53 protein-coding genes, 1 tRNA gene, 1 other RNA gene and 1 riboswitch (1 of these 56 cut by a window edge) are annotated in these 56,861 nt (G+C 64.7%); of the genes, 30 read left to right on the top strand and 25 right to left on the bottom strand.

What is annotated here, in order from left to right; all coding sequences use genetic code 11:
• From ACP7AX_RS03680 to ACP7AX_RS03640, 9 genes are all read left to right on the top strand, one after another.
• On the top strand, positions 1–179 hold the 3' portion of the coding sequence (locus ACP7AX_RS03680; RefSeq protein WP_426225420.1) for a hypothetical protein. It extends 214 nt beyond the left edge of the window; only the last 179 of its 393 coding nucleotides appear in the window; the start codon falls outside the window, past its left edge; the stop codon is at positions 177–179.
• A 113-nt stretch (positions 180–292) separates the two neighbouring features.
• Positions 293–706, top strand: a complete 414-nt coding sequence (locus ACP7AX_RS03675; RefSeq protein WP_426225632.1) for a pilus assembly protein TadG-related protein — start codon at positions 293–295, stop codon at positions 704–706.
• A 53-nt stretch (positions 707–759) separates the two neighbouring features.
• Positions 760–1,878, top strand: coding sequence for a peptide chain release factor 2 (gene prfB, locus ACP7AX_RS03670; protein ID WP_131682660.1), 1,119 nt, complete (start codon positions 760–762; stop codon positions 1,876–1,878).
• 176 nt (positions 1,879–2,054) lie between these two features.
• Positions 2,055–2,840 carry a cell division ATP-binding protein FtsE gene (gene ftsE / locus ACP7AX_RS03665; protein WP_426225419.1) on the top strand — a complete coding sequence of 262 codons (786 nt, stop codon included), beginning with the start codon at positions 2,055–2,057 and terminating at the stop codon, positions 2,838–2,840.
• Positions 2,837–3,751, top strand: a complete 915-nt coding sequence (ftsX, locus tag ACP7AX_RS03660) for a permease-like cell division protein FtsX (protein ID WP_131682658.1) — start codon at positions 2,837–2,839, stop codon at positions 3,749–3,751. Before ftsE ends, ftsX begins: the two co-directional genes overlap by 4 nt.
• Positions 3,752–3,778: 27 nt before the next feature.
• Positions 3,779–5,206, top strand: coding sequence for a peptidoglycan DD-metalloendopeptidase family protein (locus tag ACP7AX_RS03655; protein WP_426225418.1), 1,428 nt, complete (start codon positions 3,779–3,781; stop codon positions 5,204–5,206).
• An 87-nt stretch (positions 5,207–5,293) separates the two neighbouring features.
• Positions 5,294–5,764, top strand: a complete 471-nt coding sequence (gene smpB, locus ACP7AX_RS03650) for an SsrA-binding protein SmpB (RefSeq protein WP_131682656.1) — start codon at positions 5,294–5,296, stop codon at positions 5,762–5,764.
• A gap of 110 nt (positions 5,765–5,874) precedes the next feature.
• Positions 5,875–6,248: a transfer-messenger RNA gene (gene ssrA / locus ACP7AX_RS03645) on the top strand.
• A gap of 212 nt (positions 6,249–6,460) precedes the next feature.
• Positions 6,461–7,441: a S1C family serine protease gene (locus ACP7AX_RS03640; RefSeq protein WP_426225417.1), complete on the top strand. Its 981-nt coding sequence runs from the start codon at positions 6,461–6,463 to the stop codon at positions 7,439–7,441.
• Positions 7,442–7,444: 3 nt separating this feature from the next.
• On the opposite strand, the gene ACP7AX_RS03635 is transcribed toward ACP7AX_RS03640, so the two are convergent.
• From ACP7AX_RS03635 to ACP7AX_RS03585, 11 genes are all read right to left on the bottom strand, one after another.
• Entirely contained in the window at positions 7,445–7,579 is a 135-nt protein-coding gene (locus ACP7AX_RS03635) for a hypothetical protein (RefSeq protein ID WP_426225416.1), read from the bottom strand.
• Positions 7,580–7,660: 81 nt separating this feature from the next.
• Complete coding sequence (locus ACP7AX_RS03630; protein WP_426225415.1) at positions 7,661–8,029, bottom strand: hypothetical protein; 369 nt, start codon at positions 8,027–8,029, stop codon at positions 7,661–7,663.
• Between the two features lie 107 nt (positions 8,030–8,136).
• The gene (locus tag ACP7AX_RS03625) at positions 8,137–8,532 is read right to left on the bottom strand and encodes a fluoride efflux transporter FluC (RefSeq protein ID WP_426225414.1); all 396 of its coding nucleotides are present in this window, start codon (positions 8,530–8,532) and stop codon (positions 8,137–8,139) included.
• Positions 8,532–8,936, bottom strand: coding sequence for a fluoride efflux transporter FluC (locus ACP7AX_RS03620; RefSeq protein WP_426225413.1), 405 nt, complete (start codon positions 8,934–8,936; stop codon positions 8,532–8,534). The genes ACP7AX_RS03625 and ACP7AX_RS03620 overlap by 1 nt, the downstream gene beginning before the upstream one ends.
• A gap of 11 nt (positions 8,937–8,947) precedes the next feature.
• Complete coding sequence (locus ACP7AX_RS03615) at positions 8,948–9,664, bottom strand: metal-dependent transcriptional regulator (RefSeq protein ID WP_426225412.1); 717 nt, start codon at positions 9,662–9,664, stop codon at positions 8,948–8,950.
• A 26-nt stretch (positions 9,665–9,690) separates the two neighbouring features.
• Positions 9,691–10,449, bottom strand: a complete 759-nt coding sequence (locus ACP7AX_RS03610) for a class I SAM-dependent methyltransferase (protein ID WP_426225411.1) — start codon at positions 10,447–10,449, stop codon at positions 9,691–9,693.
• A gap of 92 nt (positions 10,450–10,541) precedes the next feature.
• A complete protein-coding gene (locus tag ACP7AX_RS03605) occupies positions 10,542–11,969 on the bottom strand; it encodes an aminotransferase class V-fold PLP-dependent enzyme (RefSeq protein ID WP_426225410.1) in 1,428 nt (475 codons plus the stop codon).
• A 36-nt stretch (positions 11,970–12,005) separates the two neighbouring features.
• Positions 12,006–12,119, bottom strand: a riboswitch (SAM riboswitch).
• Between the two features lie 169 nt (positions 12,120–12,288).
• Positions 12,289–13,101: a histidinol-phosphatase gene (gene hisN / locus ACP7AX_RS03600; protein WP_131682648.1), complete on the bottom strand. Its 813-nt coding sequence runs from the start codon at positions 13,099–13,101 to the stop codon at positions 12,289–12,291.
• A gap of 54 nt (positions 13,102–13,155) precedes the next feature.
• Complete coding sequence (gene rsgA / locus ACP7AX_RS03595; RefSeq protein WP_108599233.1) at positions 13,156–14,271, bottom strand: ribosome small subunit-dependent GTPase A; 1,116 nt, start codon at positions 14,269–14,271, stop codon at positions 13,156–13,158.
• On the bottom strand, positions 14,255–15,649 hold the full coding sequence (gene aroA / locus ACP7AX_RS03590) for a 3-phosphoshikimate 1-carboxyvinyltransferase (RefSeq protein WP_426225409.1): 1,395 nt from the start codon (positions 15,647–15,649) through the stop codon (positions 14,255–14,257). The genes rsgA and aroA overlap by 17 nt, the downstream gene beginning before the upstream one ends.
• A 6-nt stretch (positions 15,650–15,655) precedes the next feature.
• Positions 15,656–16,171 carry a DoxX family membrane protein gene (locus ACP7AX_RS03585; RefSeq protein WP_131682646.1) on the bottom strand — a complete coding sequence of 172 codons (516 nt, stop codon included), beginning with the start codon at positions 16,169–16,171 and terminating at the stop codon, positions 15,656–15,658.
• A gap of 357 nt (positions 16,172–16,528) precedes the next feature.
• Between ACP7AX_RS03585 and ACP7AX_RS03580 the strand changes: the two genes are divergently transcribed.
• Both ACP7AX_RS03580 and rsrA read left to right on the top strand, forming a co-directional pair.
• Entirely contained in the window at positions 16,529–17,392 is an 864-nt protein-coding gene (locus tag ACP7AX_RS03580; protein WP_426225408.1) for a sigma-70 family RNA polymerase sigma factor, read from the top strand.
• Positions 17,389–17,649, top strand: coding sequence for a mycothiol system anti-sigma-R factor (gene rsrA, locus ACP7AX_RS03575; protein ID WP_108599095.1), 261 nt, complete (start codon positions 17,389–17,391; stop codon positions 17,647–17,649). Before ACP7AX_RS03580 ends, rsrA begins: the two co-directional genes overlap by 4 nt.
• A gap of 97 nt (positions 17,650–17,746) precedes the next feature.
• On the opposite strand, the gene ACP7AX_RS03570 is transcribed toward rsrA, so the two are convergent.
• The 5 genes from ACP7AX_RS03570 to ACP7AX_RS03550 all read right to left on the bottom strand — a co-directional run bounded on the left by ACP7AX_RS03570 (position 17,747) and on the right by ACP7AX_RS03550 (position 24,109).
• A complete protein-coding gene (locus ACP7AX_RS03570; RefSeq protein WP_104061284.1) occupies positions 17,747–17,821 on the bottom strand; it encodes a 50S ribosomal protein bL37 in 75 nt (24 codons plus the stop codon).
• 106 nt (positions 17,822–17,927) lie between these two features.
• Complete coding sequence (locus ACP7AX_RS03565; RefSeq protein ID WP_426225407.1) at positions 17,928–18,539, bottom strand: PadR family transcriptional regulator; 612 nt, start codon at positions 18,537–18,539, stop codon at positions 17,928–17,930.
• Positions 18,539–19,384: a DUF4097 family beta strand repeat-containing protein gene (locus ACP7AX_RS03560; RefSeq protein ID WP_426225406.1), complete on the bottom strand. Its 846-nt coding sequence runs from the start codon at positions 19,382–19,384 to the stop codon at positions 18,539–18,541. The genes ACP7AX_RS03565 and ACP7AX_RS03560 overlap by 1 nt, the downstream gene beginning before the upstream one ends.
• Positions 19,385–19,602: 218 nt before the next feature.
• Complete coding sequence (locus ACP7AX_RS03555) at positions 19,603–20,202, bottom strand: GDSL-type esterase/lipase family protein (RefSeq protein ID WP_131682643.1); 600 nt, start codon at positions 20,200–20,202, stop codon at positions 19,603–19,605.
• Between the two features lie 121 nt (positions 20,203–20,323).
• Positions 20,324–24,109 (bottom strand): multifunctional oxoglutarate decarboxylase/oxoglutarate dehydrogenase thiamine pyrophosphate-binding subunit/dihydrolipoyllysine-residue succinyltransferase subunit, encoded by a 3,786-nt coding sequence (locus ACP7AX_RS03550; RefSeq protein ID WP_426225405.1) that lies wholly within the window; start codon positions 24,107–24,109, stop codon positions 20,324–20,326.
• A 481-nt stretch (positions 24,110–24,590) separates the two neighbouring features.
• On the opposite strand from ACP7AX_RS03550, the gene ACP7AX_RS03545 reads away from it, so the two are divergent.
• The 5 genes from ACP7AX_RS03545 (at position 24,591) to ACP7AX_RS03525 (ending at position 29,791) form a co-directional block, all read left to right on the top strand.
• Positions 24,591–25,925, top strand: coding sequence for a CNNM domain-containing protein (locus ACP7AX_RS03545; protein WP_131682641.1), 1,335 nt, complete (start codon positions 24,591–24,593; stop codon positions 25,923–25,925).
• Positions 25,922–26,992, top strand: a complete 1,071-nt coding sequence (locus tag ACP7AX_RS03540; protein WP_131682640.1) for a CNNM domain-containing protein — start codon at positions 25,922–25,924, stop codon at positions 26,990–26,992. Before ACP7AX_RS03545 ends, ACP7AX_RS03540 begins: the two co-directional genes overlap by 4 nt.
• Before the next feature lie 101 nt (positions 26,993–27,093).
• The gene (locus ACP7AX_RS03535) at positions 27,094–28,104 is read left to right on the top strand and encodes a metal ABC transporter solute-binding protein, Zn/Mn family (protein ID WP_131682639.1); all 1,011 of its coding nucleotides are present in this window, start codon (positions 27,094–27,096) and stop codon (positions 28,102–28,104) included.
• Positions 28,101–28,916: a metal ABC transporter ATP-binding protein gene (locus ACP7AX_RS03530; protein WP_426225404.1), complete on the top strand. Its 816-nt coding sequence runs from the start codon at positions 28,101–28,103 to the stop codon at positions 28,914–28,916. Before ACP7AX_RS03535 ends, ACP7AX_RS03530 begins: the two co-directional genes overlap by 4 nt.
• Positions 28,916–29,791: a metal ABC transporter permease gene (locus ACP7AX_RS03525; RefSeq protein WP_426225403.1), complete on the top strand. Its 876-nt coding sequence runs from the start codon at positions 28,916–28,918 to the stop codon at positions 29,789–29,791. Before ACP7AX_RS03530 ends, ACP7AX_RS03525 begins: the two co-directional genes overlap by 1 nt.
• 44 nt (positions 29,792–29,835) lie before the next feature.
• On the opposite strand, the gene ACP7AX_RS03520 is transcribed toward ACP7AX_RS03525, so the two are convergent.
• Positions 29,836–30,297 (bottom strand): transcriptional repressor, encoded by a 462-nt coding sequence (locus tag ACP7AX_RS03520; RefSeq protein ID WP_131682985.1) that lies wholly within the window; start codon positions 30,295–30,297, stop codon positions 29,836–29,838.
• A 149-nt stretch (positions 30,298–30,446) separates the two neighbouring features.
• Between ACP7AX_RS03520 and ACP7AX_RS03515 the strand changes: the two genes are divergently transcribed.
• From ACP7AX_RS03515 to ACP7AX_RS03500, 4 genes are read left to right on the top strand one after another with little or no spacing between them, the layout of a single operon-like run.
• Positions 30,447–31,103, top strand: a complete 657-nt coding sequence (locus tag ACP7AX_RS03515) for an MBL fold metallo-hydrolase (protein ID WP_426225402.1) — start codon at positions 30,447–30,449, stop codon at positions 31,101–31,103.
• Between the two features lie 4 nt (positions 31,104–31,107).
• Entirely contained in the window at positions 31,108–31,998 is an 891-nt protein-coding gene (locus ACP7AX_RS03510; RefSeq protein ID WP_426225401.1) for a sulfurtransferase, read from the top strand.
• Positions 31,995–33,152 carry an alcohol dehydrogenase catalytic domain-containing protein gene (locus tag ACP7AX_RS03505; RefSeq protein ID WP_131682634.1) on the top strand — a complete coding sequence of 386 codons (1,158 nt, stop codon included), beginning with the start codon at positions 31,995–31,997 and terminating at the stop codon, positions 33,150–33,152. The genes ACP7AX_RS03510 and ACP7AX_RS03505 overlap by 4 nt, the downstream gene beginning before the upstream one ends.
• Positions 33,149–33,577: an HIT domain-containing protein gene (locus ACP7AX_RS03500; protein WP_131682633.1), complete on the top strand. Its 429-nt coding sequence runs from the start codon at positions 33,149–33,151 to the stop codon at positions 33,575–33,577. The genes ACP7AX_RS03505 and ACP7AX_RS03500 overlap by 4 nt, the downstream gene beginning before the upstream one ends.
• Before the next feature lie 49 nt (positions 33,578–33,626).
• Here the strand turns inward: ACP7AX_RS03500 and hrpA are convergent, their stop codons facing one another.
• Together hrpA and ACP7AX_RS03490 are read right to left on the bottom strand one after the other, a co-directional pair.
• A complete protein-coding gene (gene hrpA, locus ACP7AX_RS03495) occupies positions 33,627–37,607 on the bottom strand; it encodes an ATP-dependent RNA helicase HrpA (protein ID WP_426225400.1) in 3,981 nt (1,326 codons plus the stop codon).
• Positions 37,608–37,887: 280 nt separating this feature from the next.
• The gene (locus ACP7AX_RS03490; RefSeq protein WP_426225399.1) at positions 37,888–38,055 is read right to left on the bottom strand and encodes a hypothetical protein; all 168 of its coding nucleotides are present in this window, start codon (positions 38,053–38,055) and stop codon (positions 37,888–37,890) included.
• A gap of 81 nt (positions 38,056–38,136) precedes the next feature.
• Here ACP7AX_RS03490 and ACP7AX_RS03485 point away from each other — a divergent pair, with 81 nt between their 5' ends.
• Positions 38,137–39,105, top strand: a complete 969-nt coding sequence (locus tag ACP7AX_RS03485) for a GlxA family transcriptional regulator (RefSeq protein ID WP_426225398.1) — start codon at positions 38,137–38,139, stop codon at positions 39,103–39,105.
• A 110-nt stretch (positions 39,106–39,215) separates the two neighbouring features.
• Here the strand turns inward: ACP7AX_RS03485 and ACP7AX_RS03480 are convergent, their stop codons facing one another.
• Both ACP7AX_RS03480 and ACP7AX_RS03475 read right to left on the bottom strand, forming a co-directional pair.
• The gene (locus ACP7AX_RS03480) at positions 39,216–39,539 is read right to left on the bottom strand and encodes a protealysin inhibitor emfourin (protein WP_426225397.1); all 324 of its coding nucleotides are present in this window, start codon (positions 39,537–39,539) and stop codon (positions 39,216–39,218) included.
• A gap of 58 nt (positions 39,540–39,597) precedes the next feature.
• Positions 39,598–40,656 (bottom strand): M4 family metallopeptidase, encoded by a 1,059-nt coding sequence (locus ACP7AX_RS03475; protein ID WP_426225396.1) that lies wholly within the window; start codon positions 40,654–40,656, stop codon positions 39,598–39,600.
• Positions 40,657–41,005: 349 nt separating this feature from the next.
• Here ACP7AX_RS03475 and ACP7AX_RS03470 point away from each other — a divergent pair, with 349 nt between their 5' ends.
• The 3 genes from ACP7AX_RS03470 to ACP7AX_RS03460 all read left to right on the top strand — a co-directional run bounded on the left by ACP7AX_RS03470 (position 41,006) and on the right by ACP7AX_RS03460 (position 44,298).
• Positions 41,006–42,481 (top strand): DUF222 domain-containing protein, encoded by a 1,476-nt coding sequence (locus ACP7AX_RS03470; protein ID WP_426225395.1) that lies wholly within the window; start codon positions 41,006–41,008, stop codon positions 42,479–42,481.
• 207 nt (positions 42,482–42,688) lie between these two features.
• Positions 42,689–43,333, top strand: coding sequence for a DUF6318 family protein (locus ACP7AX_RS03465; RefSeq protein WP_426225394.1), 645 nt, complete (start codon positions 42,689–42,691; stop codon positions 43,331–43,333).
• A gap of 512 nt (positions 43,334–43,845) precedes the next feature.
• On the top strand, positions 43,846–44,298 hold the full coding sequence (locus ACP7AX_RS03460; protein ID WP_426225393.1) for a PKD domain-containing protein: 453 nt from the start codon (positions 43,846–43,848) through the stop codon (positions 44,296–44,298).
• Between the two features lie 73 nt (positions 44,299–44,371).
• On the opposite strand, the gene ACP7AX_RS03455 is transcribed toward ACP7AX_RS03460, so the two are convergent.
• The 4 genes from ACP7AX_RS03455 to ACP7AX_RS03440 form a co-directional block, all read right to left on the bottom strand.
• Positions 44,372–44,444 (bottom strand) — tRNA-Arg (locus ACP7AX_RS03455).
• A gap of 77 nt (positions 44,445–44,521) precedes the next feature.
• Complete coding sequence (locus ACP7AX_RS03450) at positions 44,522–46,066, bottom strand: ferredoxin--NADP reductase (RefSeq protein ID WP_426225392.1); 1,545 nt, start codon at positions 46,064–46,066, stop codon at positions 44,522–44,524.
• Complete coding sequence (locus ACP7AX_RS03445; protein ID WP_426225391.1) at positions 46,063–46,935, bottom strand: FAD:protein FMN transferase; 873 nt, start codon at positions 46,933–46,935, stop codon at positions 46,063–46,065. The genes ACP7AX_RS03450 and ACP7AX_RS03445 overlap by 4 nt, the downstream gene beginning before the upstream one ends.
• A 3-nt stretch (positions 46,936–46,938) precedes the next feature.
• Positions 46,939–47,421 (bottom strand): FMN-binding protein, encoded by a 483-nt coding sequence (locus ACP7AX_RS03440; RefSeq protein WP_426225390.1) that lies wholly within the window; start codon positions 47,419–47,421, stop codon positions 46,939–46,941.
• Positions 47,422–47,568: 147 nt separating this feature from the next.
• Between ACP7AX_RS03440 and argS the strand changes: the two genes are divergently transcribed.
• The 6 genes from argS (at position 47,569) to rho (ending at position 56,684) form a co-directional block, all read left to right on the top strand.
• On the top strand, positions 47,569–49,218 hold the full coding sequence (argS, locus tag ACP7AX_RS03435) for an arginine--tRNA ligase (RefSeq protein WP_426225389.1): 1,650 nt from the start codon (positions 47,569–47,571) through the stop codon (positions 49,216–49,218).
• A gap of 5 nt (positions 49,219–49,223) precedes the next feature.
• Positions 49,224–50,717, top strand: a complete 1,494-nt coding sequence (lysA, locus tag ACP7AX_RS03430) for a diaminopimelate decarboxylase (protein ID WP_426225388.1) — start codon at positions 49,224–49,226, stop codon at positions 50,715–50,717.
• Complete coding sequence (locus tag ACP7AX_RS03425; protein WP_131682623.1) at positions 50,718–52,046, top strand: homoserine dehydrogenase; 1,329 nt, start codon at positions 50,718–50,720, stop codon at positions 52,044–52,046.
• The gene (gene thrC, locus ACP7AX_RS03420; RefSeq protein ID WP_426225387.1) at positions 52,047–53,153 is read left to right on the top strand and encodes a threonine synthase; all 1,107 of its coding nucleotides are present in this window, start codon (positions 52,047–52,049) and stop codon (positions 53,151–53,153) included.
• 2 nt (positions 53,154–53,155) lie between these two features.
• A complete protein-coding gene (thrB, locus tag ACP7AX_RS03415) occupies positions 53,156–54,130 on the top strand; it encodes a homoserine kinase (RefSeq protein WP_426225386.1) in 975 nt (324 codons plus the stop codon).
• 295 nt (positions 54,131–54,425) lie between these two features.
• Entirely contained in the window at positions 54,426–56,684 is a 2,259-nt protein-coding gene (gene rho, locus ACP7AX_RS03410; protein ID WP_426225385.1) for a transcription termination factor Rho, read from the top strand.
• Positions 56,685–56,861: the final 177 nt, after the last annotated feature.

The raw sequence follows: 56,861 nt of genomic DNA, 5'->3' as shown, positions 1-56,861 counted from the left end.
GCCAGGCCAGGGTCTCCACCAGTTGTAACCCCAGCGACTGCCAGGCCCCCGGGACAGCAGTGACGGTGACCGTGAATCTCACTGTGCCGCTGCCGTTCGTTCCATTCAGTGATGACTTCAGGCTCAGTGCCAGCGAGGTTGAGGCATCGTCCACGCAACTGGTCGGCAGGTTCCGGTGACCCCGGACGCGGTGACCCCGGACGCGGTGACCCCGGACGCGGTGACCCCGGACGCGGTAACCCTCGCGGCGACCGACCCGCCGGATCCCAAGCAGGGGAAAGAGGACGGCCAGATGATTGTGCTGATCATCGGCTACGTCACGCTCGCCCTGCTGGTCGTCACAGTGGTCATCGGCATCTCCAGCGTCTACCTCGAACACAAGCGTCTGTTGTCGCTGGCCGACGGCGCATCGCTCGCTGCGGCAGACAGCTACACCCTGGGTGAAGTGGCGGGCGACGACGGGACGCCCTCTGCCGTGCTGGGTTCCGGACGGGTCCGCAGCGTTGCCGCGGACTTCATCGCCAGGAGCCCGTCGTCGGCCAGGTTCGATCAGTTAGCCGTTTCGGCGGCGACCGGCAGCCCCGACGGATCCACCGCCGTCGTGGTTCTCAGCGCGGCTGTCCACCCGCCGGTGGTGAACTTCCTCGTGCCAGACGGCATCGTCATCGAAGCGGTTTCCACAGCACGGTCGCGCCTTACGCGCTGACCAGGAACAGGGGAGTCAGGCCCTCCAGTTGGATAGCGTAGGCTTAAACAACCATGGCCACTATTGATTTTCCCGCAGAAATCCGCGCTCTTCGCGCCACCTACACCTCCATCGAGCAAGTCAGCGATGTCGAGGCCTTGAAGGAAGACATCGCCGAACTGAGCGAGCGCGCCGGGGAGCCGGACCTGTGGGACGATCCCGCTGCGGCCCAGAAGATTACTTCCCGCCTGTCGCACCGCCAGTCCGAGCTTGAGCGGCTGAACAAGCTGACCGCGCGGATCGATGACCTTGAGGTACTGGTGGAGCTTGGCCAGGACGAAGAAGATGCGGACTCCATGAGCGAGGCCGCTGCGGAACTGGAATCCATACGGAAAGCTCTTAAAGAACTCGAAGTGGTGACGCTGCTTTCGGGCGAGTTCGACGAACGTGAAGCAGTGGTATCCATCCGCGCCGGGGCGGGCGGCGTTGACGCTGCCGATTTCGCCGAAATGCTGATGCGCATGTACCTGCGCTGGGCCGAACGCCATGGCTACCCCACCACCATCATGGACACCTCATACGCAGAAGAGGCCGGGCTCAAGTCCGCCACCTTCGAAGTAAAGGCACCCTACGCATTCGGCACCTTGAGCGTCGAAGCCGGAACCCACCGCCTGGTCCGCATCAGCCCCTTCGATAACCAGGGCCGCCGCCAGACGTCCTTCGCCGCCGTCGAGGTGATTCCGCTCATCGAATCAACAGATTCCATCGACATCCCGGACAACGAGATCCGCGTGGACGTGTTCAGGTCCTCCGGCCCGGGCGGCCAGTCGGTCAACACCACGGACTCCGCCGTGCGCCTCACGCACATCCCCACCGGCACCGTGGTGTCCATGCAGAACGAAAAGTCACAGCTCCAGAACCGCGCCGCAGCCCTGCGCGTCCTGCAGTCCCGCCTGCTTCTCCTTAAGAAGGAGCAGGAGGACGCGGAAAAGAAGGCCTTTGCCGGGGACGTCAAGGCCTCCTGGGGCGATCAGATGCGTTCCTACGTGCTCAACCCGTACCAGATGGTCAAGGACCTCCGCACCGAACATGAAGTGGGCAACACCTCTGCCGTGTTCGACGGCGAAATTGACGACTTCATCGACGCCGGGATCCGCTGGCGTACCGACAACCGCAATGCCGACAAGTCCTAGCTGACCTGCGGGCCCACCGGGCCTGATTCGGGCGACACACCCCCGAATCCCCCGAATAGCGGCAAAGAGACTGCGTATAGTCGAGGAGCCGGAGCTCTACTTCCCCCAAACGAAAGCCCGTGCACCGGCTGCAGATCTGGGCTGCATAAGCCATGCCCTGCAGGGTTACTAGGGCCATGATCCGATTCGAAAATGTCACCAAGGTCTACGACCAGACAGCCCGTCCTGCGCTGGACGATGTCAGCCTTGAAATTGACCGCGGTGAGTTCGCGTTCCTCGTGGGCGCTTCCGGATCCGGTAAGTCCACCTTCCTGCGGCTTGTGCTCAAGGAAGACCGCGCCTCCTCTGGCGCCGTCTATGTTGCCGGTCAGAACGTCGCCAAAATCTCCAGCTGGCGGGTGCCCAGGCTCCGCCGCGGCATCGGGGTGGTGTTCCAGGACTTCAGGCTCCTTCCGCAGAAGAATGTGTTCGCCAACGTTGCCTTCGCCATGCAGGTCATCGGCAAGAGCCGGAGCGTCATCCGGGACACCGTCCCCGAAGTCCTCAAAACGGTGGGCCTGGAGGGCAAGGAGCGCCGCATGCCCCATGAGCTTTCCGGTGGTGAGCAGCAGCGCGTCGCCATAGCCAGGGCCGTGGTCAACCGCCCCGGCATCCTGCTGGCTGACGAACCAACCGGCAACCTGGACCCCACCACCTCCATGGGCATCATGGGCGTGCTGGACAAGATCAACCAGAACGGCACCACCGTGGTCATGGCCACGCACGACGACGACATCGTCAACGAGATGCGCAAACGCGTGGTGGAACTCAAGCACGGCGTGGTCATCCGCGACGAAGCCAGGGCGCTGTACACCTCCATGATTCCGGTGGTGGGTCAATCCCGCCGGCTCAAGGATGCCAGCGGCCGCGATGAGGCGCCGCTTTCGGGCCGCGCCGGAGACGCAGGGGAGGAGCAGCGATGAGGCTCGCATTCATCCTCGGCGAGATCGGCAGCGGACTTCGCCGCAACGTCTCCATGGTGGTCTCGGTCATCCTGGTCACCTTCGTCTCCCTGACATTCGTGGGCGCCGCGGGCATGCTGCAGCTTCAGATCAACCAGATGAAGGGCTACTGGTACGACAAAGTCCAGGTAGCCATCTTCCTCTGCAGTGACGGTTCGACGGCGGCGGGTTGTGCCACAGGTCCGGTCACCCCCGAACAGCAGGAAAACCTCAAGACCCTTCTGGAATCACCCGCCGTTGCCCAGTACGTCAACGATTTCCAGTTCGAGTCCAAGGAGGAGGCCTACAAGCACTTCAAGGACCAGTTCTCGAACTCGCCCATCGTCGATTCGGTGACGCCGGACCAGCTGCCGTCCTCCTTCCGGATCAACATGAAGGATCCGGAGAAGTACCAGATCATCAGCGAGACCTTCTCCTCCCAGCCCGGTGTTGAGACCGTTATTGACCAGCGCCAGCTGCTGGAGCGTTTGTTTTCCGCGATGAATGCAGCATCCCTAGTGGCGGTCAGTATTGCCGGCGTGATGATCATCTGTGCCATCCTCCTGATCGCCACCACTATCCGGCTGTCGGCCTTCAGCCGCCGCCGTGAGACCGGGATCATGCGCCTGGTGGGCGCGTCCAAGATGGTCATCCAGCTGCCGTTCATCCTCGAAGGCGTGATTGCGGCCGTGGTCGGAGCCGCATTGGCGTCCGGCACGCTGTGGGCCGTGGCGCACTTCTTCCTGGGCGAATACCTCTCCAAGCAGTATCCGGACACCGCGTTCATCTCGCCCGGGCAGACGCTTATCCTTACACCGGCTTTGCTGATCCTTGGCGCATCTTTGGCAGGAATTTCGTCTCTCTTGACCTTACGCAGATATTTGAAGGTTTAGGCTGTGCAAACCGAACAAGGAATCCCTATGAACGTATTGCACCGAACTGCGCCCCGGCACCGGGCCGAACGCCGCCGTCCGGCGGGCCGTCTCAGCGGCATGCTGAGCGGCGTCCTGGTGCTGGTGCTTGCCGCCAGCCTCGGCGCCTCGGCCCCCGTAGCGCAGGCCGATGAGCTGGATGACAAGCGCGCCGCTCTGGAGGCGGAGGCCGCGCGGGTGCAGCAGTCCCTTGAGTTCGTGGATTCCCGGATCGCCAAGGCCGCCGGAGACCTGGTGATCTACCAGGGCCAGTTGCCCGGTGCCCAGCAGGCGCTTCTCGAAGCCCAGGGCAGGGTGGCGAGTGCGGTCAAGGAAGTTGAAGCCCTGACGGCGCGCGTTGACCTGGCGCAGCAGAACAAGGCGAAGATCACGCAGCAGCTGGAGTCTGACAAACAAAAGATTGCCGACACCAAGAAGCTGATTGGCCAGATCGCCACCCAGGCCTACAAATCCGGTGGCGTCCCATCGAACCTGACTCTTTTCTTCGGGGCGAACAACGGCAGCAGCCTGACCGAGACGATGGACCTGGCTGACCAGGCCATGCGAAGCCAGAACGCCGCCATGGACAAACTGTCCCAGCAGAGCGCCACCAACGTGAATTCCCAGGCCCGGCTCGAAGCCGTTGAAGCCGAAATCAGGGACCTCAAGGCCAAGGCCGACGCCGCTTTGGAGCGGGAGAAGGCAGCCCGTGACGAGGCTGAAGCCAAGAAGGCCCAGGTCGATCAGTTGATCGCCGACACCACCCGTCTTGATGCGGAGCTCCAGGCTGCAAAGCCGGGTATTCAAAGCCAGATGGCAGCGGTTGAGGCCAGCCAGAACGCCGTGGCGAACGAGATCGCCGAACGCGACCGCCGGCTCCGGGAAGCCTGGGAAGCCGAACAGCGCCGTCTCGCCGCGTCGGCCGCCCCCGCCGCGGCGGCCGACGCGGCGGCCCGGAACCAGCCCGCGCCGCCGCGGGTGGAATACGTTCCGGTGACCGGATCGCCGTCGGCCTTTGGCCTGCGGCACCCGTTCTCCGGCGACGTTCCCATCACCTCCGGTTTCGGCTGGCGGGCCACCCCGCCCGGAACCATCGACTTCTACGGTTCAGGTGGCTACCTGCACACCGGCATCGACTTCGGCGCCGGCTGCGGAACGCCTGTTTACGCTGCAGCGGCCGGGGAGGTTTTCTCCTCCGGCTGGAATTCCTCCGATGGCGGCGGGTTCCGGGTGAAGCTGTCCCACGGCGTGGTCCAGGGCAACTCACTGACCACCATCTATTACCACAACGCCAGCGTGGTGGTCTCGAACGGCCAGCAGGTGTCCCAGGGGCAGCTCATCGCTTACTCAGGCAGCACCGGAAACTCGACCGGCTGCCACTCGCACTTTGAAACCTGGCTCAACGGGTCCGCTGTTGACCCGATGCGGCTGCTGTAACCGCGGTCCGCGCCTGCCGTACACTGGTATGACTCCGCGCCGGACCGGCCGGAGGCAACCAGGATCCAAGAACCGAGGAGTTCCACCGTGCCCAAAGAAAGTGGCCGTAAAGTGGTGGCCACCAACCGCAAGGCCCGGCATGACTACCACGTGCTCGACACCTACGAGGCCGGGATCGCCCTCATGGGGACTGAAGTCAAGTCACTGCGCGAAGGCCACGCTTCCATGGTTGACGGTTTCTGCACGTTCTACAACGACGAACTGTGGATGGAGGGCATCCATATCCCCGAGTACAACCAGGGGAGCTGGACCAACCACTCCGCACGCCGCCGCCGGAAGCTGTTGCTGCACCGTGAAGAGCTCAACAAGATCTCGATGAAGATCCGTGAGTCCGGTTTCACCGTGGTTCCGCTCCAACTGTATTTCCTGGACGGCCGCGCCAAGGTGGAAATCGCCATTGCCCGCGGCAAGAAGGACTACGACAAGCGCCAGACGCTGCGTGAGCAGCAGGATAAACGCGAATCGCTGCGTGAGTTGCGGGAACGCAACCGCCGCTGACCCGCACCGTGCCTTTGGGAATGAAGCAGGGCACCTGATGCGTTATGATAAGTAGTCCGGCAGGGTTTTCTGAGCAATCAGAGGCTCCGCCGGGTTTGATAACAAAATACGGGGATGATCGGTTTCGACGATGTTAGTCGCGGCAGGTGAAGCGGGCCGAGGATGCAGAATTATCTCGTAAACGCTGTCTGCAAAACAATAAGTGCCAAATCTAACGATCGCACTAGCTTCGCTCTCGCTGCCTAAGCAGCCATAGCAAGCTCGTCAGCCCGAGGTTGCTATCGCCCCGGATACTGGCGTCATTTAGATAGCCACTGCTGTTTGCCTCCGTCATCGGGGTAAACGGGACTCTTAGATGACTGGGCCCGGATCAGCCACCCGTTTGCAGGATGGCTGGGGCCGAGAAACTCCAACGCGAACTGCGCCCGGAGAAGCCCTGCTAACACAACATCGGACGGGGGTTCAATTCCCCCCATCTCCACATTTTGAAATGTCGCAAGACATGCCAGAAGACCCGGACATTGCGTCCGGGTCTTTTGGCGTTAACAAGCAACAAACGGTGAGCGCTCTGCCCTGTTCACCGACGGCGTAGCCGGGCCGGGACTAGCAGGAGTGGGGCTGTGGTTGTCCACTATAGGATCCGGCGCAGCACAAGGTCTGGAAGCCGGATATGGCAAAGCAGCCAGGAGGTGCGCCATGGACCAGATGCGCGAGCCCGGTCAAACAGCGTTCGACGACGATCCCTTGGATTCGTATTCGGAGACGGTCATGCGGGTGGCTGAGACCGTCACCCCGCACGTCGCAGCAATAGAGATGACAAGCAGCCGCCGTAACGGCCGCTTCCGCATGGGAGCGGGTTCTGCTGTGCTGTTCACCGAGGACGGTTACCTCCTCACCAACTCCCACGTTGTGGCCGGCACCCACCAGGGCCACGCCTCCTTTGCGGATGGCAGCCGGACTGACCTTGAACTGGTGGGCGTGGATCCGCTGTCCGATCTCGCGGTGGTCCACGGCAGGGCACCGAAAGTTTCGCCAGCACAGTTCGGCGACGCCGAGTCGCTCCGGGTAGGCCAGCTGGTCATTGCCGTGGGCAATCCGCTGGGTCTGGCCGGATCAGTGACTGCGGGTGTCGTCAGCGGACTGGGCCGGGCCATTCCCGTCTGGTCGGGCGGAAACCGGCGCGTGATCGAAGACGTTATACAGACAGACGCCGCCCTGAACCCAGGCAGTTCAGGTGGTGCGTTGGCCGACGCGCACAGCCGCATCGTGGGAATCAACACAGCAGTGGCCGGCGCTGGGCTGGGCCTTGCCGTGCCAATCAACACCACAACCCGGCGCATCATCTCAGCGCTCCTGAAGGACGGAAGGGTAAAGCGCGCTTACCTGGGTGTTGTCAGCACCCCCATCCGCCTCACCGCCAGTGCTGTGATCCGCACCGGCCAACGGGACGGGCTCAGGGTGGTGGAGGTCCTGGCCGGTTCACCGGCAGACCGTGCCGGCCTGCAAGCCGGGGACATCATCATGACAGCCGGAAGCCGCCCCGTCAGCAACGCGGAAAGCCTGCAGAAACTGCTGTTCGCCGATGCGATCGGCCAGCCGCTGCAGATCAGCGTGCTGAGGGACGGCAAGGAATTGAATCTGGCTGCCGTCCCGGAAGAGATGGCACAGAACGGGTGACCGCTACCGGCGCTTCTTCAGATGCGCTACCGGGTCCTGTGCGCCTTCAGGATTCTTGGCCTTCTTCTCCGCGCGTTTTTCCTTGATGGTCTTAACCGGCTTCTTCGACAGGTTCTGATGGGGGGTCTTGTCAGGCATGGGGTACTCCTTACAACAAGGGACGCAATACGTCCCTCCTCGTAAAATACCCCTGTTCCGCCCCGAAATAAATGCCCGGAATCAGTCCGGAACCGCTACGTCCGCGATGCCCACAAAACGGGTCCCGACGCCGTCGAACTCACTCCTGACCAGGCCCGGGCGGGCCTGCGGGACTTCACTGGGCGCATGGTGGCCGCAGACCACATAAGTGAATTCCGGCCACCATTTCTTAGGACGGGCCGCTTCCTCATAGCCGCAGACAGCGCACTCAAGATGGACCCACACCGGGCGCTTGCCGGTCCGGTTCGCCCGCGACTGGATCAGCCAGGCCGGCGGATTGTCCAGGATCTCACCGAGTTCGGCTTCGGTCAGGCGTTTGGGGATGCCATGGCGCTGGGCCATTTCCATCGGTACATCAAGGGCAATTGCCGCGTCGCGTCTGCTAATCATCACAGTCAACGATACGGGACGGCGCCAAACCTCCCGAGCCGCAATTACCAGGTCATCCGCAGCCGCGATGAACGAACGACGGCGGTATCAGGCTTAGGCGCGAACGGTCAGGAAGCGAGGGTTATGCCCAGAGCCGCAGCCGCACCACCGGCGGCGAGGTTTGCGCCTACGTTCAGCGCAGCAGCGCCGAACCTCGACTCTGTGAGGAGCCGGACAGTGGCCACCGTCCACGAACTGAAGGTGGTGAGCCCGCCGGCCAGGCCCGTGGCGATGGCTGCCTCCCACTCGGAACCCAGGCCGAGCCGCCCTGTGATCCCCATCGACAGCCCAATAATGAGGCACCCCGCGACGTTGACCGTGAGCGTGGCCCACGGCCAATGCCGGGGTGACCCGCTGGGGCTGTGGGCCGACCGGCGGACTGCCCGGTGGGCAAACCAGCTGTCGACGGCGAAGCGCAGCAGCGCGCCTGCCATCCCGAAGACTCCCACCAAGGCAGCGGCCATCACGAGGCAACCCGCCGCCGGTCAGCCAGCAGCCGCCCCGTCCGCCAGCCGCCCGCCGCGGCGCCAAGGCCGAGCAGCAGGGACAGCGCGAGGTAGGCAAGCCACACCGGATGATCGCCCGCCCTGGCCAGCTGGTCCATGGAGAACACCACCGCGGAAAATGTGGTGAACGATCCCAGGAGGCCCGGCCCCAGTGCGGCGCGAAGCCAGAAGGCCGTGCCGGGCCGGGCGATCCACAGCGTGGTGAACAGAGCCAGCACGAAACTGCCCGCCACATTGATGCCCAGCGTGGTCCAGGGGACCTGGCCGGCAGATTCAGGAAAAGCGATCCCCAGCCCGTAACGGAGCTCCGTGCCGGCAAATCCACCCAAAGCAACCGCCAGCCAGGCCCGCCAGTCAGGCATCCCGGCGCTCTTCATGAAACAGGTGCAAGGACACAGCCCACATGGGTGTGGTCGCTGTGAACCCACAGCGCCGCCGTCACTTCATCCGCCAGATCGTAGTCCCGGCTCCTGCCGGCGTTGCGGATCCGTACCATCAGGGCGCCGCCGAACGGCCTGCGGCCCAGGACCTCCACTTCGGCGTCGAGGTCTATTTCTTCGGCTGCCAGGTACCGCAGCAGGTCCGGATTTTCGTCGCTGATGCGCGTGATCCTGCCGGTGTGGCCTTCATCGAGTTCAGCCAGGAGGTGGGCGGGTGGCAGCAGGACCGTGCCGTCCGCCGCGGGGATCGGGTCGCCGTGGGGGTCCCGCTGGGGGTTGCCCAGCTTGGTGGCCATCCGCTCAATGAACGTGTCCGAGACCGCGTGCTCCAGCAGTTCGGCTTCATCATGGACCTCGTCCCAGCTGTAACCGAGCTCCTGCACAAGGTAGGTCTCGATCAGGCGGTGGCGGCGCACCATGGAGAGCGCAAGCCTGACGCCGGCCGGTGTGAGGGTGATGGCGCTGTACGGTTTGTGGTCAACCAGGCCCTGGTCCTTGAGCTTGCGCACCATCTCCGATACCGAGGAGTTCGCAACGCCCAGGCGCTGCGCCAGCTGCGAGGACGTGATGGGTTTGGCCTGCCACTCCGTAAAGCCGTAAATGACCTTGACGTAGTCCTCGATGGAGGAGGAGGGCGCGCTGGTCTTCACCCCTCAAGCCTACCTGCTGGCGGGCATCACGCCTTGGCTGCCCGCCAGGTCAGCGTCAGATACGGCAGGCTGATGTCGGCGTCGGCGTCGTGTCCCAGATTCTCGTGGAGGTACCAGTCGAGGTTGGCCAACACCTTGCCGCGGATTGCCTCCGTAGCACGCAGGTAGTAGCTGCGCGACTTTGTCAGCTCCATGATTTCGGCCGTGCTGAGGCTGTCTTCCCACCGGGTGACATGGCTCTCGAGGCCTTCGAACTCCGGCCCCACTACCGGCCGGAAACCAGGCTTGTAAACATCGCCCGCGTGCATGATGCGGGACAGCCGGTGAACCCACGGGATGGACGTATCCAGCTGGTTCCAGGTCAGCCCCAGCGTCCCACCGGGGCGGAGGATACGCGCCAGTTCCGTGCTCGCCGGCAGCGGATCGCACCAGTGCCACGCCTGCGCAACGCTGACGACGTCGAACGCAGAGCTGGTGAGTCCGGTCGCCTCCGCTGTCCCTTGGGTTGCGGACACCTCCGGATAGTGGGCTCGGAGCTGTCCAAGCATGTCCCCGGAAGGGTCCACCGCGGCGACTGTCAGGCCGCGCTCCAGCAGGAGGGCGGTGAACTTGCCCGTGCCGGCGCCGACGTCGACGGCGTCCCTGGCCCCGGCCGGGATCAGCCAGTCGGCTGATTCGCCGGGGTAACCGGGGCGGACCCGCTGGTAGTGTTCGCCGCCGTCCTGGAAGCTCTGGCCGAGCTCCCGGCGGCGGCCGTGATCGAGCCTGGGGCCACCCCGTGCCACGTGCGGCCTCCTTCAGCTGATGCCCATGGGTATCCTTCGAATTTACCGCATGGGAGGCAACCGCCTGATCGCGGCCAGCTGGTCAGGAAAGCTCAGTCATCAAGGCACGGTGCAGCACCGGCGGTGCCGGGTGTGTTCGGAGCCCACTCCGGGTACGTGCGGGAGTCGTTGGCCGGGACCCAGCGCCCCGAATCCACCACGTAATCCCAGCCGAGGCCCGTGCTGCGGAGCTGCTCGATGCCGGCCAGGAGCCGCTGGGCATCCTCGAGCCGGGAACCTACCCCGAAGCTCGCCCGCAGGGATCCCGAAGGAAGTCCGAGGCGCTTCAGCAGCGGGTGGGCGCAGAAGCGGCCATCCCGGAGGCCCACACCGTGCTCGGCAGAGAGGTAGGCGGCCACCAGTCCGGCATCGTAGCCGGCCACCGAGAAGTTCACGACGCCGATGGTCCCGGTTTCAGCGTCCGTATCCGAGAAGATCTGGTGGACGGTGACGCCGTCGATCTTCTGCAGCCCTTCCACCAGGAAAGCCCTGATGACTGATTCGTGGGCGTGCCAGCGTTCCTGGTCCAGTGATGCGAGGACCTGGGTAGCGCGGGCGAGGGTTGCCGCACCCAGGACGTTGGGGGAGCCGCCCTCGTGCCGCGCCGGGCCGGTGGCCCAGCTGACGCCGTCGAGCCGTGCCTCACGGACGGCGCCACCGCCGGCGAGGTGAGGTTTTCCGGCATCGAGCCAGTCCGTCCGGCCCACCAGCACACCGGCGCCGAACGGGGCGTAGAGCTTGTGGCCGGAGAAGACCACGTAGTCCACGCCGTCGGCGCTGATGTTGATCCGGCGGTGCGGAGCGAGCTGGGCGGCGTCCACCACAATCCGGGCTCCGAACTCGTGGGCCAGGGTGGCCAGTGCCCTGATGGGGAGAATTTCGCCGGTGACGTTGGAGGCGCCCGTGACGGCGAGGAGGCTGACGCTTCCCTGCTCAAATTCGGCACGGAGTGCCTCGATGGTCCCCGCGATCGTGCCGGCTGCGACAACGCTGCGGTGCGGGACACCCTGCCACGGCAGGAGGTTGGCATGGTGTTCGATGTCCAGGTAAAGCACATCCCCGGTTGGCCGTCCGTCCGTCAGCGGAAGGCAGCCGGCCAGCAGGTTGAGCGAGTCTGTGGTGTTCCGGGTAAAGATCACGGAGTCGTCAGGCCGGCCGCCCACAAAGTTACGCACGATGTTCCGCGAGTTCTCGTAGACGGAGGTGCTGATCTGCGATGCATAGCCGGCGCCGCGGTGGACGCTGGCGTAGAACGGCAGGATCTCATTCAGGTAGGCGGACACCACGGAGAGGGCCGGTGCAGAGGCGCCGTAATCCAGGTTGGCGTAGCGGACGTGGCCGCCCTGGATCAGCGGGGCCTGGATCTCAGCGCCGGTGACGGCGGACAGGGGGCGCCCGGCGATGGCGAACGGATCATTGAAAGCGGAGTTGGCTGTGTGGACTGGGGAAACGGCGTTGGGGGAGACAGTGGCAGTTGTCACGGAGACCTCACTTTGAAAGGACGCCCGTTACCCGGGAATCCGCGCTTGCCGTGTCCGTTCCGGACCGGCCTGGTCGTCACCCGGGGCACCCCACCGCGAATGGAGGGTTGCCGGCCAGCAAACCGGGGTTTAGCGCTGGCACTCGTGACCTGTTAAGAGCGTAGGACATGTCCCGCGCCGGAAAAAAGTCCAGCCAAATGTTAAGGGCTTTGTTACGCGCATTTTGAAGTGTGCGGCTTTGTCCGAAGATACGACGGCGGACGCCCCCTTGCGGAGGCGCCCGCCGTCGAATGTTCGATAAAAGGGTCCGTGTGCCGGACTAGAGGAGATCGTCCAGATCCGGATTCAGCCGTTTGAGGACCTCGGAGTGCAGGATGGAATTCGTGGCCAGGGCGTTGCCACCGAACGGCCCGTCCACCCCTTCGAGCGAGGTGAAGCGGCCGCCGGCTTCCACCACAATGGGGACCAGCGCGGCCATGTCGTACAGGTTCAGCTCAGGCTCGCAGGCGATATCCACGGAACCTTCGGCCACCATGCAGTAGGACCAGAAATCGCCGAAAGCGCGCGTGCGCCAGACATCCTCGGTCAGGCCCAGGAAGTCATCAAGGTTGCCGCGCTGCTTCCAGCCGCCCAGGCTCGAATAGGAGAGGGAGGCGTCTGACAGCTTGGACACGTCCGAGACGCGGAGCCGGGTAGCGGCTGCGAGCGACCGGCCCATGTAGGCGCCGGCACCTTTGGCGGCCCACCAGCGCTTTCCCAGGGCGGGCGCGCTGACCACTCCCACCACCGGTTCGCCTTCGTCAACGAGGGCGATCAGCGTGGCCCAGACCGGAACGCCCCTGACGAAGTTCTTGGTTCCGTCAATCGGGTCGATGATCCAGCGGCGCGATCCGTGACCGGAGCTGCCGAATTCCTCCCCGAGCACGGCATCGCGGGGACGCGAGCGGGAAAGCTGGCCGCGGATGGCTTCCTCCGCGGCTTTGTCCGCATCGGTGACCGGCGTCAGGTCAGGCTTGGTCTCGATGTGCAGGTCCTGTGCCTTGAAGCGGCTCATGGTCTGGTCATCCACGGAATCGGCCAGCACATGGGCCAGGCGCAGGTCATCGTTGTAGCTCGAAGCGGGTTGGATCATGGTTACAAACTACCGTCTCCCGGCTGCTGAGCCGGGGAGGTGGGCGTCCAGCAGCTAGCTGATGCTGCCCAGTTCCTTGGTTTCCTGGCCCTCCAGCCGGGGATCGGCGCCCAGGAGCCGCCGCAGTGATGCGAGCCGGGCCGGTCCGGTTGGGCCTGCGTTGCCGGCGGCCACCCAGGCGTCCACCCCACAGTTAACGGCGGCGGCGTTGTGCTTGCAGCCGCGTTCACAGGCGTCGGTGCCCGGCTCCAGGTCCGGGAAGGACCGCAGGATCCGGTCCGGGTCCACGTGGGCCAGGCCAAACGAGCGGATGCCGGGGGTATCGATGATCCAGCTGCCCGCCGGGGCATCGGTCAGTTTCAAGGCCAGGGCCGACGACGACGTGTGGCGGCCGCGGCCCGTCACCGCATTCACGCCGCCGGTGGCCCGTTCAGCTCCCGTGAGCGCGTTGACCATGGTGGATTTGCCTACGCCGGAGTGGCCCAGCATCACAGTCACTTTTCCGTCCAGGTGCGCCCGCAGCTGCTCCACAGCGTCGCTGTCCAGCCGCGCGGAGAGGCCGTCGTCCGAGCGGGCGTCGATACCCGATGCCGCTGAGTCTGCCGTCCGGCTGATGATGACCGGAAAGTCCAGGTGCTCGTAGTTGGACAACAGTTCAGCGGGGTCCTTGACGTCCGCCTTGGTGACGAGCAGCAGCGGCTCAATGCCGGCGTCGTATGCGGCCACGAGGGCGCGGTCGATAAAGCCGGTGCGCGGCTCAGGGTTGGCGGCGGCCACCACCACCACCAGCTGATCAGCGTTGGCCACCACGGCGCGCTCGATCGGGTCAGTGTCATCCGCGCTGCGGCGGAGCAGGGTCCGGCGGTCCTGGATCCTGACCAGCCGGGCCAGCGTGTCGGGTTCGCCGGAGACGTCCCCTACGAGGGAGACGAAGTCGCCGGCCACCACGGGGGAGCGCCGCAGCTCGCGGGCCCGCGCGGCAATGATCACGCGTTCGTCCCCGGAGCCTTCACCGACGATGGCGGTATACCTGCCGCGGTCCACGGTGATGATGCGGCCGGTGACGGCGTCGTCGTGGCTGGGCCGGTCCTTGGTCCGCGGCCGGGAGCCTTTTTTACTGGGCCGGATCCGGACATCGGACTCGTCCCAGGAATCAGTGCTGCGTGCCACTGCCGGGACCTTCCGCGGCTTCGGCTGAAGATCTGCCCTGGGCGAGCATGTCTGCCCACATCCGCGGGAACTCCGGCATGGTTTTGGCTGTGGTGGCGATGTCCTGGACCTCGATACCGGGTACCGCCAGGCCCAGGATGGCGCCCGCGGTTGCCATCCGGTGGTCGGCGTAGCTGTGGACGACGCCGGCGTGCAGCCTGGCAGGCCGGATCACCAGGCCGTCGCTGGTCTCCTCGGCATCCCCGCCGAGCCGGTTGATTTCGGTGACCAGTGCTGCGAGCCGGTCTGTCTCGTGGCCGCGCAGGTGGGCGATGCCGGTCAGCCGCGAAGGCCCGCTGGCCAGGGCACAAAGCGCCGCGACAGTGGGGGCGAGCTCGCTCGTGTCGGCAAAGTTGCCACCCTTGATCTCAGGTCCGCCGGTGACTGTAAGGACACCGTCCGCCATGCTTACTTCCGCGCCCAGGTCCGCCAGGATGCTCCGCCACAGGTCTCCCACCTGTGTGGTTCCTTCGGGCCAGTCCGGGATCCGCACCGTTCCTCCCGTGGCCAGGGCAGCGGCCAGGAAGGGACCCGCGTTGGAGAGGTCCTGTTCGATGCGCTGGTCAAAGGCGCGGATGGGTCCGGGCGCCACCACCCAGTGGTTGGGCACCGAGTCATCAACTGCCACCCCGACGCTCCGGAGCACTGCCACCGTCATGTCGATGTGGTCTAGGCTGGGCACGGGTTTGCCGACGTGCTCGAGGTGGAGTCCCTCAGCGAACCTTGCACCCACCAACAGGAGGGCCGAGACGAACTGTGACGACGCGCTGGCGTCGATCACCAGGTGGCCGCCCCGGACTTCCCCGGTGCCCTCAACGCTGAACGGCAGCGACGAGGGGGTGCCGCCGTCGTCCGCTGTCAACGTCACGCCGAGCCCCTTCAGGGCCTCGATGATGGTGCCCATGGGGCGCTTCCTGGCGTGGGGATCGCCGTCAAAGTCGCTCACGCCGTTCCGCAGTGCCGCCAGCGGCGGGACAAAACGCATCACGGTTCCTGCCAGCCCGCAGTCGATGCGCGTCCGTGACGCTGGCACCTCCTGGCTCAGGGGAACTACCTCGAGGTCCGGCCCGAATGCGCCGTCTCCGGGCACCTCGGTGATGGAGGCGCCCAACTGGCGGAGCGCGTCAATCATCAGCGCCGAATCACGGGAATGCAGGGGAGCCCGGAGCCGTGACGGGCCGTCAGCCAGCGCCGCGAGCACCAGGAACCTGTTGGTCAGGGACTTTGAACCCGGCACCGTGACAGTGGCATTGATCGGCCGGTTGGCGAAGGGGGCCGGCCAGTTCGGAACGGTGTGGGAAGAAGAAGTGACGGAAGCTGCGGGGGTGGCACCGGTCATCCGTCCTTACGCCCCCGTTGCCTGCTCCACGGCGCGGCGCACAGCCTTGTCCGCCTTGTGGAGCTGCTTGCCGGTGGTTTTCCTGGCGTCCGCGGCGAGGTGCTCGGCACGCCAGGCGAGGCCGGGCTTCCCCGCGGTGTCTACGGACGCGAGCAGGGCGCCGCCGCTGAGGGACACGTTCTTCAGCAGCTGGTTCCGGCGGGCTTCACGGCCTGCTTTGGTGCTGATGTCTGCGCTGCGCCATTCCACGAACGTGTTCAGGAGCGAAATGACTGTGAGCACTGTTGCCGACAGGCGGCTGAATTTGCCCAGGCCAAACAGCACGCCGGCACCGATCTGTGTTCCGCCGATCACCCGTGCCAGCGTCCGCTCGTCCGTCTGGAACGGCAGCGACGCCGCTGCCTTCTTCAGGAGTGGAGAGAGCTGCTGGGCAGTATCGTCGGCGTTCTTGAGCTTATCCAGCCCGGCGACGACGAAACTTGAGGCGAGCATGGGGCGGGCGAGATTTCGGACAAAGGACATGGATTTCCTCCTGGCTGGACGAACCGCGTCGAATGCGGCGAAGTCGGTTCTAGTCTTGCACTTTTGGGGAATATTTGCCTGCCGTGGGGGGTTATGGATTGCGGGTCAGCCGAACACTGGGCGGCCCGAAGAATTGACCGGCACCAATCGCCGGCAGAAATACCTGCCTCAACCAGAGAAGCCAGATCTCAAATCTGGCATGACTCGGAGTGGCCTGACACAGGAGTGGAGTTGCCCTTGCGGTTGCTAAAGGACGGGACGGACCCCTCGGGCCCGGTGGTGCTGAACACTCTGGAATCCGATCCTCCGGAGTATGGAACCCCGCGTGCCAAGGGCCCCACAGTAGACTTGAACGCAATGAGCACCCTGGATCCGGCCCTTGAGGCCATGTATGAGGCCTCCGGACGCGAAGCCAAACCGAGTAACAACGCGCAGCCCGAACCCGCTGGGCTGGGCGCGGCTGAGCCTGGAGATGTAGCGCCAGCGGCTGTAGAGCCGGAGTCCGGCGAGTCCGGTGGGGGAGAGTCCCGCGGGGGAGAGCCCCGCGGGGGAGACCCGGAAGCGGCCGGGCCCGGTTCGGCGGAGCAGGCCGTTGACGTGGCCACCGAATCAACCGAGGAACGCCGGATCCGTTTTGAGCGCGATGCTATGCAGTACGTGGACCAGCTCTACTCGGCGGCAATGCGGATGGCCCGGAACCCCGCAGACGCGGAGGACCTGGTCCAGGAGGCTTACACCAAAGCTTTTTCCGCTTTCCACCAGTACAAGCCCGGGACCAACCTCAAGGCCTGGCTCTACCGGATCCTCACCAACACGTACATCAATCTTTACCGCAAGCGGCAGCGCGAGCCATTGCAATCGAACACAGACACCATTGAGGACTGGCAGCTGGCCCGGGCGGAGTCTCACACCTCGCGTGGCCTCCGGTCAGCCGAAGCGGAAGCGCTGGACCACCTGCCTGACACGGACGTCAAGCGGGCGCTGCAGGCCATTCCGGAGGAGTTCCGGCTGGCGGTGTACTTCGCCGATGTTGAGGGTTTCGCCTACAAGGAAATCTCGGACATCATGAATACGCCGATCGGCACCGTGATGTCCCGGCTTCACCGCGGCCGGAAAATGTTGCGGGACATGCTGGCGGAATATGCCGCCGAACGAGGATTCAAAGGTGCCGTCGAATCACAGGACACGGCCGCAAGTACAAAACAGGAGAACAGGAAATGAGCGACTGCCAAGGATTGGGCGACTGCGATGATACGCGGATGCAACGCATCTACGAGTACCTCGACGGGGCGCTGACCCGCGAGGACATCACGGAGATCAAGCACCACCTTGATGAATGTCCTGACTGCACGGAGCAATACGACCTTGAGTGTGTCATCCGCAAGGTGGTCAAGCGCTCCTGTACCGAGGCTGCGCCGGAGAACCTGAAGAACGCCATCCTGGACCGGATCCACGCCATCCGGCCCGTGGACGCCTGACCGGCCCGATTCAGCGGCGCAGAACCAAAGACGAAGGACCCCGGAGGCCGTGTGGCTTCCGGGGTCCTTCGCTTAAACCAATATTCCAAGCTTTTGCTTAGGCGTTGGGGCGCTTGCCGTGGTTCGCGCCGCCACGCTTACGGTCACGACGTTTACGTGCACGTTTGCTCATAGCTGGCCTCCTTAAATGTTGGTACTCAAAAGAGCTGCCCTCAAGTCTCCCACACCATGGGACAGGCCGTGAAACCGGACACGAGTGGGGGCGGTTGGGCGGCGGCTCAATCCTGCAATGAATTGCGGATCGAGATGCGGGCCTGGTCAAGCACTGTTTTCACGGTCTCCAAGGTCACCGGGCTCAGCGGCCGCCGGCTCGAGTGCAGGCGCAGCTCCACCCGGAGGTCGTCGCGGAAGGCCTGAAGCAGCATCTCCGCCTCCTTGAGCTCCCGGATCCCCTCGGTCGGCTGCCTGCCCACAGTCCTGAAGTCAGCGGCGCGTGCGGTGGACCGGGCAGCTTCGGCCGTGGCAGCGAGGTCCGCACGCAGCCCCCGCATGTTGGCGCGGATGTCCGCGCGCAGATTATCGGCGAGGCGGCGGACCGAGGCGGATATGTCATTTTCGACGCCGGCCAGTTCGTCGCGCCGCTTGTTCAGTTCTGCCAGCCCGGCCTCGGTGATGCGGTAGTTGGTGCGGCGGCCGGCGGTTTCCGTGACCACCAGCCCCTCTTCTTCCAGCTTGCCCAGCCTGGGGTAGATGGTTCCCGCACTGGGGGAGTAGGTGCCGCCAAACCGCTCGCTTAAAGCCTTGATCAGGTCATAACCATGCTTCGGCCCGGACTCCAGCAGAGCCAGCAGATAGAGCCGCAATGCACCATGGGCGAAGACCGGTGGCATCAGTGCCCAGCTTCCGGGTCTCCGGATTCCCCGTTCCGCGCCGGCTGGCCATGGAAAATGGACGTCTTGCCGGAAACAGAGTTGGTCCGGACCAGCATCAGCTTGCCGTCCGGTCCGGCGATCGTTTCCAGCTTGCCGCCCGGCTGGGTGTACTTCTGATCGTCAATAACCACGACGCCGCCGCCAGCTGATTTCGCCACGATGTCCACCCCGACGTCGTGCGGGAGCCTGATCGTGAGGTCCCCTGATACCGAGTTGGCGCCGAAATCGTTGGTGAAGCTGAGCAGATCGAAACTCATGTCACCGCTGACCGTGTTGGCCCGGATGTTGCTGAACCTGCCCGACGCAGTAACTTCGCCTGAAACGCTCTTGGCGGTGAGGACGCCGTCGTGGTTCCGGACAATGACTTCGCCGCTGACCGTGTTGACCTGCAGATCCCCGGAAGTGCCATCTGCCATGACGGAACCCGAGACGGTATTGAGCCTGGTGTGGCCGCTGATGCCGGAAACCAGCCCCTCGCCGCTCACCGTGCCTGCTTCCACTTCGACGCCGGCGGGCAGGGCGATGCTGATGACCGCCGAGTTATTGCTGTTGTGGTTGACGGTTCCCATCAGATTCTTGAACCAGCCCTGCGGACCGTGCAACTGGTGGCGGACCTCCAGGCGGCCATCCGTCAGCGATACCGCTACGGGGTCGCCCTGGACCTCAGTGATCTCCACCCGGACAATGTCCTCGGAGTGGGTGACGACGTCGAACCTTCCACGGACCATGCCAAGCTTCAGCGACCTGACGGCGTCAACATCGATGGTTTGCGGACCAGTGACGGTCCAGTTACTCTCCGGCATGAATCCTCCAAGACCGCGATATATCGTGACTGATACCTCAAGATACAACGCGGCGCCGGGCAGGTCAAGATATATCGCGAACGGTCCCGGACGCTCTCTCACTAGATGCGGGTTTTCCTGAAACGCTCTATCAGGGAGTGAGAGAGGGTTGGCCCTTTTGTTGCAGGGAGTGAGAGAGGGTTGGTGGGGAACCTGCAGGGAGTGCCAGACGGTTGGCTCTACTCTGGGGTGGCCAGCCCCAGCCACTGGAACCAGCCCCGGTGGAGGACCAGCCAGGCCATCAGGCCGTAGCCGGCCTGTCCGGGAGAGCCGCCGTTCGCCGCCAGGTCCTGGCGCCACTGTTCGTGGTTCAGCAGCGGGGAGAAGGTGTCGACGTAAAGGTGCTTGCGCCGGGTGGTGACGTCCGCGAAGGCGGTGTTCAACTCTGCGAGCCGGCGGTTCTGCTCCGGGTCGAGGGTGGGCGGCGGGCCCACAACAAAGACCTCAATCCGGTTCTGTGAGGCGGTGTCGAGGATGTTGGCCAGGTTCAGGCGGCTCCGGGCGGTGGAGAGGCCGTACTCGACATCGCGGCCGGAGAGGCCGATCACCAGGCGGTTCTCGTGTTCGTTGCCGAACCGCCGCCCTGCCTCCTCCAGCCACCGGGCAGCCAGGCCCTCCGTGCCCTCCTGGGGACAGGGGAGGGCGTAGCTTTCCAGCGCCATGCCGTCCTGCGGAGTGCGGGCCAGCACACGGCCCAGCCAGCCGAGCGCCCTGGGATCGCCCAGCCCGGCCAGCAATTCATCTCCTACAGCTGCGATACGCAGCTTCCTGTCTTCCACAAGTTCCTCTTTACGTCCGTGCCGGGTAACTCCACCCGGCGTGGCTAATGGTTTATCCCATTAAACAGAACTGCCCGGCCGGAGTCTGGTATTTCGACGTCCGGCCGGGCAGCCACTGGTACTACTTCCTCGCAAATGCCTGCTTCAGGAGCGAATCCTGCTCGGCTGCGTGCCGCTTCATGGACCCGGCAGCGGTGGAGGCCGATGCAGGACGCGACACAAGGCGGACGTGCCGATCCAAGGCGGCCGGGAGGTTGAGGCCCATGAACGGCCACGGTCCCTGGTTGGCGGGCTCATCCTGCGCCCAGACAACCTCGGCGTTCGGGTACTTGGCCAGTTCCGCCTCGATCTCCGCCTGCGGCAGCGGGTACAGCTGCTCCACGCGGACAATCGCTGTGGTCTTGTCATCGGTCTTCTGCCGCGTGGACAGGAGGTCGTAGTACAGACGGCCTGAGACCAGCAGTACGCGTTCGACGGCGTTTGCCGCCAGCTGCTCGTGGTCGCCGATGACGGGGCGGAAGGAGCCCGTGGTGAAGTCCTCGACGGACGATGCGGCAGCCTTAAGGCGCAGCAACTGCTTCGGCGTGAAGATGATCAACGGCTTGCGCGGCCGGCTGTACGCCTGGCGGCGCAGCAGGTGGAAGTGCGATGCCGCCGTCGTGGGGTTGGCCACGATCATGTTCTCTTCGGCACACATCTGCAGGAAGCGTTCGATCCGGGCCGAGGAGTGGTCCGGGCCCTGGCCTTCGTAGCCGTGCGGCAGCATCAGCACCAGTGAAGAGCGCTGGCCCCACTTCTGCTCAGCTGAGGAGATGAACTCGTCAATGATGGTCTGGGCGCCGTTGACGAAGTCACCGAACTGCGCTTCCCAGAGAACCAGGGCGTCCGGCCGCTCCACGGAGTAGCCGTATTCGAAGCCCATGGCCGCGTATTCGGACAGCAGGGAATCGTAGATCCACAGCTTGGCCTGGTTGTCCGAGAGGTGGCCCAGGGGCAGCCACTCGTTGCCGTTGGCGCGGTCGTGGAACACAGCGTGCCGCTGCACAAAAGTACCGCGGCGCGAATCCTGGCCGGCGAGCCGGACGGGAACGCCTTCCATGATGAGTGAGCCGAAGGCTGCGATCTCGCCGAAGCCCCAGTCGATGCCGCCTTCGCGTGACATCTGTTCGCGCTTTTCGAGAAGCTGCTTGAGCTTGCCGTGGACAGTGAAGCCCTCGGGGATCTCAACGTGGGCCTGGCCGATGCGGGCCAGGGTCTCCACCGAAATAGCTGTCGACGCCGGGGCGTTGGTGCCCGAATCGGACTGCTGGGCAATGGGACGCTCAAGGTCCGAGACTGCGGCGGAATCGGCCGTGATGATCGGGATCGGCGAGGTCTGCGCTGCGTGCGTCTCGGCGAAGACCCGCTCCAGGCGTTCCTGGTAGTCGCGGAGCAGCTGCTCGGCTTCGTCCTCGGTGATGTCGCCACGGCCGATGAGTGCCTCGGTGTACAGCTTGCGGACGGAGCGCTTGGCTTCGATCAGGTTGTACATCATGGGCTGGGTCATCGAGGGGTCGTCGCCCTCGTTGTGGCCGCGGCGGCGGTAGCACACCATGTCGATCACAACGTCCTTGTGGAAGCGCTGGCGGAACTCGTAGGCGAGCTGGCCAATGCGCACCACTGCCTCGGGATCGTCACCGTTCACGTGGAATACCGGTGCCTGGATCATCTTGGCGACGTCGGTGGAGTACGTGGAAGAGCGCGACGACGACGGGGCGGTGGTGAAGCCAACCTGGTTGTTGACCACCACGTGGATGGTGCCGCCGGTGCGGTACCCGCGGAGCTGGGACAGGTTCAGCGTCTCGGCAACCACACCCTGGCCCGCGAAGGCGGCGTCACCGTGGACCATGATGGGTAGGACCGGGAAGGCCTCGCCCTGGTCCAGGCGGTCCTGCTTTGCGCGGACGATGCCTTCAAGCACAGAGTCCACGGCCTCGAGGTGTGAGGGGTTGGCGGCCAGGTAAACCTTGGTCTCGTTGCCGTTCTCCGAGGTGAACGTGCCTTCGGTGCCGAGGTGGTACTTGACGTCGCCGGAGCCCTGCACGGAGCGGGGATCCTGGGTGCCTTCGAATTCGCGGAACACCTGGGCGTAGGTCTTGCCGGCGATGTTGGTGAGCACGTTCAGGCGGCCGCGGTGGGCCATGCCGATCGCGACCTCATCCAGGCCATCGTCAGCGGCGTCGGAAATGATGGCGTCCAGCAGCGGAATCAGGGACTCGCCGCCTTCGAGCGAAAAGCGCTTCTGGCCGACGAATTTGGTCTGCAGGAAGGTTTCGAAGGCCTCCGCTGCGTTGAGCCGGGAGACGATGCGCAGCTGCTCTTCACGGCTGGGCTTGGAGTATTCGTGTTCCAGCTGATCCTGGAACCACTTGCGTTCCTCAGGTTCCTGGATGTGCATGTACTCGATGCCGGTGGTGCGGCAGTAAGCGTCACGGAGGACGCCCAGGATGTCGCGGAACTTGAGCATGGGCGCGCCGCCGAAACCGCCGGTGGGCCACTCGCGGTCCAGGTCCCACAACGTCAGGCCGTAGGTGAGGACGTCAAGGTCAGGGTGCTTGCGCTGGACGTACTCGAGGGGATCGGTGTCCGCCATCAGGTGGCCGCGCACGCGGTAGGAGTGGATGAGCTGCTGGATCCGGGCAACCTTGTTGATCTGGTCAGCAGGGTCGACCTGCAGGTCCGGGCTCCAGCGGACTGGCTCGTACGGAATGCGCAGCGACTCAAAGATTTCGTCGTAGAAGTTCTGCGCGCCCAGCAGCAGCTGGTGTACGAGCTTGAGGAACTCGCCGCTGCCGGCACCCTGGATGACGCGGTGGTCATAAGTGGAGGTCAGCGTGAGGACCTTGCTGATCGCGTTGTGCGCGATGATTTTCTCGCTGGCGCCCTGGAATTCGGCAGGGTAGTCCAGTGCGCCGACGCCGATGATGGCGGCCTGGCCCTTGGACAGGCGGGGAACGGAGTGGACCGTGCCGATTCCGCCGGGGTTGGTCAATGAAACGGTGGTGCCCTGGTGATCGTCCGCGGTCAGCTTGCCGGCGCGTGCACGCTTGATGAGGTCTTCATAGGTGTGCCAGAACTCGGAGAAGTTGAGGGTCTCGGCCTTTTTGATGTTCGGAACCATCAGCAGGCGGGTTCCGTCAGGCTTGGGCATGTCGATGGCGATGCCGAAGTTCACGTGCGCAGGCTGGACGGCTACAGGCTTGCCATCCACTTCGTCGTAGTAAACGTTCATCGACGGGAACTGGGACAATGCCCGGATGACGGCGTAGCCGATCAGGTGCGTGAAGGAAACCTTGCCGCCGCGTGCGCGGGCCAGGTTGGAGTTGATGACAACGCGGTTGTCGATCAGCAGCTTGGCCGGAATGGCCCGGACGCTGGTGGCGGTGGGGACCTCGAGGCTGGTGACCATGTTGGTGGCGATGGCCTTGGCCGGACCGCGGAGGATGGATACGACGTCCTCTTCCGGAGCCGTGGGTGCCTTGACGTTTTTGGGCAGCTGCGCAGGGATGGGCGGGGTTCCGGCGCCCGGCTCGGTCTTCTTCGCGCCATCGCGGGCGACCGTAGCGGGAGCCTTCTTTACCGGAGCCGGCTCGGCGGCCGGGGGAGCGGCTTGCGCCGGTGCGGATGCGGGAGGGGCTGCAGGGGCCGGCGGTACCGCCGGCATCTCACGGGTAGCGGGGTTGGCTACGGCAGCAGCCGTGCTTCCGTTGGAAGAAGATCCGCTGCCTGAGTCGAAGGATTCGAACAGGGGCCACCACTTGGCATCCACGGTGTTCTTATCCTTTTGATACTGCTCGTACAGTTCATCGACGAGCCACTCGTTTCCGCCAAATTCCTCGGGTAGACGGTGGCTAGGCTGCTCTGGCACTTGAAATACGCCTCTTCCATGAGTTTGATTTCTCTCTGGTCAACAAGGTGCCTCAGCACAACATTCGAACCAGTCTCTGCGTCCTCTGAACCCAGACCTTTGCCAGTCTAATGAGCATCCTGTGTTAACTGCCAATAAGGGTGACCCAAATCATGGAATGACGCCAAGATGCCCATTTGTGGCGTTAAAGCCAGTGAGCCGGGCCGCGCAGCGGAGCCGTTTCCGGAGGCGCCGACGGGCCAATCTGCTCCTGTAGACTGTGATTCTTATGGACAGTAAATCTAGGTGCCGGCCTGGGGGCTGTCAGCGGAGCAAGAACAACAGCGCCGCCCAGTCCACCCGCAGAGCCGGCAAACCCCGAACACGCGCCCATCACTCTCCCTCGGTTCACCCCGCTGGAGCCCTTATGGAGAAAACCCCGGCAGACCATCCTCCGCCTGGCAGCATTCCCTGGATCCCGTCCATTTGGGCGGGATGCTGAATGGAGTGGTTACTCCTCGCGGCAGGACTCCTGCTGATCGCCGGCACCGGTTTTTTTGTGGCCGTCGAATTTTCCCTCATTGCCCTTGACCAGGCCACGGTTCAGCGTGCCATCGACAACGGTGACACCGGCGCTGTACCGCTCCTCAAATGCCTGAAGTCCCTCTCAACCCAGCTTTCCAGCTGCCAGCTCGGCATCACCCTCACCACGTTGCTGACCGGTTACGTGATGGAACCGTCCGTGGGGCGGCTCCTGGAAGGTCCGCTGGCCGCCGTCGGGATTCCTGAAGTGGCCGCGGCATCTGTCTCCCTCGTGATTGCCATGGCCCTGGCCACGCTCCTGTCCATGCTGCTCGGCGAACTCGTGCCGAAAAACATGGCCATAGCCCTCTCCTTCCAGGTGGGCAAAGCGCTCGCCCGGCCGCAGCTGGTTTTTACCGCGATCTTCAAGCCGGCCATCGTGGTGCTCAACGGGTTCTCCAACAAGGTACTGAACGTCTTTGGCCTTGAGGCCAAAGAAGAAATTTCCGGTGCCCGGACGCCCGCCGAACTAGCCTCCCTGGTGCGGCGCTCCGCCGCCATGGGAACGCTCGACGCCGGCACCGCCAACTTCGTGGCGCGCACGCTGAATTTCTCCGCACGGACGGCCGCCGACGTCATGACGCCCCGCATCCGGGTCGAAACCATCGACGCCGATCAGCCCGTATCGGAGATCCTGGACGCCGCGCGGCGCACCGGGTACTCAAGATTCCCCGTGATCGGGGAGTCCTCTGACGACATCAAGGGCCTGGTGCATGTCAAGAAGGCCGTCGCCGTGCCGTGGGACCGCCGGGCCAACCTGGAAGCCGGCGCCATCATGACCGATGTCCTGCGTGTGCCGGAGACCATCCACCTCGACGCCCTCCTGGCCGAGCTCCGGGAAGGAAACCTCCAGCTCGCCATCGTTCTTGATGAGTACGGCGGAACCGCCGGCATCGCCACACTCGAGGACCTCGTGGAGGAAATCGTGGGTGAAGTGGCCGACGAACACGACAAGGTCCGCCCGGGCCTGCTCCAGAGCGCATCCGGGGACTGGTACTTCCCGGGACTGCTGCGTCCGGACGAACTGTCCGAACAGATCCCGGGGCTCACCGTTCCGGACGAATCAGCCTATGAAACGGTCGGGGGGTACGTGATGAGTGAACTCGGCCGCATCGCCGTTGTGGGGGACACCGTCTCCGTTGGCGGAGGCACCCTGAGCGTGACCCGCATGGACGGCCGAAGGATCGACCGTATCTGCTTCCGGCCGGCCGCCCCCGAACCTGAGCCGGCTCCGGATGACAGGAGCGGGCGATGAACGACTGGGTAGGAATTTTCTGGCTGGTCATCCTCCTGCTGGGTAACGCGTTTTTTGTCGGCGCCGAGTTCGCGGTGATGTCCGCGCGGCGCAGCCAGATCGAGCCCTTGGCCGACGCCGGTTCCAAGCGTGCACAGACCACCCTGCGTGCCATGGAGAATGTCTCGCTGATGCTTGCCTGTGCGCAGCTGGGCATCACGGTATGTTCGCTGCTGATCCTGCAGGTGGCCGAACCGGCCATCCATCACCTGATGGCTGCACCGCTGGAAGCGGTGGGGCTGCCGGTGGAAGTCGCCGACGTCGCTGCATTCGCGATCGCCCTGATGGTGGTGACCTTCCTGCACGTGACCTTCGGCGAGATGGTGCCGAAAAACATCTCGGTATCCGTGGCTGACAAGGCTGCCCTGCTCCTTGCTCCGCCGCTGATGTTCGTGGCAAGGCTGGTCAATCCGGTCATCTTTGCGCTGAACTGGTCTGCCAACCACATCCTCAAGCTGCTCCGGATAGAGCCCAAGGATGAAGTGAATTCCTCCTTCACGCTCGAAGAGGTCCAGTCGATTGTTCAGGAGTCCACCCGCCACGGGCTGGTGGACGATGACCAGGGGCTGATCACCGGCGCACTGGAATTCTCGGAATATACGGCGTCGAACATCATGGTGCCGTTGGACAACCTGGTGATGCTGAAAGCGGCCACTACTCCTGTGGAGTTCGAAAAAGCCGTCAGCAGGACTGGCTTTTCCAGGTTCCCGATGCTTGATGATGACGGCATCATCGCCGGCTATCTGCACGTGAAGGACGTGCTCTCGATCCCTGACTCGGACTACCAGCACCCTATCGCCGAGAGCCGGATCCGCTCACTGGCCAACCTGTCCCTGGATGACGAAGTGGAAACAGCTATGTCCGTGATGCAGCGCACGGGCTCGCACCTTGCCCGCGTGATCGGCGCTGACGGACAGACGCATGGAGTCCTGTTCCTGGAAGATGTGATCGAGCAGCTCGTGGGGGAGATCCGCGACGCAACGCAGGCCACCGGCATCAGGAGGCTGGGCCAGCCCAACGGCCAATAAGCCTGCCCTCCGGACCTCGGCTCTTTTCTAAATAGGAATCATTCCCATTTAGGACTAGACTTCAAGGAGTCGAAAGTCCGTCCCACCGATTTGAGGTTTCCGTGCGTCACCCCGCAACCATCCGAACGTCCCTCGCAGCCCTTGCGGGCTTGAGCCTTCTGCTGACGGCATGCAGCCCCGGAAACGGGACAGCGCCGGCGTCGGGCACGGAAAACTCCTCAGAGGCCTTGACCGTTGTTGCGTCCACCAACGTGTATGCGGACATTGCCCGGTCAGTGGGCGGGGACAAGGTCCACGTCGAGTCCATCATCAACCAGCCCAGCCAGGACCCGCACTCCTATGAGGCCACCGCGCAGGACCGGCTGCTGGTCTCGAAGGCCGATCTGGTGATCGAGAACGGTGGTGGCTACGACGACTTCCTGCACAAGCTGGCGGACGACAGCGAAATTCCGCACAGCAGCATCGTCTCGGCTGTGGAAGTCTCCGGCCTGGCACCGGAGGAAACCGGCACAGAGTCGCCGGCCGCCGTCGAATCCGGGGCTGCCACCGATTCGCACGACGGGCACGGCCATGTCCACGGCGAGTTCAACGAACACGTCTGGTACAGCGTGGACGCTATGGGCAAGCTGGCCGATTCCATCGCGGCCAAACTTGGCGAGCAGGATTCCGCATCAGCTGCCCTGTTTATGGCAAACGCTGAAAAGTTCAAGACAGCCGCGGGCGAGCTCACCGGCAAGCTTCAGGCGCTCAAGGCCAGCGGGGCAGGTGCACCCGTGGCGGTGACCGAACCTGTTCCGGTGTACCTGCTTGAGGCGGCTGGCCTGGAGAACCGGACCCCCGAGGATTACACGGCTGCCATCGAAGAAGGCTCCGATGTCCCGCCTGCCGTACTGAAGGCCGCCACGGATCTTGCAGGCTCCACGGACATCAGGTTCCTCGCATACAACCTCCAGACCGAGGGCCCCCAGACTGAAGCACTCAAGAAGGCTGCCGAGTCGGCCGGCGTTCCCGTGATCGACTTCAGCGAAACCCTGCCCGAGGGCAAGACGTACCTTGAGTGGATGACGGACAATGTTGAGAACGTCAGCAAGGTTTTGGAGAAAAATAGTTGAAACCGGTGGTGAGCCTCCGCGGGGCGTCCCTGCAGTTCGGCAAACGGACGCTCTGGGAGGATCTCGACCTCGATATCAAGCCCGGCGAGTTTTTCGCCGTGCTTGGTCCCAATGGGAGCGGTAAAACCAGCTTCCTGAAAGTGCTTCTGGGGCTGCAGGAGCTTCAGTCCGGCCAGGCAACGTTGGGTGACCGCCCGGTGGAGCGGGGGAGCAGCCTCATTGGCTACATTCCCCAGCAGAAATCCTTCGCTCCGGACACCCCCATGCGCGCCAGGGACCTGGTGGGGCTCGGCGTTGACGGCCACCGCTGGGGGTTGCGGCTGGGCATGTCCAGCGCCAACCGCAGAATTGACGAGCTTCTGGAACTCGTCGGTGCCAGTGACTATGCAAAGGTTCCGGTGGGGCTGCTTTCCGGCGGTGAGCAGCAGCGGCTCCGCGTCGCGCAGGCCCTGGCCACCGACCCCAAAGTACTCCTCTGTGACGAACCCCTGTTGTCATTGGACCTGCATCACCAGCAGGCCGTCAGCGCCCTGATCAACAAGCAGTGCCACGAACAGAACAGTGCCGTGGTGTTTGTCACGCACGAGATCAACCCCATCATCGATTACGTTGACCGCGTGCTTTATCTGGCCGGCGGCCGGTTCAGGGTGGGGACGCCACAGGAAGTCATGACCACCGAGGTCCTCTCGGATCTCTATGGATCCCACGTGGAAGTCATCCACGCGAACGGGCGCATCGTCGTCGTCGGCCTTCCGGACGCAACCACGCACCACCATGACGTTGTCCCGGTGACCGCCGGCGAGGTGGCGTGATGGACGCCGACAGCATTATTGGTGCGATTTTCAGTTTCGAAAACTACGGGGAACTGCTGGTGCTGGTCCAGAACTCCATCTGGGCCGGGGCGGTGCTTGGCCTGCTGGGCGGGCTGGTGGGTACCTTCGTGATGAAACGCGACCTGGCGTTCGCTGTCCACGGCATCTCCGAACTGTCATTCGCCGGGGCAGCCTTTGCCCTGCTGATCGGCGCGGACATCGTGTTCGGTTCGCTGATCGGTTCAGTCGCGGCCGCGCTGCTCCTGGGCCTGATGGGGGTGCGGGCACGGGACAAGAATTCCATCATCGGGGTGATCATGCCGTTCGGCCTGGGCCTGGGCATTCTTTTCCTGTCGCTTTACCAGGGGCGGGCCGCGAACAAGTTCGGCCTCCTCACCGGGCAGATCGTCTCCGTCGACACCGTTCAGCTCCAGGTGCTCGCGGGGGCGGCGGTGGCCGTGATCGCCGCGCTGGTCATCATCTGGCGCCCGCTCAACTTTGCCAGTGTTGATCCTGAACTGGCCGAAGCACGAGGTGTCCCGGTGCGGACGCTGGCCTTGATTTTTATGGTGTTGCTCGGTGTGAGCGTGGCGTTGTCCATTCAGGTGGTGGGGGCGCTGCTGGTGCTCGCACTGCTGATCACCCCCGCTGCCGCCGCGCTGCGCGTGACGTCCTCGCCTGTGGCCCTGGTGGTGCTCAGTGTTGTTTTTGCCATGACGGCCACGGTGGGCGGAATTCTGCTGGCGCTGGGCGGACGGATCCCGATCAGTCCCTACGTCACCACGCTGTCATTCCTTATATACGTGGTGTGCCGCATCATCGGTTCGTTCCGGTCCCGGAAGGGCATCAACGGCCGCGTGGTTCACGCCCACTAGCGGAGCGGGGCCAGTGACGGCAGGATCACGGCCCGGCAGGATCCTTAGAGTTTGCCGGCGGCCCTGAGCGCGGTGCAGTCCGGGCAGAGCCCGAAGATCTCCACGGTGTGTGCCACCTCGGTGTAGCCGTGCTCCTGGGCAATCCGGGCTGCCCAGGTTTCCACGGCGGGGGCCTCAACTTCCACGGCCTTACCGCAATTGCGGCACAGGAGATGGTGATGGTGGCCGGTCACTGCACAGCGACGGTAGACGGCTTCGCCCTCGCCGTTGCGCAGCACATCCACGAGGCCGTCTTCGGCAAGTGACTGCAGGATCCGGTAGGCAGTTGCCAGCGAAACCGAGACGCCCTGATTCTGCAGGATGCGGTACAGCTCCTGGGTGCTGACAAAATCATCCAGTTCGTCCAGGGCGGCGCTGACGGCCAGCCGCTGTTTGGTGACGCGCTGCTCCCGGCCGCCTGATGCAGCGTTCGACGGCGACGCGTCTGCTTTGGTGCCGGACGGCATGGAGGTACTCGCTTCCCTGAGGGACGGTGGCAATCATCAAGATTACCAGCCGGGGCTGCCCGGCTGGTTTTCCCTGTACAGTGCGATATTTCCTTGGACGGTCCGGCTTTTCCTTGGACAGTCCCGGAACCGGAACCTAGGCTGGCGCTATGAAGCTGACCAAATACACCCACTCCTGTGTCCGGCTCGAAAAGGATGGCCGGGTGATTGTGCTGGATCCGGGGACCTTCTCGGAAACAAAGGAAGCGCTGGACGGCTCGCACGCCATCCTGGTCACGCACGAACACGGCGATCACGTGGATGTGCCGGCGGTGGTCAACGCCCTCCGCGGCTCGGCGGACCTGGCAGTGTTCGCACCGGCTGGGGTGGCCAAACACCTCCAGGATGAGGCACCCCAGCAGGCCTCGCGGATCCACACGGTTGAACCGGGATCCACCTTTGAAGCCGCCGGTTTCAGTATCCGCAGCTTCGGCGGCCAGCATGCGCTCATCCACCCGCAGGTCCCCGTAGTGGCCAACATCGGCTACCTGGTGGACGAAAATGTCTACCATCCGGGGGATTCCTTCATCGTCCCGGATGGCCTCAGTGTCAAGACCCTCCTGGTTCCGCTCCACGCACCTTGGAGCAAGGTCAGTGAGGTGGTGGACTTCGTGATCGCCGTCCGGGCCCCGCAGGCGTTCCAGATCCACGATGGACTGCTGAACGAGATGGGTGTCAAGATCGCGGAATCGCATGTGGCCCGCCTGGGGAAAAAGTACGGCACCGAGTACACCCATCTTGCGCCGCGGGAATCGGTGGAAGTCTAGAAGCATGACGAGTCCATTGATCGATGTACCTGCCCTCCAGGACCGCCTTGCCGCCGGCCAGCGCATTGTCTTGCTCGACGTCCGCTGGGTCCTCGGTGACCCCCACGGCCGGGAGCACTACCTTGAGGGGCACCTCCCGGGGGCAGTGTTCGTAGACCTTGCCACCGAGCTTGCAACACCGGCCGGCCCGTCACACGGCCGGCACCCGCTGCCATCCCTTCCGGACTTCCAGGAGACCGCCAGGGGCTGGGGAATCAACGACGGCGATGCTGTGGTGGCCTATGACGACAGCGGCAACATGGCTGCCGCCCGGCTCTGGTGGATGCTCCGCAACGCGGGGCTCCAGGATGTGCACCTGCTCGACGGCGGCCTGGCCGCCTGGCGGGGCGCCGGACTGTCCGTGGAGACCGGGCCCGTGGCGGCCGCCGTCGGCAACGTGACTTTTGATGCTTCCTCCGGGGGCGGTCAGATGCGCAGCATCGACGCGAATGGGGCAGCGGGCTGGGCAGCAACCGGAATCCTCCTCGATGCCCGCGCCGGCGAAAGGTACCGTGGCGAATTCGAACCGGTTGATCCGCGGGCGGGCCACATTCCAGGTGCCGTAAGCGCGCCGACAACCGCGAATGTGGACGGGGCCGGACGTTTTCTGCCGGCAGAGGCGCTGCGGCGCAGGTTCGAGGGCCTCGGAATCACGGCGGACGTTCCGGTGGCCGTGTACTGCGGCTCGGGAGTCACTGCCGCGCACGAGGTGGTCGCCCTGGAAATTGCAGGCTTTCGGGCCGCCCTGTATCCGGGGTCCTTCTCGGAATGGTCGAACAATCCCGAGCGGCCCGTGGCCACGGGCGGCGGGCCGATTGGCGATGCGGCTGCCAGCGGGGGTAGCGTCGCCCTATGACTCCAGGACGTCCGGTTCCGCCGCCCCTTGCCCGCCCCGTTGTGCCCGCCGACGTTCCAACCACTGCCGGTGGCGCTGGTGTTCTGGCCGCCGCCCTTGGAGCCACTTCCGGTGCGAGCGGGCTTGTGCCGCTGACCGTGGCACGGCGGACCCCCAAAGAGGACGATGTCGAGATCGCCATCGAATTCTGCGGCCTGTGCCACTCGGACGTGCACGCAACCCGTGGCGAATGGGGCACCCAGAACTATCCGCTGGTGCCAGGCCACGAAATTGTAGGAACCGTCAGCCGTGTTGGATCGGCCGTTGACGACTTCTCCCCGGGCGACCGCGTGGGCGTTGGCTGCATGGTGGATTCCTGCCGGGAATGCGAGAGCTGCCTGGACGGACTGGAACAGTACTGCGAGGTCGGCATCACCGGGACTTACGGTGCCAAGGACTCCCGCAACGGCGACGCCGTCACCCAGGGCGGGTATTCCTCCTCCGTGGTGGTCGATCGCCGCTACGTGCTCCGCGTGCCTGCAAATCTTGACCCGGCCGCCGTCGCGCCCTTGCTGTGCGCCGGCATCACCACGTTCTCCCCGCTCCGGCACTTCGACGTGGAGGAAGGCGACGTGGTGGGTGTGGTGGGACTGGGCGGGCTCGGCCACATGGCCGTCAAGCTGGCCAAGGCAATGGGGGCGCGGGTGGTGGTCTTCACCACGTCCGAGGCCAAGGTGCCGGCCGCCCTGGAACTTGGCGCCGACGAAGTGGTCCTGTCACGGGACGAGGCTGCAATGGCCGCCGCCAACCGCAGCATCGACCTCATTATCGATACCGTGGCCGCCCCGCACGACCTCAACCCTTTCTTCCGGACCCTCCGCGTGGACGGTGCACTGTTCCAGCTGGGACTCCCGTCCGAGGCCATGCCGCCGGTGGACCCCAGGGCCCTGATCCGCCGGCGGATCTCCTACGCCGGTTCGCTGATCGGCGGAATCGCCGAAACGCAGGAAATGCTCGACTTCTGCGCCGAACATGATGTGGTTGCCGACATTGAACTGGTGCGGGCGGACCAGCTGAACGACGCCTACAACCGGATGGTGGCCGGTGACGTCAAGTACCGTTTTGTGCTGGACGCCAGCACGCTGCAGGCCCCGGCCAAGGAGGCAAACGCATGAGCACCCTGTTCACCAAGATCATCAACGGCGAGATCCCCGGGCGGTTCGTCTGGCGTGAGCCTGACGTTGCGGCCTTCCTGACCACCGGCCCGCTGGCGCATGGCCACACCCTGGTGGTGCCCACCGAGGAGGTTGACCGCTGGACCGATGCTTCGCCGGAAACGTTGGCCAAGGTCATGGAAGTGGCCCGCCGGATCGGTGCCGTCCAGCTGGACATTTTCCCTGCCGAGCGGGCAGGACTGATCGTGGCCGGCTACGAAATCAACCACCTGCATGTCCACGTCTGGCCGTCCAGGAGCATGGCTGACTTCAACTTCGCCTCGGCTGACCAGAACCCGGACCCGGCGGTATTGGACGCCAACGCCGAGAAGCTCCGCGAGGGGCTCCGGGCTGCCGGCTTCGGGGAGTTTGTGCCCGAGAGCTGAACCCGGCATCCGCCTGCGTCTGGCACTTGCCCGTGCGCCTGGCACCCGCCTAGGCCGGTGCGAGCGCTTTGTTGAGCACAGCGCGGATCCGCTTTTCTGACACCGAGTAGGCGGTTCCGAGCTCGACGGCGAAGAGGCTCACCCGGAGTTCCTCGATCATCCAGCGCACCTGGGTCAGCTCGGCGCCGACCCGCCGGCCGGGGAGCAGTGCTGAGACGGCGTCGTCGTAGTCGTCCTCCAGCCGCTGGACGGCGGCCATGTTCAGGGCGTCGCGCTGGACGTTGCCGGGCAGCTTTTCGAGGCGCTTCTCGATCGCGGCGAGGTAGCGGGGGAGCTGACTCAGCTGCGCGTAGCCGGTTTTCGCGACAAAGCCCGGATACACCAGCTGTTCCAGCTGGCTCTTCACATCATTCAGGGCGCTGATGAGGGCGAGGCTGGTGGTCCCTTTCAGCAGTTTCTCAATCCGCCGGGTGCTGGCCAGGATGCGCTCCACCACGGCAGTGACGCTGAAGACCGTATCGATCAGCTCGGCGCGCACCCGCTCGTAGAGGGCGTCAAAGGACGGCCGGTCCCAAGGGACTTCAGCCGGGGTCAGCTTGTCGATGGCGGCCAAGGCGCAGTCGGCGATCAGGGCGGAAACAGAACCGTGCGGGTTCTGGCTGAACGTGAGCTTCTCGGTGTTGTTCAGGTGTTCCAGGACGTACCGGTCCGGGGCGGGGACCCTGAGTGCCAGCAGCCGGATCACGCCGCCGCGCATGGATTCCCGCTGTTCGGAGGGTGTCTGGAAGACGCGCAGCGCTACGGACGTCCCTTCGTCCACCAGTGCGGGGTATCCCGTCACCATGTGACCCTTGATGGTGTTGCTGACCTGCCGCTGCACGGCGCCAAAGGTCCACTCGGTCAGGCCGGTTTGTTCGCGGAAGCCGGGAGCCGAACCGGGTGTCATGCCGTTTCCGGACCCGCCTCCGGACCCGTTCACGGTTCCTTGTTCGATTCCTTGCCCGGTTCCGGAGGGCACAGCGCCGCCGGACTTCCCCCGTGACTTTGGCCCGGTGGTGCCGGGCGTCGCGCCCAGGGACTCCGCAATGGCGCGGCGCGTGGCCGGGGCGAGGCGTTCCTGAAGGGCGGCGAGGTCCTTGCCTTCGTCCAATACCTTTCCCTTGCTGTCCACCACCCGGAAGCTCACCCGCAGATGGGACGGGACGGCATCCCAGTTCCACGATCCGGGCGGGATGACCTGCCCGCGGATCCGGCGGAGGGCGAGCTCCAGTGAGGCTTCCAGATCGTCGTTCGCGGGATCGAAGTCCGTCTCCAGGGCAGCCACGGCCTGGCGGGCGACGTCCGGGGCGGGGACAAAATTCTTGCGGATCTGCTTCGGCAGCGACTTGATCAGGGCAGCCACCAGTTCCACCCGCTGACCCGGGATCAGCCAGCGGAAAGGGGCATCGTCGAGCTGGTTCAGGAAAACCACCGGCACCTCGGCCGTGACGCCGTCGGACGGATTGGGCGGGGAGCCGGGCGCCACCGGGTGGAACTCATAGGTCAGCGGCAGCTCGAAGCCCTTGTGCAGCAAGGTCTTCGGGTAGGCGGACTCGTCAAGGTCACCGGCGTCGTCTCCGAGCAGCAGCGACTTGTCGTAGTCCAGAAGGTCAGGATTTTGCTGCCGGGCCTCTTTCCACCACTTGTCGAAGTGGCGTTCTGACACCACCTCGGGGCCGAGCCTGGCATCGTAGAACTCAAAAAGCGTTTCATCGTCCACCAGCAGGCCGCGCCGGCGCACACGGGCTTCGAGTTCCTCCACCTCCAGGAGGAGGGCGCGGTTCCGGTGGAAGAACTTGTGATGGGTCTTCCAGTCGCCTTCCACCAGGGCATGCCGGATGAACAGCTCGCGGGCCAGGACCGGGTCCACGCGGCTGTAGTTGATCCGGCGCTGGGGAATGATGGGCACGCCGTACAGGGTGACTTTTTCGTACGCCATGACGGCGCCCATTTTGGTGGACCAGTGCGGTTCGCTGTAGCTGCGCTTGACGAGGTCCGGCGCCACCTGCTCAGCCCAGACCGGATCGAACTTTGCAGCGACCCTCGCCCAGAGGCGGCTGGTCTCCACGAGCTCCGCTGCCATCACAAACGTGGGCGACTTCTTGAACAGCGCCGAGCCGGGGAAGATCGCGAAGCGGCTGCCGCGCGCGCCCGCGTACTCACGCTTGCGTTCGTCGAGGATGCCGATGTGGCTCAGCAGCCCTGACAGCAGGCTGATGTGGATCCCCTCGTGATTGCCCACGGGATCGGCGAGGCGTTTGTTGTCCAGGCTGATGCCGAGCGGACGGGCGAGCTGCCGGAGCTGGGCAAAGAGGTCCTGCCATTCGCGGACCCGGAGGTAATTGATGAATTCGGTCCTGCAGAGCCTGCGGAACTGGGTGGAGGAGAGCTCCTGCTGCTTTTCCTGGATGTAGTTCCAGAGGTTCAGGAATCCGGTGAAATCGGAGTTTTCGTCCCGGAACCGTGCGTGCTTCTCGGCAGCGAGCTGCTGCTTGTCAGTAGGGCGCTCGCGCGGGTCCTGGATGGTCAGTGCCGCGGCCAGGATCATGACTTCGCGGACACAGCCGCGTTTGCCGGCTTCCACAATCATCCGGCCCAGGCGTGGGTCAACCGGAAGCTGGGCAAGCTTCTGCCCGACGGCGGTCAGCCCGCCGCTCTTTGCGTCACCTGGCCGGGTGGCATTCAAGGCGCCGAGCTCCCGAAGGAGCGTCACGCCGTCGTTGATTGCCCGCGAATCCGGCGGTTCAACGAACGGGAAGTTCTCCACGTCCTTGGGTCCGCGGGCAACCCCCATGGCCGTCATCTGCAGAATGACGGCGGCCAGGTTGGTGCGCAGGATCTCGGGATCGGTGAACGGGGGACGGGACTCGAAGTCCTCTTCCGAATACAGCCGGATAGCGATGCCGTCGGACACGCGGCCGCAGCGGCCCGAGCGCTGGTTGGCGGAGGCCTGCGAAACGCGCTCGATCGGCAGGCGCTGGACCTTGGTGCGGTGTGAGTAGCGCGAGATGCGGGCCGTGCCGGTGTCGATGACGTACTTGATGCCGGGGACGGTCAGGGATGTCTCGGCCACGTTGGTAGCCAAGACGATCCGGCGCTTGCTGCCCGGGTGGAAGACCTTGTGCTGTTCCTGCAGGCTGAGCCTGGCAAAGAGCGGCAGGACTTCGGTGCCGGCGAGGCGGCGGTTGGACTGGATCCTCGCGTTGAGCGCCTCAGCGGCGTCGCGGATCTCGCGCTCGCCGGAGAAGAAGATGAGGATGTCGCCCGGCGCCTCAGCGGCGAGTTCGTCGACGGCGTCGCACACGGCGTCCAGGGGATCGCGGTCCTCCTCGAGTTCGTCGTCGGACGCGGCGTCGTCGTCGCCCGCTGCTCCGCCGGCCGGCTGCGATAAGGGCCGGTACCGGATTTCCACCGGGAAGGTCCGGCCCGAGACCTCGATGATGGGGGAGGGGTCCTCGTCCGTGCCGAAGTGCTTGGCGAAACGCTGCGGATCGATGGTGGCCGAGGTGATGATGATCTTCAGGTCCGGCCGCTGCGGCAGGATGCGCTTGAGGTAGCCCAGGATGAAGTCGATGTTGAGGCTTCGTTCGTGGGCCTCATCGATGATGATGGCGTTGTATTTGCGGAGCAGTTTGTCGCGCTGGATCTCTGCCAGCAGGATGCCGTCCGTCATCAGCTTGACCTTGGTGGAGCGGCTGACCTCGCCGGTGAAGCGCACCTGGAAGCCGACCTCCTGGCCGATCTCCACGCCCAGCTCCTCGGCAATGCGTTCGGCCACAGTGCGGGCCGCGAGACGGCGCGGCTGCGTGTGCCCGATCAGGCCGTTATCGCCGAGGCCAAGCTCGAGGCACATCTTGGGGATCTGGGTGGTCTTGCCGGAGCCGGTTTCCCCGGCGATGATGGTCACCTGGTTGGCGGCGATGGCAGCCATCAGGTCCTCGCGGCGCTCGGAAACGGGCAGCTCAGCAGGGTAGGAGATATGAAATGTCATGGCTGCTGCCAGTCTACTGGGGCGGCGCTCGTTTCCCGCCCTCGCCATGCTCCTCCGGAGGACAGGGGCGCCCCACGTGCAGTGCTTTTGGTGCACGGTTCGTGATCAGCCATCGACCCCAGGTGGCTTACCCTGGTGGCTCGATACTCTGCCGGCCCGGTACCTCGGATAGATACCGTTACGCCGGATAGATCCCGTTACGTCGGATAGATAACAACAGGACCCGACTCAGATGAGTCAGGTCCTGTTATGCCGATGGGGATTTGGGAATGCGTGCCGGTCAGAATACCCGGAGTGTGTAACTGGTGCTGGGCAGATCCAGAGCGGACCAGGCCTGGTGGGATTCGACGGGCGGATTGTGTCCGAGGCCGTCCCGCAGGAGTGCTGAGACGGTAGCTGCCAGAACCAGGAGGAGCAGTACAACGAGGATGATTCCGAAGGTTTCCATGACTCAATCCTGCGCTTGCGGGCCTCTCGGAAACAGTGGCAGAAATGACCAAAAAAGGTAAATTTCTGCCATAATAGAAGCATGCTTAAGACAGTAGCTGTGATTGTTATTCCCAACTTTGCAGTCTTCGAGTTCGGCACCGCCTGCGAGGTGTTCGGCCTTGACAGATCGGACCGGGGCAGCGGTGTTCCGGCCTTCGATTTCCGCGTATGCACGCCTGAGCCCGGCGACGTACCGATGAAATCCGGGCTCTCCATTCATGTCAGCCTGGGCCTCGAAGCCACCCAGGATGCCGACCTCGTGATCATGGCGCCCTACGGGCTCGACGAAGAGGTTCCCGAATCCGTGCTGGAGGCCCTGCGGGCAGCTGACGCCCGGGGAGCCTGGGTGTTGTCCATCTGCTCAGGCGCTTTCGCACTGGCCCGCGCCGGGATTTTGAACGGCCGGCGCGGCACCACGCACTGGCACTATTCGCAAGAGCTTGCCAGCCGGTACCCCGAAGTCCAGGTGGATGAAAATGTGTTGTACGTCCAGGACGGCAACCTGATCACTAGTGCCGGGACCGCAGCAGGGATTGATGCATGCCTCCACCTGGTGCGCATCGAGCTGGGTGCCAACGTTGCCGCGGCCATCGCCCGCGACATGGTGGTTCCGCCGCACCGCGATGGCGGCCAGGCGCAGTTCATTGACCGGCCTATGCCTACTTGCGGCTCGGCGCCAATGGAGGCGCTGCTGCGCTGGATGGTGCAGAACCTTGACCGCGAACACACCGTTGCCGACCTGGCCTCCAGGGTGCATATGTCGGACCGGACCTTCGCCCGCCGCTTCCGGTCCGAAACCGGGGCGACGCCAGCGGCCTGGCTGAACTCCCAGCGGGTGCTCAGGGCGCAGGAGCTACTGGAAACCACCGACCTCAACATCGATGAGATTGCCCGGGAATCCGGCTTCGGCCACCCCGTGTTGCTTCGCCACCACTTCGCAAAGGTGCTGGACACAAGCCCGCAGTCCTACCGCCGCGCTTTCCGCGGTCAGCTGACTGCCGTGGGCTGATGACTGGCCGGCTTCGGCGTACTGGCTCATAGCCTCGGCGAGTACCTCGCGGACTCGGCTAGTACCTCGCGGACTCGGCTAGTCCCTAGCGCGGGGCGGGTTGGTAGGTCTTACAGCCGGCCTTGGCGGGATCCCTGTGGGGAATCTTCCGCGGCCTGGCGTGCACTGTCCACCAGAACCCGCCATGGGCCGGTGACGGCCTGCTCCGGCAACGCTGCGCGGCGCTGACCTGCCCTGATGGAATAGATGAATCGATCCGGCTGAGGAGCGGCGGCTTCAGCCGCCGCTGCCCGGAGGGTCCTGGGCACAGTATCCCAAGGGCAAGCCTCCACGATCGGCTGCCACTGGCTCTTCGCGCTCTCCGTCACGGCGTTCACTGTCCACACACGTGTCAGCGCGGCTAGGCCGCCGATGCGCTCCACACTGATTTTCATGGCCTGGTCCTGGTCTTCCTGCAGCTTGGCCGCCGCTGGGCGGACGGCCCAGCGCTGGTTAGAGCTTTACCTTCACAGTTTCCCACGCCTTCCGGACGGCGTCATGCTCTGCGGAACCTGAACCGTAAAGATCGACGGCGGACTCCGCCGTCGCCTTGGCAAACACCCGGAACGTGGCGGTTGCCGGCAGCGATCCACCGGTGAGGGTGTCATACCAAATCCGCCCGGGAGCCTCCCAGGCGTTGCCGCCCAGTGACTCAGCGGTGAGATAGAAGGCCCGGTTGGGGATGCCGGAGTTGATGTGGACGCCGCCGTTGTCCGCGCTGGTCCGCACGTACGAGTCCATCGAATCGGGCTGGGGATCCTTGCCCAGCGCGTCGTCGTCGTAAGCGGTACCGGGAGCTTTGAGCGAGCGGAGAGCTGTGCCTTCCACCTGAGGCGTGAAGAGCCCCTCGCCGACGAGCCAGCTTGCCTCGGCGGCGGTCTGGTTCTTCACATACTGCTCCACGAGCGCTCCGAACACGTCCGACATCGATTCGTTGATGGCTCCTGCCTGGTTCCGGTATGCGAGCCCCGCGGAGTACTGGGTGACACCGTGGGCCAACTCGTGGCCGATGACGCTGAGCGAACGGGTGAAGCGCTGGAAAATTTCGCCGTCGCCGTCTCCGAATACCATCTGCCGTCCGTCCCAGAAGGCGTTGTCGTAAAGCTTGCCGAAATGCACAGTGGCATCGAGCGGGAGCCCCCCGCCGTCGATGGAATTCCGGCCGTAGACGTCCGCGTACAAGCGGTGGGTGTGGCCGAGCCCGTCATAGGCTTCGTCTGCGGAGACGTCGCCGGTAGCCGGGTCGCCTTCCTTGCGCACAAGTTTGCCGGGCAGAATCTCTGATCCGGCGGCGTCGTAGACGCTTCGGTTCGGCGGGCCGGGTTTCACGTCGCGCAAGCCCTGCGGGACGGCCTGCGTGGGCTGGGTCCTCGCCGACTGGACCGACCTCACATGGCTAAGCGCTTCCTTTGCCGCGCGGGCAGCGGCAGAGAACTGCGGTGCGTCCTGCCGCGCCAAACGCCGCAGCAGATACGGCGGAATGATGGAACAAAATGTGGCTGAAGTGTGCATGGCCTACCCCCTGAAGCTGGTATAAACAGCCTATGAGGGGCCACCGACAATCATGGGCAGGCCCCGGCGGCGGGTCGATCTCCCGCCGCCGGCTGTGGCTTCTCAAGGCGTTGACGCACTGGAATGGGACTTACTGACGCAGTTGGACTGGGACACTACGCCGGCGCTGGAATGGGACTGCACGACGTCGGGCTCTGCCACCGTTCAGCTGCTTCCTGTTGCATCGATGATGCCGTTCGTCGCCAACAGCGCGTTCGTCTCTTCCATGCACTGTCGGGATGCGGCCCGGCGAACTGAGCTCGAGGGCCCCGTCCCCTTAAATGTCAGTGCTCCCTGAGAAGGTAAGGGCATGGAAAGAGCAGCGGCAATTAAGGCGGCGGAGGCGGCCTGTGCCTCAGCGGCCGAGCTCTTGGCTGCTGTTAAGGGCGGTACTGACTTCGAGGAATTGACTGGCTTAGTTGATGATGATCCGTTGCGCCGGGAGGCTGATGGTTGGCTGGATACGCTGGCTCTGACTACTCGGATCAATGCGCAGGTCGCCGCGGTGATGGTCCATGCGGCCGCCGGCTACGCAGCCACGGCCCAGGCTTTGGCGTCACCTGTGATGTCTGATGGGGCCCATGAGATGGCGGTCGTGGCTGAGGTCGCGTGTGTTTTGACGGTTGGTGAGCGGACCGCCGGTGCCCTGCTGGCCGAATCCCAGGCCCTGACGGCTGATTTGCCGTTGACCCTGTCGGCGTTGCAGGACGGGACCATTTCCTGGCAGCATGCCCGGGTGATGGTGGACGAGACCACCAACCTTGACCCCACCGGCGCGCAGGCGTTGGAGGCGCATTTCCTGGACCCTGAGGCGCCCAACCCGGCGCGCGGGTGTCCTGCCGGGGAACTTATCGCTTCCCGGTTCCGGCAGAAGGCCCGGACGTGGCGGGAACGCCACCACCCGGTGAGCATCGAAAAACGCCACCTGAAGTCTGTGGCGGACCGGCGGCTGGAATACCGGCCGGACCGGGACGGGATGGCCTGGCTTTCCGCGTATCTGCCCGCTGACCAGGCCGCCGGCATCTGGAACCGCACCACGGCGGCGGCGCGGGCGTTGCAGGGCCCGGACGAGGACCGCACCATGACCCAGCTGCGGGCCGACGCCGCCGCGACCTGGCTCCTGGGCGGCTCCGAGGACAGCGTCGCCGCGGGTGTCCCTGTACCGCGGGCGCAGGTCCTGGTCACCGTCCCCATCATGTCCCTCCTCGGCGCCACCGACGAACCGGCGGTGCTGGACGGGTTCGGGCCGATTCCGATCACCATGGCTAGGCGTCTCATCGCCGAAGGCGCCGAGTCCTTCCACCGCGTCCTCATAGACCCACGGGACGGTGCACCGTTGGAGATCGGCCGGACCAGCTACCGGGTCACCAAAGCCCAGCGCCAATGGCTCAGGATGCGGGACGGGAAGTGCCCGTTCCCGGGCTGCAGCAACCATTCCCTGGACAACGAAGCAGACCACCTGCTCGCCTGGGCCCACGGCGGAACCACCGGCATCAGCAACCTTTCCCAGCCGTGTCCACGGCATCATCGGCTCAGGCACACCGGAGGCTGGACACCCGGACCCGCCACCAAAGACCACCCACCAGGCTGGATCTCACCCACCGGCAGGCACTACGCCACCGAAGAACCCGACTGGGAACCACCACAACTACCCAGCCCGCCACCACCGAAAAGTTGGATCACGGAGACTGCATTGCTCGGTCTGCTTGGGGGCACTGTTTACGGTGCGGCATCAGGCATGGTCGATTGGTACTGGCTGGAGACGAGCGGCCGCACTTATAAGTAGTCCGCTTAGCGCCTTTACGTTTCGCCGCCCAAAGGTCCCTACGTCTCGGTGCCCGGTGAGCGTGTGACTTTCTCTACGTATTTCCGGCTGGTAGAAACGTGGGCGGGTAGCTGTGGATAACTTTGATCACGCAATTGTCGCTTGGGCTACCCTTGAGTCATTGTCCGGAGCCATGCGTCTTGAAAACTATCGGGGGATTAGCTGCCCATGACATCGCACCAACTCACTTCGTCCTGGCGCATCCGAACGGGCGGCGTTGCCCTTGTCGTTGCAGCAGCCGTAGCGCTTTCGGGCTGTAATTCCGGTGGTGACCCCAACCCTGCTGCCACCGCGACAACTTCCGCAGCTGAGTCCATCTCGCCGAGCGCAACCCCCACTCCAACCGCAACCTACAAACCCGCGGACGCAACAGGCCGTGCCCAAAATGTCCCCGTTCCAGTGCTGCCCGAAGTGGCGAAGACGGAGACGAAGGAGGGGCTGGAGGCGTTCGTGGCGCACTGGTTCCAACTTCTGGGCTATGCATACGAGACAGGCGACCCGAAGCCCATGGAAGCCATATCGGACCCGAGCTGTACTTTTTGTGGATCACTAAGCGACAACATCTCCGCAGCATGGAGCGATGACAAATGGATAGTTGGCGGCCGCGTCGAAACTCCGGTTGTCACCGCGAAGATGTTGCCGGGAGAGGCCGCGCAGGCGACGGTGCAAGTGGTCCAGAAGTCTATTGCGATCCACAACCCCGACGGGAGCCTCTATCAGGACCCAACCAAGGACACGAACGCCGGAAGCCAGGCAACGGCAACATTCGGTGCGTCAGGGTGGGTCTTAGCCGACCTAGGGCTGATCCGATAACAATGCGAGCGAATTGCCGGAGCATGCTTGTTCTTGCTTTGTTTCTTGTGGGACTGCTGTGCTTCCCCGTGCGTGCCTTCGCGGAGGACCCGCCCATACCACAACCGCCACCCAAGCCGCCCATCGCCATCGGTTTCGTTGACACAGGTTTGGCTGCCAACGCCGACCAGTGGACAGCGGACGCAGATTCTGGCGATATTATTCGAATTCCGCCCGGCCATATTCCAACGGACCCCAACGACTACAAGTACGAGCTCCAGTGCCACCTTGGCGGCGGCGATTTCGATACAACCTGCCTTGGGGACCAAATTGAATGCACTAGCGGTCCGGCCGGCAATGAAGAAGGTATCCCGGTAATTTGGCTATCCAAGCCGAGAGGCGTTCCAGGCGCCGTTTGGGTTATTCATTCCGGCCCGACCTGCCTATACGATGCAGCGCCCGAAGACTTGTTGCCCCGGATCGCCGCGGACATCCAGCGGCAGTTCGAGAGTCTGCCGGTCAATGCAGGGACGATGGTAGCCCAACCGAGTCCGCACACGCTGCGCGGCGCTGAGACCAACTTCTACGCGGACGCCGCTGAGCAGCAGTTCGATATCACAATGTTCGGCCAGGCAGTCCACGTAGTGGCCACTCCGGTGCAGTACACGTGGAATTACGGCGATGGAACGGTGTTCGGGCCGCAGGCGTCCATGGGTGGACCGTTGCCGCAGGACCGTTGGGGCGAAAAGACCAGGACGAGTCACGTGTACACGACTACTGGCGACTTCCAAGTGGTCCTGACAACGTCTTTCCAAGGAACCTATTCCGTCAACAGCGGGCCGCCCTTGCCCATCCCGGGCCAGGGACAATTCAGCGCCCCACCGCAGACCGTCAGCGTGTGGCGCTCCATCACGCGCAACTATGCGGATGATTGCAACCAGAATCCGCAGGGTCAGGGCTGCCCGGGAGCGATTCCCGTCCCGTAGACCCCGAGCCACACGCCAAGAACGAAAAAACAGAAACCCCCACCGCGAAAACATGCGGTGGGGGTTTCTTCTGTGCCCTCGATTGGAATCGAACCAACGACCTTCTGCTCCGGAGGCAGACGCTCTATCCCCTGAGCTACGAGGGCAATCCAGGGATCCTGCCGTTGCCGGCGGGACGTCCTAGAGCTTAGCAGGAAGGTGGCCTGCAATGGAAAACGCCCACTCAGTAGCCCGCAAAAGAGTCCACGTGCACACGCCGCGCACCGGCATTCCTGGCCGCCCGCCGCAGCGAAGCGACACTTGCGGGCGATCCCGATACGTACACAGTGCGATCGGCGATGTCAGGTACCAGCGCCCGCAGCGACGTCCCGTCCAGCGGCCCAGCGGCAGCACCGGCGTCGGTGATGAATGACGGGGGAGCGGAGCCGTCCGCGATCCGGGCCAGGATTCGAGCCCCAGAGGCCTCCAGTTCGCTCGCGTAGGCAATTTCCCCGGCGTTACGGGCCAGAAGTAGGAGCACCACGTCCCGTTCCCGGGCAGCACCGGCGGCGAGGTGGGCAAGGAAAGGTGTGATGCCGATGCCCGCCGCAATGAGGAGGACAGGTTCATTGTGATCCCGCGGCAGGACGAAATCGCCTCCCACAGACGTGGCCGCCACTTCGTCGCCCGGCTTCAGCGCCAGCAGGGCTTTCTTGGCAGCGGAAAGCGGCTCCGCCGTCCGGATGCCAAATTTCACCGTGCCCGAGTCCGGGGCGCTGGTCAGGCTGAATACCCGGCGCCGGCCCTTGCCATCCGACTTGGCATGCGGCAGGTCCAGTTCCATGTACTGCCCCGGGAGGAAGCGGACCGGCCGGGACGGCTCGAAGACGAACTCCGTGGTGCTGGGCGTCAAAGCCCGCGACCCGGCAAACCGAAGCCGCAGTGCTCCACGCTGGCCCACGAGGAAGGCCAGCAGGTTGCCCAGCAGCAGGGCCAGCTCGGGCGAGTTGGCGATGAAGCCGAAGTTGTAAGGCACAGAAAACACCACGCCCACCACTGCCGCCAGCGCGAGCTGCTGCCAACGGCGGGGCGGGAGAGTCAGCGGCTCGGTCAGCATGAAGCCGACAAAGAAGAGTAAAGGCCGCTGCGCCAGGCCCTGCCAGAGTGCACCACCCAGGGACAGCTCGGCCTGCAGCAGTTCCGCCGTAATGATGGCCAACGCAACAACCAGGAACACCGCAGCCATGAGGAACTTCCGCGTCCGGTACAGCACCAGCAGAATGCCAGGCACCAGCAGCCACAACATGGCCGGCGTTGCCGCCCACCACGTGGCGATGTTCAGGCCCGTCAGGCCGGTAATAAACGCGCCGGCGGCCGCGGGGTTGAAGATGTGCCGGCCACGCCAGGCTAGGGCGTATTTGGAGGCGGAAGCCAGTACACAGGCCAGCGCCACGCCGGCCATGTCCATCGGCGCAAAGGTGGGCCAAAACAGGAAATACAGGAGCAGGCCCGTAATTAGCGACGACTCAGAATGCGGGCGCACGTGAAAAAGCGCCGCCAGCCCGCGGTTGGACAGGTAGGTAAAGCCCATGCACAGCACCAGGTGCACCAGCATCTGCGGAATGCCGAAGGTCAGCCAGCCGAGGGCATTGAGCAGGAGACTGTAGGCAGCGAGGGCCCCCAGCACCAGCAGAATGAGCCGATACATGGTGAAGTGGCCCAGCAGGGTATCCAGCCGGCCCGCAGGTGAAACGGCGGCGCCTGCTTTCGGAGCATCAACAGGACTCATGTGAACAGTGTCCCTTCAAAGCCGGATGAATACGCAGCGCTGCCATCAGAAAATACCGTCAGCCAGGAGAAGTCGAAGGACCGCTCCAGCTCAGCGCCCGGGGTAAAGAACAACGCCGTGGCCAGCGCATCGGCAACCATCGTGCTCGAGGCCATGGTCCACGTTGCGACGGCGGTGCTGACGGGGCGTCCGGTGGTGCCGTCGAGCACGTGGTGCAGGCCGTCACCCCACGCCCGGCGGTTTGAGGCTGACGCGCACAATGCTCCGCCGGCCAAGGACACGGTCCCGATTGCCTTGGTTGGATCGTAGGGATGTTCCAGCGCCACCTGCAGGGGGTCCGGGCCGCTGTGCAGCAGGTCTCCGCTGGCATCAATGACGAATGAAGCCACACCGCTGGAACGCAGCTCCGCCGCCACGAGGTCAACCAGCTGCCCCTTTCCAGCCGCACCGATGTCCAGGACCAGGGGCGCGGAAGTGGTGAGAACGGCGCCGTCCCAGTCCAGGGCATCGTCCCAACGCGGTGCCGGCACCGCAGCACCCGCCGGCACCAGGGAGTATGTTGCGTCGTACCCCAGCTGCTCCAGGCTGCTGCCGACCAGCGGAGTCATGGCACCCGCAGTGATGTCGTAAAGAGACCGGTACAGGCGCCCGAGCGGCGCCGCCTCGCCCGGCAACGTATAGCGCCCGGGCTGCCGGGCCATGGCACTTACCGTGGAGTCCGGCCGGAACCGGGACCAGTCGCCGTCGTACTTCTCCACCACGTCCAGCAGCCGCGAACGCAACGTACCGGCAAGAGGCCGGGGCGTTGAGATTTCCCAACGGGTACCTATGCCGTCGAAAGTGAAGTCCGCCCACTCCCCGTGAGGCACGGCCTACTTGGCCTCGGCTTTGATCATCTCAAGCGCCTTGTTGAAGCCGCCGCTGGTCAGCGAGGACCCAGCTACCTTGGATACGTTGAGCTCGTCCACGCTCTTGCCCACGATCTGCGCCGCGATGCCGCCGGCGAACTCGCCCTGGAACTTCCTGGTGTTCGGATTGGACGGATGCTGGGTGATGTTCACCGCAGTGACGGTGCCTGAAGCCAGCGTCAGCTCCACGCCGACAGTTTCAGTGCCGTTGGGGGAGACGTATGTGCCGTCGGCGCTGTAGGTGCCGTCCTGGTAGACGGAACCGCTGCCGGCCAGCGATGACGCTGTTCCGGAAGGCGCAGCGGCTGCCGAGGACGCGGGGGAGTTGGTGCCGGTGGCAGGGGCCGGTGTGGTCTGGGTGGCGGACGGCGCACAGCCGGCCACCGTTCCTGCGAGGGACAGGCCGGCGATACCGGCGAAAACACTCTTGCGGACTGACGGTCTCATAAAGGGTCTCGTTTCGTGGGCTGGGTGCTTACGGTGTACTCAACGTCGGATTCAGCGTAATGGTTCACCCTGTGATTGCGTTGTGTGCCGGCTGTGACGGCCGACGCTCAAATTCGTCCACGTCCCAGCCGCCGGTAGGCTAGAGGGGTGACTCCCGAAGAACTCTCCCTCGCCATATCCGCCTGCCTGAAAGACGCCGTCGCCGCTGGCGAAATCGCCCTTTCCGCATCAGCCGTCCCTGATGATGTGCGCGTGGAGCGACCGAAGAACCGGGACCACGGCGACTGGGCCACCAACATCGCCCTCCAGCTGGCCAAACAGGCCGGCACCAACCCCCGCGAATTCGCCACGGTGCTGAGCACCCGGCTGAAGTCGATCGACGGCGTGTCCGCGGTGGATATCGCAGGACCCGGCTTCCTCAATATCACCGTGGATGCCGGTGCTGCGGGCGCCCTCGCCAAGGCCATTGTCGAAGCGGGCACGCAGTACGGCAAGAACTCGGCGCTCGCCGGGCACACCGTGAACATGGAGTTCGTCTCGGCCAACCCCACCGGCCCGCTGCACATCGGGCACACCCGCTGGGCCGCCCTGGGCGACGCTATCGCCCGGGTGCTGCGTGCGTCCGGCGCGGAAGTCACCGCCGAGTACTACATCAACGACGCCGGCACCCAGATGAACGTGTTCGCGCAGTCCGTGTACAACCGGCTCCACGGCCTCCCCGTGCCCGACGGCGGCTACCCGGGCCAGTACATTGCGGATCTGGGCCATGAGGTGCTCAATGCGCACCCGGACATCCGCGAACTGACCGAAGTGGCGGCCATTCCGGTCATCCGCTCCGCCGCTTACGAAGCCCAGATGAAGGACATCAGAGCCACGCTCGCCGATTTCGGCGTCGATTTCGATGTGTTCTTCTCCGAGCAGGAACTGCACGACGCCGGCGCGATTGAAAGTGCCGTGGCGCGCCTCCGCGAACAGGGCCACGTGTTCGACGACGGCGGTGCGGTCTGGCTGCGGACCACGGACTTCGGTGACGATAAAGACCGCGTCATGATCCGCGCGAACGGAGAGCCTACCTACTTCGCCGCCGACGCCGCTTACTACCTGTCCAAGAAGGACCGCGGCTACACCGAGAAGATCTACCTCCTGGGCGCTGACCACCACGGCTACATCAACCGGCTCAAGGCCATAGCGGCGGCGGCCGGGGACGACCCGGAAAAGAACATCGAGGTGCTGATCGGCCAGCTGGTTTCCGTCAACGGCGCCAAGCTGTCCAAGCGTGCCGGCAACATCATCGAGCTCAAGGACCTCATCGACTGGCTGGGCAAGGATGCCGTGCGCTACTCCCTGGCCCGTTTCCCGGCGGACTCGCCGCTGACCCTGGACCCTGACCTGTTGAAGAAGCACAGCAACGAGAACCCGGTGTTCTACGTCCAGTACGCCCACGCGCGGACCCGCGGCGCCGCCCGCAACGCCGTTGCCGCCGGTGTGGACCGCAGTGCGTTTGAAGCCTCCCTGCTGGACCATGCCACCGAGAACGAGCTGCTGTCCTACCTGGGCAGCTACCCCTCGATCGTGGCCAAGGCCGCTGAACTGCGCGAGCCGCACCGCGTAGCCCGCCACCTCGAGGTCATTGCCGGTGCGTACCACCGCTGGTATGACGCCTGCCGCATCGCCCCCATGGGAGACGAGCCCGTAACAGACGTCAACCGCACCCGCCTGTGGCTCAACGACGCCACCAGCCAGGTGCTGGCCAACGGCCTGGACCTCCTTGGCGTTTCGGCGCCGGAACGGATGTGATCCCCATGTCAGCACAGCCTTCGGCTTCCGCGGGTCACGAGTCGCCGCTGGCCCCTGAGTGGCTTGTCGTTCCAGCCGATGTGAATGCCCTGCACCAGCCGCTCTGGGCCCAGGACGTTGACCGGAACGTCGACGGCGAACTCGCCATCGACGGCATCACGGTCAGCGAGCTGCAACGGCAGTACGGAACGCCGTTGTTCGTGATGAGCGAGAACGATTTCCGGGCCCGCGCCCGTGCGTTCAGCGACGCGTTCAACAACGCGTTCGCCGACATCTGCGGCGGAGTGGACGTGTACTACGCCGGCAAATCGTTCCTCTGCACCGCCGTGGTGCGGTGGGTCGAGGAAGAAGGACTGCGGCTGGACACGGCTTCCGGCGGGGAGTTGGCGGTCGCTGCCCGGGCCGGGATCCCCGGCGCGGACGTGGCGCTCCACGGCAACAACAAGTCCGACGCCGAAATCCACCGCGCCCTCGACATGAAACTTGGCCGGATCGTGGTGGACAGCCTCGACGAACTCGAGCGCGTCGCCAAGATCGCCGAAGGCCGTGGCGAAACCGCCAAGGTGATGCTGCGCCTGACCCCAGGTGTGCACGCGCACACCCACGAGTTCATCGCCACCGCCCACGAGGACCAGAAGTTCGGCCTGTCCATGGCGGGGGACACCACTGAAGAAGCCGGCCTCTCGGCAGCCGAAGAGGCAGTGGCCGCAGCTACCGCCTATTCCAGCATTGAACTGCTGGGACTTCACTGCCACATCGGGTCCCAGATCTTCGAACCTGACGGTTTTGCCCTGGCCGCCCAGAAGCTCCTTCGTTTCCTCGCCGCCATGCAGGAGAAGTACTCCATTGTGCTTCCCGAGCTGGATCTTGGAGGCGGCTATGGCATTGCCTATACGCCGGTGGACACGCCCCGCCCCGCAGCCGACATCGCGCAGGCGATGGCCGCCGTCGTGCGTTCCACCTGCGCCGAGCTGGGCATCAGCTCCCCCCGGATCTCCATCGAGCCCGGCCGTGCCATTGTGGGCAGCACCGCCTTCACGCTGTATGAGGTGGGCACCCTGAAGACCGTCCGCGTCGACGCGCCGGCCGCCGGAAACAGCGGAACGGACGAAAGCGGCGAAGACAACGTTACGTATCCGCGCCGCTATGTGTCGGTGGACGGGGGCATGAGCGATAACGCCCGCCCGGTGCTGTACGACGCCGATTATTCGGCGATTCTCGCCTCCCGCACCTCGGACGCAGCCCCGCAACTGTCCCGCGTAGTGGGCAAACATTGCGAGAGCGGCGACATAGTTGTTAGAGATGTATATCTGCCCGAGGACGTGGCAGCCGGTGATCTGCTTGCTGTACCGGGTACCGGCGCCTACTGCTGGGCCCTGTCGAGTAACTACAACTATCTGGCCCGGCCGGGCGTTGTCGCGGTGCGCGACGGATCCTCCCGGCTGATTGTCCGCGGGGAAACCGAAGAAGATCTGCTCAACCGCGACATGGGAGTCTGAATGACTGAATTGCGAACCCTGAAAGTAGCCCTGCTGGGCTGTGGCAACGTTGGGGCCCAGGTTGCGCGGATTCTCATTGAGGACGCCGACGCCCTGGCCGCCCGCACAGGTGCCAAACTGCAGCTCAGCGGCATCGCCGTGCGCAACGTGAACGCCAAGCGTGACGTTGACCTGCCGCAGGAACTTTTCACCACCGACGCCGAGACACTTGTCAAGGACGCGGACCTGGTGATCGAGCTGATGGGCGGGATCGAACCCGCCCGCACGCTGATCCTGTCCGCCTTGCGCAACGGCGCGTGCGTGGTCACCGGCAACAAGGCATTGCTGGCCCAGGACGGTCCCACGCTTTACGAAGAGGCTGACAAGGCCGGCGTCCAGCTGTCCTACGAAGCGGCTGTGGCAGGCGCCATCCCCATCCTGCGGCCCATCCGCGACAGCCTTTCCGGCGACCGGATCACCCGGGTGCTGGGCATCGTCAACGGCACCACCAACTTCATCCTCGACCAGATGGATTCCACCGGTGCCCAGTTTGCGGATGCCCTTGCCGAAGCCCAGCGCCTCGGCTACGCGGAAGCGGACCCCACCGCCGACGTCGAAGGCCACGACGCCGCCGCGAAGGCCGCCATCCTGGCCACGTTGTCCTTCCACACGCGGTTCGCGCTGGAGAACGTCCACTGCGAAGGCATCACCAAGGTCAGCGCGTCAGATATCGCCGCTGCCAAGGACGCGGGTTTTGTCATCAAGCTGCTTGCGATCGCCGAAAAGCTGACCGTCGCAGACACAGAAACAGACGGCGGCGAAGGCATCTCCGTGCGCGTCCACCCGACGCTGCTTCCCCGCGAGCACCCGCTGGCCGCTGTCCGCGGAGCGTTCAACGCTGTGTTCATCGAAGCGGAAAATGCCGGCGAACTGATGTTCTACGGCCAAGGCGCCGGTGGAACCCCGACGGCGTCTGCCGTGCTGGGTGACCTTGTTTCTGCCGCCCGCCGCCTGGTACTTGGCGGACCCCAGCGTACCGAGACCACCACGGGCCACATTCCTGCCCTGCCCATCGAAGCGGCAACCACCAGCTACTACATCGGGCTCGACGTCGCCGATCAGCCCGGTGTGCTGGCCCGGATCGCCCAGCTCTTCGCGGAGCACGGCGTGTCAATCGAAATCATGCGGCAGACCATCCACAAGGACGCGGAGTCCAACGTGGAATCAGCCGAACTGCGGATCGTCACCCACCGCGCATCAGAGGCCGCCCTCGCAGCCACCGTCGAGGCCGTCAAGGGCCTGGACGTCATCAATTCAGTTACATCCGTTCTGCGGGTAGAAGGAGTCTAAGTGGCTCACCAATGGCGCGGCGTTATCCGCGAATACGCTGACCGACTGCCCGTCACGGAATCCACCAGGGTCATCACGCTGGGCGAGGGCGGAACTCCGCTGGTCCACGCGCAGAAGCTCTCCGAACTCACCGGGTCAACCGTCTACCTCAAGGTGGAAGGGATGAACCCCACCGGTTCGTTCAAGGACCGCGGCATGACCATGGCCATGACCGCAGCCGTCGCCTCCGGCGCCAAGGCTGTTGTCTGCGCGTCCACCGGCAACACCTCGGCCTCGGCCGCTGCCTACGCCACCGCGGCCGGCCTGCAGTGCGCAGTGCTGGTCCCGGAGGGCAAGATCTCCATGGGCAAGCTGAGCCAGGCGATCGCACACGGCGCCACGCTGCTGCAGGTGGACGGCAACTTCGACAACTGCCTGGACATTGCACGGAAGCTGGGGGAGTCCTACCCGGTGTTCCTGGTGAACTCCGTCAACCCTGCCCGTATCGAAGGCCAGAAGACCGGCGCCTTCGAGATCGTTGACGCGCTCGGAGAGGCTCCGGACATCCACGTCCTGCCCGTTGGCAACGCCGGTAATATCACGGCGTACTGGAAGGGGTACAAGGAGTACTCGGCTCCGTTCGAGTCCGACACAGCCGGCACCCTGCCTGCCGTGTCCACCAAAACCCCGCAGATGTGGGGCTTCCAGGCCGCAGGTGCAGCACCGTTCGTGGCCGGCCACCCCATCACGGAGCCGGACACCATCGCCACCGCCATCCGGATCGGCAACCCCGCCTCCTGGGACGGCGCCATTGCCGCCCGTGACGAGTCCGGCGGTTTCATCGACGCGGTAACCGACGAGCAGATCCTTGATGCCCACCGCTGGCTGTCCGCCCGTGAAGGCGTTTTCGTGGAGCCGGGTTCCGCGGCAGGGGTAGCCGGGCTGCTCAAGAAGCACGCCGCCGGCGAAGTTCCGTCAGGAAAGACCATTGTCATCACCGTTACCGGCCACGGCCTCAAGGATCCCCAGTGGGCCCTGCGCACCGAGGACGGCAGCGAGGTGCAGCCCGTGAAGGTCTCCAACGACGTTGTCACTGTTGCAGCTGAACTGGGACTGGAAGAAAAGTAGCCTTGAAAACCACCTCGCCCACCGCCGTCGACCTGCCCGTCATCGAGGCAGGGCAGCGCGTCACCGTCAGGGTTCCGGCCACCAGCGCCAACCTCGGCCCGGGATACGACAGCCTGGGCCTCGCCCTGGCACTGCACGACACCCTGACGGTGGAGAGCCTCGAAACCGACGAGCTGGTGTTCGAGCTCAGCGGCGAGGGGGCGGACACCCTTCCCCGGGATGCCAGCCACCTGGTGGTCCGGGCCATGAAAGCTGCCTTCCTGCGGCTGGGCTACAAGCACGGCGGGCTCAGGATCACAGCACAGAACGTCAACCCCCACGGCCGGGGCCTTGGTTCCTCGGCCTCGGCAGTGGTGGCAGCTGTTTCGGCAGCCAACGCCTTGGTACCGGAGGCAAAACAGCGTGGGCGGGACTGGATCCTGCAGCTGACCAGCGAAATGGAAGGCCATCCGGACAACGTCGCCCCGGCGATTTTCGGCGGACTGGCGCTGTCATGGCAGGACAGTGACCGGTACAGCAGCACGTGCGCCACCGTGGCTGCCCCGGTGATCCCCGTCGTCGCCGTTCCCGATTTCGAATTGTCCACTGAGGCCGCCCGCGCCCTGCTGCCCGCCTCCGTGGGACATCATGCAGCCGCGATGAACTCCGGCCGCGCTGCCCTGCTCATCCACGCGCTGACTCACAAGCCGGAATTCCTGCTGGCCGGTACCGAGGATTACCTGCACCAGAGCTACCGGGCAGAGGCCATGCGCCCCAGCGCGGCGCTGATCAGGGCGCTGCGCAGCGCGGGCCACGCGGCAGTGGTTTCCGGGGCCGGGCCCACCGTGCTGGTCCTCGCTAACGGCGAGGCCGAAGCCGCCGAAGTGCTCAGGTTCATCGAGTCGTTTACCTCGGCCAACACGCCGGGTATCGGCTGGCGGGTCCTGAAGCTGGCAGTGGACGTTGAAGGTGCTAAGGTGGACATGCACCGGCGGTAATTCCGCCTATCTGACCTGTTATTGCACTCAGTTGCTTTCGGTCTCCTACTGCGCAATATATCCGGTGCCACCTGCTTGGTCTGTCGCAGGAATCTGCAGCAAGAAGTGTCTGCCCCTGAACCGTCAGTCCAGCGTTCCGTCATTAATCGGCGCGTATGGTGAATCAGTATCCGGCCCTGCTGGCCGAAATCCAACCGGCAAGGCCGAAAATCCCGGCTGCAAATCTGAACTGCAGCCCGATCAATCATCGCGTCCAGCTCCCAGTCTGGACGCCGTCGAGGGGGAAGGATCCTTCGTGACCGAAACCACTGAGCTGTCTTCAGCTGTGGACACATCAACTTCTGTAGCCGGATCATCAACGGCCGCACCCACCAAGAGCAGCGGCCTTGCCGGCCTGAAGCTCGCTCAGCTGCAGGCACTTGCCAGCCAGCTGGGGATTTCCGGTGGGTCCCGCATGCGGAAGGGGGACCTGGTTACCGCCATTTCCGCCCACCGTGCGGGAACGTCGCCCAGCAAGGCGCCTGCCAAGGCGGCCGAAAAGGCGACTGAAAACCACGTGGTCCCCGCCGTTGCTGCACCGGTAGCGTCTTCGACCGAGACCGAGGCACCCGCTGCCGAGGGAACCCGTGCACGTGGCCGTGGCCGCAGCCGCCGCGCCGTAAGTGACGGCGTTGTCGCCGCCCCCGCCACGGCACCTGCCACCGAAGCTCCAGCTGCTGCGCCCGCAGAGGCCCCGGCAGCGGCTCCGGCTGAGTCGGACGTTGCAGGCGAGGGCACCGGCGAACGCCGCCAGCCCCGCACCCGCAACCGTCGCCGCGGCGAAGCCGCCGCAGCCTCTGCGCAGGCAACTGAAACCGAAACTCCGTCCGTGCAGCCCGTCGCTGAACAGCGCCAGGGCGAACGTGCGGAAACCCAGCGCACGGAGACCCAGCGCTCCGACGCCCAGGGTGCTGAGTCCGGCGACGGCCAGCGCACTGACCGCCGTGAAGCCGGCCGCACCCGTAGTGGCCGCGACACCAACGCCCGCGAAACCGGTGCCCGCGACACCAACGTCCGCGAAAGTGGTGCCCGCGACACCAACGTCCGCGAATCCACCGATGGTGGCCGCGACAACGCCGGTAGCCGTGAGGCAGGCCAGCGCGAAGGCGCCCGCCGCGATGACAACCGCGACAACACCCGCGACAACGACGACGCCGACGGCGGCAGCCGCCGGAACCGCCGCAACCGCCGGGACCGGAACGACCGCAATGACCGCTCAGGCGGCCAGGACAACCGGGACAGCCGGGACAGCCGGGATAACTCCCGCAACGACCGCTTCCGCGACCGGAACGACCGCCGTCGGGGCCGCGCCCAGGGACCGGACGTCGACGACGTCGAGGTCACCGAGGACGATGTCCTGCTGCCCGTGGCAGGCATCCTGGATGTCCTCGAGAACTACGCGTTCATCCGCACCTCCGGTTACCTGCCCGGCCCGAACGACGTCTACGTTTCCCTCGCCCAGGTCAAGAAATACAACCTGCGCAAGGGCGACGCCGTGGTTGGCGCCATCCGCGCACCGCGTGAAGGCGAAGACCGCAGCCAGCAGACCGCCCGCCAGAAGTTCAACGCCCTGGTCCGCGTCACCTCCGTGAACGGAAAGACTCCGGAAGAGCTCAAGGACCGCGTCGAATTCGCCAAGCTGGTTCCGCTGTACCCGTCCGAGCGCCTGCGCCTTGAGACCGACCCCAAGAAGATCGGCCCCCGCGTCATTGACCTGGTTGCCCCGATCGGCAAGGGCCAGCGTGGCCTGATCGTCTCCCCGCCGAAGGCCGGAAAGACGCTCATCCTGCAGTCCATCGCCAACGCCATCACCACCAACAATCCTGAGGTCCACCTCATGATGGTGCTTGTTGACGAACGCCCCGAAGAAGTCACCGACATGCAGCGCACCGTCAAGGGTGAGGTCATCGCCTCCACCTTCGACCGCCCCGCCGATGACCACACCACCGTTGCCGAGCTCTCCATCGAACGCGCCAAGCGCCTCGTGGAAATGGGCATGGACGTGGTTGTCCTCCTGGACTCCATGACCCGCCTGGGCCGCGCCTACAACCTGGCAGCACCGGCCTCCGGCCGAATCCTGTCCGGTGGTGTCGATTCCGCAGCGCTGTACCCGCCCAAGCGCTTCTTCGGTGCAGCCCGCAACATCGAAAACGGCGGCTCGCTGACCATCCTGGCAACCGCGCTCGTGGAGACCGGTTCCAAAATGGACGAGGTCATCTTCGAGGAGTTCAAGGGCACCGGCAACATGGAGCTCCGCCTGTCCCGCCAGCTGGCTGACAAGCGCATCTTCCCGGCAGTGGACGTCAACGCGTCCGGTACCCGCCGTGAAGAAAACCTGCTTTCCCCCGAGGAAGTCAAGATCATGTGGAAGCTGCGCCGCGTCCTCTCCGGACTCGAAACGCAGCAGAGCCTTGAGCTGCTGACCAACAAGATCCGGGAGACCCAAAGCAACGTCGAGTTCCTCATGCAGGTCCAGAAGACGACGCTTGGCGCCAAGTCGGATAACGACAAGTAGCTGCGCTGGGGGTGGGGCCGTCGCATATTTTGCCGGCCCCGCCCCTTCGTCGTTTGGGGGGCCGCCGGGCATTTTGCCGGCCCCGCCCCTTCGCGTTGGGGGGGGAGGTCGGGGGTAGGAGGCCCCCCACCACCCCCCCCCCCCCAGGCCCACACACGGCCGCCCAAAAAACCCCCA

This window comes from Pseudarthrobacter sp. DSP2-3-2b1 (assembly GCF_049895945.1).
Classification (GTDB): Bacteria; Actinomycetota; Actinomycetes; order Actinomycetales; family Micrococcaceae; genus Arthrobacter.
Note: the sequence above shows the minus strand (reverse complement) of the source record. Positions and strands in the feature narration are given on the sequence as shown.

Coding starts and splice junctions, on each gene's coding strand:
- prfB (WP_131682660.1), top strand. CDS start 760: ATGGCCACTATTGATTTTCCCGCAGAAATCCGCGCTCTTCGCGCCACC.
- ACP7AX_RS03635 (WP_426225416.1), bottom strand. CDS start 7,579: ATGCCTGACAAGACCCCCCATCAGAACCTGTCGAAGAAGCCGGTTAAG.
- ftsE (WP_426225419.1), top strand. CDS start 2,055: ATGATCCGATTCGAAAATGTCACCAAGGTCTACGACCAGACAGCCCGT.
- ACP7AX_RS03630 (WP_426225415.1), bottom strand. CDS start 8,029: ATGATTAGCAGACGCGACGCGGCAATTGCCCTTGATGTACCGATGGAA.
- ACP7AX_RS03640 (WP_426225417.1), top strand. CDS start 6,461: ATGGACCAGATGCGCGAGCCCGGTCAAACAGCGTTCGACGACGATCCC.
- ACP7AX_RS03625 (WP_426225414.1), bottom strand. CDS start 8,532: ATGGCCGCTGCCTTGGTGGGAGTCTTCGGGATGGCAGGCGCGCTGCTG.
- ACP7AX_RS03500 (WP_131682633.1), top strand. CDS start 33,149: ATGAGCACCCTGTTCACCAAGATCATCAACGGCGAGATCCCCGGGCGG.
- ACP7AX_RS03585 (WP_131682646.1), bottom strand. CDS start 16,171: ATGTCCTTTGTCCGAAATCTCGCCCGCCCCATGCTCGCCTCAAGTTTC.
- ACP7AX_RS03465 (WP_426225394.1), top strand. CDS start 42,689: ATGACATCGCACCAACTCACTTCGTCCTGGCGCATCCGAACGGGCGGC.
- ACP7AX_RS03515 (WP_426225402.1), top strand. CDS start 30,447: ATGAAGCTGACCAAATACACCCACTCCTGTGTCCGGCTCGAAAAGGAT.
- lysA (WP_426225388.1), top strand. CDS start 49,224: ATGTCAGCACAGCCTTCGGCTTCCGCGGGTCACGAGTCGCCGCTGGCC.
- ACP7AX_RS03425 (WP_131682623.1), top strand. CDS start 50,718: ATGACTGAATTGCGAACCCTGAAAGTAGCCCTGCTGGGCTGTGGCAAC.
- ACP7AX_RS03565 (WP_426225407.1), bottom strand. CDS start 18,539: ATGCCACCGGTCTTCGCCCATGGTGCATTGCGGCTCTATCTGCTGGCT.
- ACP7AX_RS03620 (WP_426225413.1), bottom strand. CDS start 8,936: ATGCCTGACTGGCGGGCCTGGCTGGCGGTTGCTTTGGGTGGATTTGCC.
- aroA (WP_426225409.1), bottom strand. CDS start 15,649: ATGACCGGTGCCACCCCCGCAGCTTCCGTCACTTCTTCTTCCCACACC.
- ACP7AX_RS03560 (WP_426225406.1), bottom strand. CDS start 19,384: ATGCCGGAGAGTAACTGGACCGTCACTGGTCCGCAAACCATCGATGTT.
- ACP7AX_RS03480 (WP_426225397.1), bottom strand. CDS start 39,539: ATGAAAATCAGTGTGGAGCGCATCGGCGGCCTAGCCGCGCTGACACGT.
- rsrA (WP_108599095.1), top strand. CDS start 17,389: ATGAGCGACTGCCAAGGATTGGGCGACTGCGATGATACGCGGATGCAA.
- ACP7AX_RS03440 (WP_426225390.1), bottom strand. CDS start 47,421: ATGAGACCGTCAGTCCGCAAGAGTGTTTTCGCCGGTATCGCCGGCCTG.
- ACP7AX_RS03510 (WP_426225401.1), top strand. CDS start 31,108: ATGACGAGTCCATTGATCGATGTACCTGCCCTCCAGGACCGCCTTGCC.
- ACP7AX_RS03580 (WP_426225408.1), top strand. CDS start 16,529: ATGAGCACCCTGGATCCGGCCCTTGAGGCCATGTATGAGGCCTCCGGA.
- hisN (WP_131682648.1), bottom strand. CDS start 13,101: ATGATCCAACCCGCTTCGAGCTACAACGATGACCTGCGCCTGGCCCAT.
- ACP7AX_RS03470 (WP_426225395.1), top strand. CDS start 41,006: ATGGAAAGAGCAGCGGCAATTAAGGCGGCGGAGGCGGCCTGTGCCTCA.
- ACP7AX_RS03485 (WP_426225398.1), top strand. CDS start 38,137: ATGCTTAAGACAGTAGCTGTGATTGTTATTCCCAACTTTGCAGTCTTC.
- ACP7AX_RS03450 (WP_426225392.1), bottom strand. CDS start 46,066: ATGAGTCCTGTTGATGCTCCGAAAGCAGGCGCCGCCGTTTCACCTGCG.
- ACP7AX_RS03505 (WP_131682634.1), top strand. CDS start 31,995: ATGACTCCAGGACGTCCGGTTCCGCCGCCCCTTGCCCGCCCCGTTGTG.
- ACP7AX_RS03525 (WP_426225403.1), top strand. CDS start 28,916: ATGGACGCCGACAGCATTATTGGTGCGATTTTCAGTTTCGAAAACTAC.
- ftsX (WP_131682658.1), top strand. CDS start 2,837: ATGAGGCTCGCATTCATCCTCGGCGAGATCGGCAGCGGACTTCGCCGC.
- ACP7AX_RS03545 (WP_131682641.1), top strand. CDS start 24,591: ATGGAGTGGTTACTCCTCGCGGCAGGACTCCTGCTGATCGCCGGCACC.
- ACP7AX_RS03475 (WP_426225396.1), bottom strand. CDS start 40,656: ATGCACACTTCAGCCACATTTTGTTCCATCATTCCGCCGTATCTGCTG.
- ACP7AX_RS03655 (WP_426225418.1), top strand. CDS start 3,779: ATGAACGTATTGCACCGAACTGCGCCCCGGCACCGGGCCGAACGCCGC.
- ACP7AX_RS03540 (WP_131682640.1), top strand. CDS start 25,922: ATGAACGACTGGGTAGGAATTTTCTGGCTGGTCATCCTCCTGCTGGGT.
- ACP7AX_RS03490 (WP_426225399.1), bottom strand. CDS start 38,055: ATGGAAACCTTCGGAATCATCCTCGTTGTACTGCTCCTCCTGGTTCTG.
- hrpA (WP_426225400.1), bottom strand. CDS start 37,607: ATGACATTTCATATCTCCTACCCTGCTGAGCTGCCCGTTTCCGAGCGC.
- ACP7AX_RS03520 (WP_131682985.1), bottom strand. CDS start 30,297: ATGCCGTCCGGCACCAAAGCAGACGCGTCGCCGTCGAACGCTGCATCA.
- ACP7AX_RS03460 (WP_426225393.1), top strand. CDS start 43,846: ATGGTAGCCCAACCGAGTCCGCACACGCTGCGCGGCGCTGAGACCAAC.
- ACP7AX_RS03675 (WP_426225632.1), top strand. CDS start 293: ATGATTGTGCTGATCATCGGCTACGTCACGCTCGCCCTGCTGGTCGTC.